This window comes from Geobacter sp., assembly GCA_009684525.1.
Taxonomy (GTDB): domain Bacteria; phylum Desulfobacterota; class Desulfuromonadia; order Geobacterales; family DSM-12255; genus Geoanaerobacter.
This window is the reverse complement of record WKKR01000001.1, coordinates 1324255-1381925: the sequence shown is the minus strand read 5'-3', so window position 1 is coordinate 1381925 and position 57671 is coordinate 1324255. Positions and strand designations below refer to the sequence as shown.

57 protein-coding genes and 1 tRNA gene (2 of these 58 only partly in view) are annotated in these 57671 nt (G+C 54.6%); 34 read left to right on the top strand and 24 right to left on the bottom strand.

Going from position 1 to position 57671, the window contains the following annotated elements; translation table 11 throughout:
• From GJT30_06165 to GJT30_06150, 4 genes are all read right to left on the bottom strand, one after another.
• Positions 1-323, bottom strand: the start of a protein-coding gene (locus tag GJT30_06165; protein MSM39188.1) for a peptidylprolyl isomerase. 1264 nt of this gene lie to the left of the window's left edge; only the first 323 of its 1587 coding nucleotides appear in the window; the start codon lies at positions 321-323; its stop codon lies beyond the left edge, outside the window.
• Between the two features lie 181 nt (positions 324-504).
• Positions 505-1845, bottom strand: a complete 1341-nt coding sequence (locus tag GJT30_06160; GenBank protein ID MSM39187.1) for a cytochrome C — start codon at positions 1843-1845, stop codon at positions 505-507.
• Positions 1846-2016: 171 nt separating this feature from the next.
• The gene (locus GJT30_06155) at positions 2017-2343 is read right to left on the bottom strand and encodes a hypothetical protein (GenBank protein ID MSM39186.1); all 327 of its coding nucleotides are present in this window, start codon (positions 2341-2343) and stop codon (positions 2017-2019) included.
• A gap of 154 nt (positions 2344-2497) precedes the next feature.
• Entirely contained in the window at positions 2498-4204 is a 1707-nt protein-coding gene (locus GJT30_06150) for a DUF3373 family protein (protein ID MSM39185.1), read from the bottom strand.
• A gap of 456 nt (positions 4205-4660) precedes the next feature.
• Here GJT30_06150 and miaB point away from each other — a divergent pair, with 456 nt between their 5' ends.
• From miaB to GJT30_06110, 8 genes are all read left to right on the top strand, one after another.
• Entirely contained in the window at positions 4661-5998 is a 1338-nt protein-coding gene (gene miaB, locus GJT30_06145; protein MSM39184.1) for a tRNA (N6-isopentenyl adenosine(37)-C2)-methylthiotransferase MiaB, read from the top strand.
• On the top strand, positions 5932-6519 hold the full coding sequence (locus tag GJT30_06140) for a bifunctional nuclease family protein (protein MSM39183.1): 588 nt from the start codon (positions 5932-5934) through the stop codon (positions 6517-6519). Before miaB ends, GJT30_06140 begins: the two co-directional genes overlap by 67 nt.
• A gap of 90 nt (positions 6520-6609) precedes the next feature.
• The gene (locus tag GJT30_06135; GenBank protein ID MSM39182.1) at positions 6610-7680 is read left to right on the top strand and encodes a M20/M25/M40 family metallo-hydrolase; all 1071 of its coding nucleotides are present in this window, start codon (positions 6610-6612) and stop codon (positions 7678-7680) included.
• 141 nt (positions 7681-7821) lie between these two features.
• Positions 7822-9294 carry an IMP dehydrogenase gene (gene guaB / locus GJT30_06130; protein MSM39181.1) on the top strand — a complete coding sequence of 491 codons (1473 nt, stop codon included), beginning with the start codon at positions 7822-7824 and terminating at the stop codon, positions 9292-9294.
• Between the two features lie 2 nt (positions 9295-9296).
• The gene (gene guaA, locus GJT30_06125) at positions 9297-10859 is read left to right on the top strand and encodes a glutamine-hydrolyzing GMP synthase (GenBank protein MSM39180.1); all 1563 of its coding nucleotides are present in this window, start codon (positions 9297-9299) and stop codon (positions 10857-10859) included.
• 67 nt (positions 10860-10926) lie between these two features.
• Positions 10927-11577 (top strand): HAD-IIIA family hydrolase, encoded by a 651-nt coding sequence (locus tag GJT30_06120; protein MSM39179.1) that lies wholly within the window; start codon positions 10927-10929, stop codon positions 11575-11577.
• A 77-nt stretch (positions 11578-11654) separates the two neighbouring features.
• Entirely contained in the window at positions 11655-11975 is a 321-nt protein-coding gene (flgM, locus tag GJT30_06115; GenBank protein MSM39178.1) for a flagellar biosynthesis anti-sigma factor FlgM, read from the top strand.
• A 119-nt stretch (positions 11976-12094) separates the two neighbouring features.
• Positions 12095-12169: transfer RNA gene (locus GJT30_06110), tRNA-Gly, on the top strand.
• A gap of 265 nt (positions 12170-12434) precedes the next feature.
• Here the strand turns inward: GJT30_06110 and GJT30_06105 are convergent.
• The 11 genes from GJT30_06105 to GJT30_06055 all read right to left on the bottom strand — a co-directional run bounded on the left by GJT30_06105 (position 12435) and on the right by GJT30_06055 (position 19326).
• Complete coding sequence (locus tag GJT30_06105; protein MSM39177.1) at positions 12435-13679, bottom strand: type II toxin-antitoxin system HipA family toxin; 1245 nt, start codon at positions 13677-13679, stop codon at positions 12435-12437.
• Positions 13672-14010 carry a helix-turn-helix domain-containing protein gene (locus GJT30_06100; protein MSM39176.1) on the bottom strand — a complete coding sequence of 113 codons (339 nt, stop codon included), beginning with the start codon at positions 14008-14010 and terminating at the stop codon, positions 13672-13674. The genes GJT30_06105 and GJT30_06100 overlap by 8 nt, the downstream gene beginning before the upstream one ends.
• 72 nt (positions 14011-14082) lie before the next feature.
• Positions 14083-14397 (bottom strand): hypothetical protein, encoded by a 315-nt coding sequence (locus GJT30_06095; protein ID MSM39175.1) that lies wholly within the window; start codon positions 14395-14397, stop codon positions 14083-14085.
• 1 nt (position 14398) lies between these two features.
• Complete coding sequence (locus GJT30_06090) at positions 14399-15286, bottom strand: hypothetical protein (protein ID MSM39174.1); 888 nt, start codon at positions 15284-15286, stop codon at positions 14399-14401.
• Between the two features lie 177 nt (positions 15287-15463).
• A complete protein-coding gene (locus tag GJT30_06085; GenBank protein ID MSM39173.1) occupies positions 15464-16096 on the bottom strand; it encodes a hypothetical protein in 633 nt (210 codons plus the stop codon).
• A gap of 59 nt (positions 16097-16155) precedes the next feature.
• Positions 16156-16644 carry a hypothetical protein gene (locus tag GJT30_06080; GenBank protein MSM39172.1) on the bottom strand — a complete coding sequence of 163 codons (489 nt, stop codon included), beginning with the start codon at positions 16642-16644 and terminating at the stop codon, positions 16156-16158.
• Between the two features lie 38 nt (positions 16645-16682).
• Entirely contained in the window at positions 16683-17240 is a 558-nt protein-coding gene (locus tag GJT30_06075; protein ID MSM39171.1) for a sigma-70 family RNA polymerase sigma factor, read from the bottom strand.
• A 191-nt stretch (positions 17241-17431) separates the two neighbouring features.
• Entirely contained in the window at positions 17432-17767 is a 336-nt protein-coding gene (locus tag GJT30_06070) for a hypothetical protein (GenBank protein ID MSM39170.1), read from the bottom strand.
• 222 nt (positions 17768-17989) lie between these two features.
• Positions 17990-18829, bottom strand: a complete 840-nt coding sequence (locus GJT30_06065; protein MSM39169.1) for a TrfA family protein — start codon at positions 18827-18829, stop codon at positions 17990-17992.
• Positions 18830-18873: 44 nt separating this feature from the next.
• Positions 18874-19047 carry an AlpA family phage regulatory protein gene (locus GJT30_06060; GenBank protein MSM39168.1) on the bottom strand — a complete coding sequence of 58 codons (174 nt, stop codon included), beginning with the start codon at positions 19045-19047 and terminating at the stop codon, positions 18874-18876.
• 42 nt (positions 19048-19089) lie between these two features.
• Positions 19090-19326 carry a hypothetical protein gene (locus GJT30_06055; protein ID MSM39167.1) on the bottom strand — a complete coding sequence of 79 codons (237 nt, stop codon included), beginning with the start codon at positions 19324-19326 and terminating at the stop codon, positions 19090-19092.
• Positions 19327-19507: 181 nt separating this feature from the next.
• Here GJT30_06055 and GJT30_06050 point away from each other — a divergent pair, with 181 nt between their 5' ends.
• From GJT30_06050 to GJT30_05950, 21 genes are all read left to right on the top strand, one after another.
• On the top strand, positions 19508-20107 hold the full coding sequence (locus GJT30_06050; protein MSM39166.1) for an OmpA family protein: 600 nt from the start codon (positions 19508-19510) through the stop codon (positions 20105-20107).
• Positions 20104-20856, top strand: a complete 753-nt coding sequence (locus tag GJT30_06045; protein MSM39165.1) for a thioredoxin fold domain-containing protein — start codon at positions 20104-20106, stop codon at positions 20854-20856. Before GJT30_06050 ends, GJT30_06045 begins: the two co-directional genes overlap by 4 nt.
• A gap of 55 nt (positions 20857-20911) precedes the next feature.
• A complete protein-coding gene (locus GJT30_06040) occupies positions 20912-21211 on the top strand; it encodes a hypothetical protein (protein ID MSM39164.1) in 300 nt (99 codons plus the stop codon).
• 53 nt (positions 21212-21264) lie between these two features.
• The gene (locus tag GJT30_06035) at positions 21265-21531 is read left to right on the top strand and encodes a conjugal transfer protein TraL (protein ID MSM39163.1); all 267 of its coding nucleotides are present in this window, start codon (positions 21265-21267) and stop codon (positions 21529-21531) included.
• A 19-nt stretch (positions 21532-21550) separates the two neighbouring features.
• Complete coding sequence (locus GJT30_06030; protein ID MSM39162.1) at positions 21551-22129, top strand: pilus assembly protein; 579 nt, start codon at positions 21551-21553, stop codon at positions 22127-22129.
• A complete protein-coding gene (locus GJT30_06025; protein ID MSM39161.1) occupies positions 22129-23064 on the top strand; it encodes a hypothetical protein in 936 nt (311 codons plus the stop codon). The genes GJT30_06030 and GJT30_06025 overlap by 1 nt, the downstream gene beginning before the upstream one ends.
• Positions 23054-24322: a conjugal transfer protein TraB gene (locus GJT30_06020; GenBank protein ID MSM39160.1), complete on the top strand. Its 1269-nt coding sequence runs from the start codon at positions 23054-23056 to the stop codon at positions 24320-24322. Before GJT30_06025 ends, GJT30_06020 begins: the two co-directional genes overlap by 11 nt.
• On the top strand, positions 24319-24816 hold the full coding sequence (gene traV / locus GJT30_06015) for a type IV conjugative transfer system lipoprotein TraV (protein MSM39159.1): 498 nt from the start codon (positions 24319-24321) through the stop codon (positions 24814-24816). The genes GJT30_06020 and traV overlap by 4 nt, the downstream gene beginning before the upstream one ends.
• A 4-nt stretch (positions 24817-24820) precedes the next feature.
• Positions 24821-27268, top strand: a complete 2448-nt coding sequence (locus tag GJT30_06010; protein MSM39158.1) for a TraC family protein — start codon at positions 24821-24823, stop codon at positions 27266-27268.
• The gene (locus tag GJT30_06005; GenBank protein MSM39157.1) at positions 27225-29228 is read left to right on the top strand and encodes a hypothetical protein; all 2004 of its coding nucleotides are present in this window, start codon (positions 27225-27227) and stop codon (positions 29226-29228) included. The genes GJT30_06010 and GJT30_06005 overlap by 44 nt, the downstream gene beginning before the upstream one ends.
• Positions 29229-30902: 1674 nt before the next feature.
• On the top strand, positions 30903-32609 hold the full coding sequence (locus GJT30_06000) for a hypothetical protein (protein MSM39156.1): 1707 nt from the start codon (positions 30903-30905) through the stop codon (positions 32607-32609).
• Entirely contained in the window at positions 32606-33250 is a 645-nt protein-coding gene (locus GJT30_05995) for a hypothetical protein (protein MSM39155.1), read from the top strand. The genes GJT30_06000 and GJT30_05995 overlap by 4 nt, the downstream gene beginning before the upstream one ends.
• Positions 33247-33714: a hypothetical protein gene (locus GJT30_05990; protein ID MSM39154.1), complete on the top strand. Its 468-nt coding sequence runs from the start codon at positions 33247-33249 to the stop codon at positions 33712-33714. Before GJT30_05995 ends, GJT30_05990 begins: the two co-directional genes overlap by 4 nt.
• Positions 33698-34720 carry a conjugal transfer protein TraU gene (locus GJT30_05985; GenBank protein ID MSM39153.1) on the top strand — a complete coding sequence of 341 codons (1023 nt, stop codon included), beginning with the start codon at positions 33698-33700 and terminating at the stop codon, positions 34718-34720. The genes GJT30_05990 and GJT30_05985 overlap by 17 nt, the downstream gene beginning before the upstream one ends.
• Positions 34696-35682: a conjugal transfer protein TrbC gene (locus GJT30_05980; GenBank protein ID MSM39152.1), complete on the top strand. Its 987-nt coding sequence runs from the start codon at positions 34696-34698 to the stop codon at positions 35680-35682. Before GJT30_05985 ends, GJT30_05980 begins: the two co-directional genes overlap by 25 nt.
• Entirely contained in the window at positions 35679-36101 is a 423-nt protein-coding gene (locus tag GJT30_05975; GenBank protein ID MSM39151.1) for a hypothetical protein, read from the top strand. The genes GJT30_05980 and GJT30_05975 overlap by 4 nt, the downstream gene beginning before the upstream one ends.
• A complete protein-coding gene (locus tag GJT30_05970; GenBank protein MSM39150.1) occupies positions 36079-36573 on the top strand; it encodes a peptidase in 495 nt (164 codons plus the stop codon). The genes GJT30_05975 and GJT30_05970 overlap by 23 nt, the downstream gene beginning before the upstream one ends.
• Before the next feature lie 10 nt (positions 36574-36583).
• Entirely contained in the window at positions 36584-36835 is a 252-nt protein-coding gene (locus tag GJT30_05965) for a hypothetical protein (GenBank protein ID MSM39149.1), read from the top strand.
• 8 nt (positions 36836-36843) lie between these two features.
• The gene (locus GJT30_05960) at positions 36844-37584 is read left to right on the top strand and encodes a hypothetical protein (GenBank protein MSM39148.1); all 741 of its coding nucleotides are present in this window, start codon (positions 36844-36846) and stop codon (positions 37582-37584) included.
• Positions 37562-41170 carry a conjugal transfer protein TraG gene (locus GJT30_05955; protein MSM39147.1) on the top strand — a complete coding sequence of 1203 codons (3609 nt, stop codon included), beginning with the start codon at positions 37562-37564 and terminating at the stop codon, positions 41168-41170. The genes GJT30_05960 and GJT30_05955 overlap by 23 nt, the downstream gene beginning before the upstream one ends.
• Before the next feature lies 1 nt (position 41171).
• Complete coding sequence (locus GJT30_05950; GenBank protein ID MSM39146.1) at positions 41172-41486, top strand: hypothetical protein; 315 nt, start codon at positions 41172-41174, stop codon at positions 41484-41486.
• Here the strand turns inward: GJT30_05950 and GJT30_05945 are convergent.
• The 9 genes from GJT30_05945 to GJT30_05905 are packed head-to-tail and all read right to left on the bottom strand — an operon-like array spanning position 41477 to position 52042.
• Positions 41477-41857: a hypothetical protein gene (locus GJT30_05945; protein MSM39145.1), complete on the bottom strand. Its 381-nt coding sequence runs from the start codon at positions 41855-41857 to the stop codon at positions 41477-41479. The two genes, GJT30_05950 and GJT30_05945, sit on opposite strands and share 10 nt — an antisense overlap.
• Positions 41858-41891: 34 nt before the next feature.
• The gene (locus GJT30_05940) at positions 41892-42599 is read right to left on the bottom strand and encodes a DUF45 domain-containing protein (GenBank protein MSM39144.1); all 708 of its coding nucleotides are present in this window, start codon (positions 42597-42599) and stop codon (positions 41892-41894) included.
• Positions 42600-42601: 2 nt separating this feature from the next.
• Positions 42602-45796: an HsdR family type I site-specific deoxyribonuclease gene (locus GJT30_05935; GenBank protein ID MSM39143.1), complete on the bottom strand. Its 3195-nt coding sequence runs from the start codon at positions 45794-45796 to the stop codon at positions 42602-42604.
• Positions 45797-45824: 28 nt separating this feature from the next.
• Positions 45825-46448, bottom strand: coding sequence for a hypothetical protein (locus GJT30_05930; protein MSM39142.1), 624 nt, complete (start codon positions 46446-46448; stop codon positions 45825-45827).
• Positions 46449-46484: 36 nt separating this feature from the next.
• On the bottom strand, positions 46485-47678 hold the full coding sequence (locus GJT30_05925; protein MSM39141.1) for a nucleotidyltransferase: 1194 nt from the start codon (positions 47676-47678) through the stop codon (positions 46485-46487).
• Between the two features lies 1 nt (position 47679).
• Positions 47680-48621: a patatin gene (locus GJT30_05920; GenBank protein ID MSM39140.1), complete on the bottom strand. Its 942-nt coding sequence runs from the start codon at positions 48619-48621 to the stop codon at positions 47680-47682.
• Positions 48614-49885, bottom strand: a complete 1272-nt coding sequence (locus tag GJT30_05915; GenBank protein MSM39139.1) for a restriction endonuclease subunit S — start codon at positions 49883-49885, stop codon at positions 48614-48616. Before GJT30_05915 ends, GJT30_05920 begins: the two co-directional genes overlap by 8 nt.
• A 28-nt stretch (positions 49886-49913) precedes the next feature.
• Positions 49914-51464: a type I restriction-modification system subunit M gene (locus tag GJT30_05910; GenBank protein ID MSM39138.1), complete on the bottom strand. Its 1551-nt coding sequence runs from the start codon at positions 51462-51464 to the stop codon at positions 49914-49916.
• The gene (locus tag GJT30_05905; protein MSM39137.1) at positions 51461-52042 is read right to left on the bottom strand and encodes a restriction endonuclease subunit S; all 582 of its coding nucleotides are present in this window, start codon (positions 52040-52042) and stop codon (positions 51461-51463) included. The genes GJT30_05910 and GJT30_05905 overlap by 4 nt, the downstream gene beginning before the upstream one ends.
• 128 nt (positions 52043-52170) lie before the next feature.
• Between GJT30_05905 and GJT30_05900 the strand changes: the two genes are divergently transcribed.
• The 5 genes from GJT30_05900 to GJT30_05880 all read left to right on the top strand — a co-directional run.
• Positions 52171-52344, top strand: coding sequence for a hypothetical protein (locus tag GJT30_05900; protein ID MSM39136.1), 174 nt, complete (start codon positions 52171-52173; stop codon positions 52342-52344).
• Between the two features lie 126 nt (positions 52345-52470).
• Positions 52471-52707 (top strand): helix-turn-helix domain-containing protein, encoded by a 237-nt coding sequence (locus GJT30_05895; protein MSM39135.1) that lies wholly within the window; start codon positions 52471-52473, stop codon positions 52705-52707.
• Positions 52704-53954, top strand: a complete 1251-nt coding sequence (locus GJT30_05890; protein MSM39134.1) for a type II toxin-antitoxin system HipA family toxin — start codon at positions 52704-52706, stop codon at positions 53952-53954. Before GJT30_05895 ends, GJT30_05890 begins: the two co-directional genes overlap by 4 nt.
• Before the next feature lie 33 nt (positions 53955-53987).
• Positions 53988-55592, top strand: coding sequence for a hypothetical protein (locus tag GJT30_05885; protein MSM39133.1), 1605 nt, complete (start codon positions 53988-53990; stop codon positions 55590-55592).
• Positions 55589-57671 carry the 5' portion of a hypothetical protein gene (locus GJT30_05880; protein MSM39132.1) on the top strand. The gene runs 467 nt beyond the window's last position, so 2083 of the gene's 2550 nt are visible here — the first part of the coding sequence; the start codon lies at positions 55589-55591; the stop codon falls past the right edge of the window. The genes GJT30_05885 and GJT30_05880 overlap by 4 nt, the downstream gene beginning before the upstream one ends.

Below are 57671 nucleotides of genomic sequence, written 5' to 3'. Positions count from 1 at the left end.
TTTTTTGCCTCCTGGCGAACTAGGGTGGCATCAATGAGGTTTTCAAGGGCCAGCTTCTTCAACCCCATTTTCTTTTCCAGTTCAGGGGAGAGCGACTGGCCGTAGATCTGTTCGTAAACGTTTCGCAGGTTGTAATAGCTGCGCTGGTACTGTTCAAGGGTGATCTTCGTGCCGTTCACCCGTGCGGCAAAACCCGACGGGCCTTTATCGCTATCTCCTTTGCCCCAGACGAGAAATATGGTGCCGACGAAGGTAGTCACGATAATCCCGAAGACTATCTTGATAATGATTGATTCCTTGTATTTTCGCATGATGCCGAGCATGTGGTGGTGACTCCTTCGTTGAATTATATGGGGTATGACACGCAACAACAGCAGCGAATACTAATATAATTGGATATCAAAAGCAACCTCAAGTTAAGAATCCAAGGGGCTCAGAAGGGTCAGGGATAATAAAAAAGGGCCGTCCGGAGACGGCCCTCATGAAATGCTGCAACAGCGAATACTACCACTCTTCTTTTTGTTTTTCCACCAGCTTCTTCAGGTAGAGTTCCGGTGATGTCAGCTTGATGACTTCACGGTCAGTATACCCCAGTTCCCTGAAGTTGAGAATGCCGTTAGGTACGTGGCAGTTCGTGCATGAAAGGGCCTTGGTCTTGGTGACCAGGTGGTTGCTGCCGAAATAAATAGTCTGCCAACCGGGGACCGGTTCGTAATCCTTGAGCCCCAGGGTTTTGGCAGCAGAGGCTACGCCGGCAAGAGTGTCGCCGGTTGCCATGGGGGGGGCAAAGTCCATGGAGAGAAGATTGCCGGTCTTTTTGTCGAAGAATGCTTTGCCCTGGAATATCTTGAAAGGATAGATCTTGCTCGCGGCATCTCCCCGCAACCCTTTGGGGCCGATGAAGTCGGGGAGGTTGCGCACGGTTTTGTTGTACCATGCGTAGACCGGGGCGTTTTCATTGGCTTCACGCTTCAGGGTGGTCGGTTCGTAGAATTTGTCGGGACCCTGTTCCCAGACGGTGAAGTCTTTTGCCAAGGCGCCTCCGGTACGGGGGATGTGGCAGGTCTGGCAGGCGATACGTGCAGTGTGCCGGTTAAGATCGGCATCCTTGTGCGGTTTGCTGCCATGGCAAGAGGCATCGTCACAGGAGATACGGATACCGTCATTGGCCCAGTTGTTCGGGTCGTAGCCGGTGGGGATACGGTGGTCGGTCGCCTTATGGCAGTCGACGCAGACCATTCCCTTGGCCGCATGTACATCGTTTTCCTTGTTAAAGGCAAAGCCTCTTTTCACATAGACGCCGCCACCTGCTGCTTCGTGGCAGACCATGCAGTTCCTTACGGTCGGCTTGCCAATCCCAAGAGCAGCTTTCTTGCTCCTGTCCTGACCAAGGACGACTTCGCCTTTTTCGTTCTTGAACGGTTTACGGGTCCTGAAATCGTAACTGGTCGAGTGACAGACCAGGCAGTCGATGGCCTGTTCAGCTTCAGGACCGGTGCTGCCAACATTCAGAAGGTGGTTGCCGGGATGGCAGGTGTTGCAGCCTGAAAATTTGGTTTTACCTACAACGTTTTTCGGGATCTCCTTCAGATTGTTGACGATGTCATTGCCGTTGCACATGGTGTAGATACGGTTCTTCATGCCATATTCCTTGGCCGGGTCGAGATTCTCGACATTGTCGACCTTGGACTCATGGGTCCAGTGCACGGTTTTCAGGAAATTGGCAGCAGTACCCGGATGACAGACTTCACAGGTTTTTGGCCCGTCGTAGCCATTTTTCTCGATGTATTCACTTCCCTCTTTGTGCTCGACGGCAAAGGCCCGGCAAGCCAGGAAGGTACCCATAACCAGTCCTGCGGCAATAATGCGGCGTGTGTTCATCAGCTACCTCGTAATGTATAAGATGTGTTGAATATACTAATAAATAAAATATATAAATAAACGAATGTATTTAGTGGGAAAAAATGCAGCCCGGAGCTTCAACAGGCTGCATACTCATTTCCTGGCCAATGTGTGTCAGCAGCCGGCAGTTTTTCTAAAATATTTGCTGACGTTCTTGCCGTCCTTGTTTTCGTATTTGACGCGGATCTCGTCTCCTTCGACAATGCGGTGGTCCTTGAACTTATCGAGGGTTTCATCGTCGTTCACGATAACGACTGCCTGCGCTTCGGTTTTCGAGTCTTTGAGGGTTACGGTTGCGGTAGTGGCATCTTTGGCTGCCATTTCGATCTTAGTGATGACACCGACCATTTTCACTTCTTCGGCAGAGGCTACCTGGCTGAAGGAAAGAACCCCCAGGGCAACCACTGCAACCAGAACCATCACCGAAACTACTCTTTTCATCGTCGCACTCCTTTGCTTGGGTTGTTAGTACTGCCTAATGCTACCAGGTTTTCGCCGCGATGCAAGCAACGCCTCTGTTGCCGCACGAAAGGAGAGGGGCGTTTCGCCCCTCTCACTTGCTTAACAATAATATAACCTGCAATATATATCAATACTAAAATTTAACCTCGAAGGTGCCGTAGATATTCTGGGCGTTTTTGAGCGGGGTCATGAGCAGCACGTCGCTTGCCTTGATATCGTCGATCTTGACCGGTGCGCCGACCCAGTTGTTGCTGCCGGTGTAGTCAAAGTTGTAGTACTGGTAACCGACCTTGAAGAAGACCTTTGAGAGGTAAGAGGAGATCGGTTTCAGGTTCAGTTCCTGGATCAGGTAGGTTTCGTACACGTCGCCGCGGGTGCCGACCTTCGAGGTCCACATGTCGTCTGCTGCAGGTGCAAAGGTGATCCAGTCTTTCGAGCCGTGGTTGTATTCGAAGCCGAGCTTGGTCTTGGTCGGCTCGTAATCGTAACGGGCGCCGACATAGGCTGCCCAGCCGGTCTTGGATTTCGGAGCTTCGGGGTTCATGAACGAGCCGGTCATCAGGCCTTCAAAGCCGGCATTGGCTGAGACGTTCTGGTTCGGATGGGTCACGCTCAGACCGAACTCGCCGAACAGGTTCAGGTTGCCCGGGCCGACCTTCTTCAGGTTGCTCAGGATACCGGTGCCGTACCAGTCGATGTCGCCCAGGTCGATGGAGGGTGAGGTGTTGCCGAAATAGGTGTTGTCCATGGTCGGGAAGTCGAAGATGTTGAAACCGCGGTTCCACTGGAAGTGGACGCGGAGCGGATCGGTATCGACCGGGATGACGGCGATGCCGAGCATGTCGGTGTCTTTGAGGCTGTTGCCGTTATCGACGCCGCTTTCGAAGCCGCGGCCATAGCAGACCTTGGCGTAGGCGCCGGGCAGCATCTCGATGTCGGGGGCATAGCCGATTGTCATGCCGTCAAAGGCGTAATCGACCAGCAGAGCCGGAGTGCCGCCGTTACCCGGGCGCTCGTTGTTGAGGCGCAGGTGCTCGGGGATGCCGTTGGTGGAGGGGCGGCGGCCGACGGAGAACCAGATCGGCTGGTCGGCAATGTTCGACCAGGTTACATAGCCACGGTCGAGGTTGAGGTAGTCGCTGGAGGGGATATGGCCGAGGGTGCCGTCGAAGGCGCCAACCCGGTCGGCAAAGTAGGGGGTGCCGCCGCTGCCGGTCACGGCAGTATCGTCGTTGGAACCAAAGGTCTTGTAGGCGAGCATCCTGACGTTGACGGTGACGTTCTGGGTCGCCTTGGCGTGCAGGTCGAGACCGAAGCGGTTGGTGTAGAGGGTGTCGTTACTCGGTTTTCCTGCCGGGATAGCGAAGTTCATCGGGGTTGCACCCGCAGCTGCCTGCGCAGCGGCCAGGTTGTTCAGCATGCCGGCAAAGGTTGGCGCAGCGGCAGCAGCAGCACTATAGGTCTTGATATTGCTCATTTGATACGCAGCACTAGAAAGGATTTGCCCTGCGGGATATGTACCTGCCGGTAAGCCAAAGGGGGCTCCATCAACGGAAACCAAAGCATTTGCTCCCATCCACTTGAACATACCCTGTGCGCTGGTAAATGCCTTGGTTTCGCCCCTGAGAGAATCGATCCGGAAACGGTAGTCGCCACCGATGGTGAGCCACTTCTCCATGGACTTGTCCTCGTTCTTCTTCACCTGCAGTTTGAGGGAGTCCATCTCCTTCTGCAGTGCATCGAGCTTCTGCTGCACTTCGTCCGCGGCAAGCGCGGATGCAGGCAGTGCAAGCCCTGTCAGCAGAGCTGCCGATACGAATTTCTTTCCGATTGAGTTCATTGTTCCTCCTTTGGGTCTGGATGTTGGTGCTGGTTGTCCTGCTTGTCAGTCAGTGATTCTCGGTAGTTCCAGAAGGCTGGTTAAGGCAAATTTATTAAAATATACAATTACTTTTGGCTGTGTCAAGCTAAAAATGCGCATATAGAAATATCTGCATAAATGCAAGTTGCAAGCCAACAGGTTAAAATCATTAATTGTAAGGATATCATCTTTGGGGCATTCTGGGTGGCTCCGTGCAATAGCGGAGGAGGTCGGCAAATGACGGACCCCTTCTGGGCCTGGGATGACCGGGCGATTGTCCCGGCTACGCGGCAATTCATGTTGACGTATGGCCGGCATATTTCGTAATATCTGCGTTTATTCTCGGGCGAGCGGACAGAGTGAATGCCCGGCAGAATATTTATATATAAATACATCGTTATGTCTATCGGCATGAAGAAGGCGAACTTGAGGAAAATGGTACCCGTCAAATATCTGTATCTGCAGACCCTGGGCTGCCAGATGAATGTGAGCGATTCGGAAAAGATTGCCGCGCTTCTGCAGCGGATCGGGTACGAGCTGACCGACGACCAGCGTCGCGCAGACCTGATCATACTGAACACCTGCAGTGTCAGAGCCCGGGCAGAGGAAAAGGTCTATGCCCATCTCGCCAATTACGTGGGAATGAAGAGGAAAAAACCGGGACTGCTGCTCGGTGTGGGGGGGTGCGTAGCGCAGCAGGAGGGGGAGAGGCTCCTGGAAAGGGTGCCGCATCTCGACCTGGTGTTCGGCACGCACAATCTGCATCGGCTGCCGCAGATCGTGCTGGCTGCCGAAGAGGGGCGTCGGCTCGCCGAGGTTGATTTCATCGACAACGATACCCGGGTCAACCTCTTTCCGGTTGACGACCGGCCCGGCGGTGTGACCCGTTTCGTGACGGCCATGCAGGGGTGCGACAATTACTGCTCGTACTGCATTGTCCCCTATGTCCGCGGTCGCGAGGTGAGTCGCAGGGCAGGAGAGATCGTCGCCGAGATCCGGCAGATGGCCGAACATGGCGTCAGGGAGATCACCCTGCTCGGACAGAATGTCAATTCCTACGGGGTCAAGAGCACGGGTGAGCCCGATTTTGCCGGGCTGCTCCGCATGGTATCCGAAATCCCCGGCATCGAACGGATCCGTTTTACCACGTCACATCCCAAGGATTTCAATCGGGCACTCATCCAATGCTTTGCCGAACTGCCCAAGCTCTGTTCCCATATGCACCTGCCAGCCCAGTCGGGAAGCAATGCGGTTCTGGCCGGCATGAACCGGGGATACACCCGCGAGCACTACCTGGCAATGGTGGCCGAACTCAAGCAGGCCCGCCCGGATATCGCCATTACCGGGGACATGATCGTCGGCTTTCCCGGTGAAACGACGGATGATTTTGCCCAGACGCTTTCGCTCATGAATGAGGTCGGCTATGCAGATCTTTTCTCGTTCATGTATTCGCCGCGTCCGGGTACCCTGGCCGCCGGGCTGACCGAGGAACTGTCCTACGAAGAAAAGCGCGAACGGCTCGAACTGCTGCAGGATATCCAGCGCAAGGCCACGCGCAGACAGAACGAGGCGTTGGTCGGCACGATACACGAGGTGCTGGTTGAAGGGGTGAGCAAGCGTGGCGACCAGTTGTACGGCAGGACATCGGGGAATCGCGTGGTAAATTTTGCCGGCGACCCGTCCCTCATCGGTACCATGGTTGACGTATGCATGACAAAGGGCTATCAGAATTCGCTCCTGGGGACCCTGGCGGTCGACAGCGAAGCGGCGTGAAGCATGACAAAGAGGTTTGCATGTATCAAGAAATGACCGTGTACGGATTTACCATCGATACCGTTTCCCGTAGACCGGTGGTGCTGCTCAAGAGTGCGGACGGCGGGACCACGGTTCCCCTCTGGATCAGTGTCGTCGAAGGGGTGTCCATTGCCGCAGACCTGATCAGCCATGACCTGGCCAGCAAGGGGGAGAGGAATGACTTCTTGACCGCCCTGCTCAAGCGTGTCGGTCTGCAGCCCGACCGGATAACCGTCGAGCGTGACGAGAGGGGTTCCGTCACGGCAGCGGTCTGGCTGAAAAACGGCAGCCAGAAGCTGCGGGTCGATGTGAATCTCGTCGAGGCCCTGAATCTGACGCTGACCTACAAGATCCCGCTCATGGTCTCTTCTGGACTGATGGACTGGGCTACCAAGTATTCTCTGCAGGAAGAGGCGGTGGTTCGCGAAAGCGACGAGCAAAGATACGCCGACTATCTGGAAGGGCTCGACCCGTCCCAGATGGGTAAATATCCCATGTAGTGCGGGGTGGGCGAAGCATGGGTGACTGATCGTCCGCTTATCTGCTGTACAGCCCGGGAGCTGTAACCCGGCACGAGAGGAGTCTCGCCGATGCGCACAGAGTCGTTTGCATTTCTATCCAGTCTGGTGGCGGCACCCAGCCCGTCGGGGTACGAGCAGCCAGCCCAGCGGGTATTCCGCTCGTATATCGAACCGTTTGCCGCGGTTACCAGTGATGTGCTGGGCAATGTCTATGGCTGCATCGAGGGAAAAGGGGCGGAGCGCCCAAGGGTGATGCTGGTCGGGCATTCCGACGAGATCGGCCTGCAGGTCCGCTACATCGATGACAACGGCTTTCTCTGCTTCGGCGCCATTGGCGGCGTGGATGCCCATCTGACGCCGGGGCAGCGGGTGACCGTGCACAGCGGAACCGGCGCCGTTGCCGGTGTCATCGGGCGCAAGCCGATCCACCTCATGGAGGCCAAGGACCGGGATTCGGTGACCAAGCTGGAGAACCAGTACATCGATATCGGCGCTGTCGACAGGAAGGAAGCGGAAAATCTCGTCCGTATCGGGGACCCGGTGACCTTTGCCGGGATACTGGAACGCCTGCACGGCAACCGGGTGACCTCGCGCGGTTTCGATGACAAGGCCGGGAGCTTCGTGGTGGCCGAGGTGCTCCGCCAGGTTGCCGCAGCCCGGAAGCGGCTGCCGGTGGATCTCTATGGTGTCTCGTCGGTGCAGGAGGAGATCGGTCTGCGTGGCGGTACCACCAGCAGCTACACGGTCAATCCGGATGTCGGCATCTGTGTTGAGGTCGATTTTGCCACTGACCAGCCCGACGTGGAAAAGAAGCACAATGGCGACGTGAAACTCGGCAAGGGTCCGGTGCTGCCGCGAGGGGCCAATATCAACCCCGCACTGTTCGATCTGCTCGCCTCGACAGCGGCCGAGCTGAAGATACCGGTGCAGTTTTCCGGTATCCCCCGGGCAACCGGTACGGACGCCAATGTCATGCAGATCTCCCGCAACGGCGTGGCCACCGCACTGGTGAAGATTCCGCTTCGTTACATGCACACCCCGGTAGAGGTTCTCGATCTGGGCGACCTCGATCATGCCGTCAAACTCATAACCGCAACCCTGTACCGCATTACCGACAAAAAGCTCTTCATTCCTGTCTGAGGACTGCGGCGTAGCATTCGGCCAGGGTGGGGCTCGCCCTGTCTAGTGGTGTATTCATGTTTATGAACCCCTTTTGGCTTGACTTGCCATTCTACCTGTACTAACTTCATCGGTTAAATATTTTCAGCCAAGGAGCGAGTGATGCTTGACGAGCGTATCCTGGAAGGTCTGACTTTTGACGATGTGCTGCTCATCCCTGCCCAGTCTGCTGTTCTTCCTCGCGATGTAGACCTCACGACCCGCCTTTCCCGCAACGTCATCTTGAATATCCCTCTGGTCAGTGCCGCCATGGACACCGTGACCGAGGCGCGCGCAGCCATCTGCATGGCCCGCGAAGGGGGGATCGGCTTCATTCACAAGAACCTCTCCATCGAAGAGCAGGCCCTGGAGGTGGACAAGGTCAAAAAGAGCGAATCCGGGATGATCGTCGATCCCATTACCATGCGTCCGAACCAGAAGATTCGGGAGGCGCTGGAGATCATGGCGAAATACCGGATTTCCGGGGTTCCGATCACCAAACCCAATGGCAAGCTGGTTGGGATACTTACCAACCGCGACCTCCGTTTCGAGACCAACCTCGACCTGCTCATCTCAGAACGGATGACCAAGCGCAATCTGGTGACCGTGGCTGTGGGGACCACCCTGGAAGAGGCCAAGGAGCACCTGAAGCATACCAGGGTGGAAAAACTCCTGGTGGTGGACGATGATAAGAACCTCAAAGGGTTGATCACCATCAAGGACATCGAAAAGGTCAGAAAATACCCCAATGCCTGTAAGGACAGCCTGGGTCGTCTGCGTGTCGGTGCGGCTGTCGGTCCGACCGCTGACATGATCGACAGGGTCGATGCCCTGCTGAAAGCCGGTGTCGACGTGATCGTCATCGATACGGCGCATGGTCATTCACAGGGAGTTATCGATGCCGTGCGGCAACTGAAGCAGACCTATCCCGGCATGGATCTGGTTGCGGGCAACATTGCCACAGCTGATGCTGCCGAGGCACTTATCAAGGCCGGCGCAGACGCCCTCAAGATTGGTATCGGGCCGGGCTCCATCTGTACGACACGCGTTGTGGCCGGTGTAGGGGTCCCGCAGATCACTGCAATCAGCGAATGCTCACGGGTTGCGAAGAAATACGGTGTTCCCATCATTGCCGACGGTGGCGTCAAGTATTCCGGCGATCTTACCAAGGCGGTCGCCGCAGGGGCCGATGTGGTGATGATCGGTTCGCTCTTTGCCGGCACCGAGGAGTCCCCCGGCGATACCATCCTCTACCAGGGGCGCGCCTACAAGAGCTACCGAGGAATGGGGTCCATCGCGGCCATGAAGGAAGGGAGCAAGGATCGCTACTTCCAGTCTGACGTGGAGAGCGAGATCAAGCTGGTTCCCGAAGGGATCGAGGGGATGGTGCCGCTGCGCGGGCCCCTTTCGGCCAATATCCACCAGTTGACCGGCGGCCTGCGAGCCGGCATGGGATACACCGGCTGTGCGTCGGTCGGGGAACTCCAGCAGAGGGCCAGGTTTGTCAGGATCACCGGCGCCGGGCTCAAGGAATCCCATGTCCACGATGTTACCATCACCAAGGAAGCGCCAAACTACCGAGTTTCCGGAAACTAACCATGTCCACCGATATCCACGGCGAAAAGATCCTCATTCTCGACTTCGGGTCCCAGTATACCCAGCTCATTGCCCGGCGGGTGCGCGAGGCCCATGTCTATTGCGAGCTTCATCCCTTTGACATGGACCTGGCAGCCATCCGTGCCTTTGCACCTGCAGGCATCATCCTTTCCGGGGGACCCAAATCGGTTTATGAAGAGGGTGCGCCCGCGGTTGAAGAGGCGCTGTTCGAGCTGGGGGTGCCGGTACTGGGGATCTGCTACGGCATGCAGCTGATGAGCCGGCACTATGGAGGCACCGTTGTCCCTGCCGGGAAACGGGAGTTCGGACATGCCGATCTTCACGCCTGCGGGGTGCCGGGGCCGCTCTTCGATAGCTTCTTTGTCGAGGGGAAGAGCTCGGTCTGGATGAGCCACGGCGATCACGTGGCCCAGGTCCCGGCAGGCTTCGAGGTGGTGGCTCAGACGTCCAATGCGCCGGTCTGCGCCATCCAGGATGTTGCCAGGCGCCTGTACGGGGTACAGTTCCATCCGGAGGTCAATCATACCCCCCGTGGCGAGATCCTCATCGACACCTTTGTTCGGAAAGTCTGCGGTTGCTCCGGGCAATGGACTCCGGGTCATATCATCGAGGATGCCATCAGCCGTATCAGGACCCAGGTCGGGACGGACCGGGTCATCCTCGGGCTTTCAGGCGGCGTCGATTCCTCGGTAGCTGCTGCCCTTATCCACCGTGCCATCGGTGGTCAGCTTACCTGCGTCTTTGTCGATAACGGCCTGTTACGCCTGGGGGAAGGGGACCAGGTCATGGCCACCTTTGCCGACAACCTGGGTGTAAAGGTGGTGCGCGTCGATGCCGAGTCGCGTTTTCTCGATGCACTGGCGGGCATCACCGATCCCGAGCGGAAGCGCAAGGTCATCGGGAATCTCTTCGTGGAGATCTTCGAGGAGGAGGCTGGCGGAATTACCGATGCCCGCTGGTTGGCGCAGGGAACGATCTATCCCGACGTCATTGAGTCGGCAGGCGCCAAGACCGGTAAGGCGCACAATATCAAGAGCCACCACAACGTGGGGGGGCTTCCCGAGCATATGAAGCTGAAGCTGCTCGAACCTCTGCGGGAGCTGTTCAAGGACGAGGTGCGGGCCATCGGCGAGGAACTCGGTCTGCCGCACCAGATGGTCTGGCGACACCCCTTCCCGGGACCGGGGCTCGGCGTCAGGATTCTCGGTGAGGTGGTGAAGGAATATGCGGATATCCTCCGTCGCGCCGATGCCATCTACATTGAAGAGCTCTATGCGTCTGGCCACTACGACAAGATCAGCCAGGCTTTTGCAGTATTTCTTCCTGTCAGGAGCGTCGGTGTCATGGGGGACGGACGCACCTACGAGTTTGTCATTGCCCTGCGCGCGGTTGAGACCAAGGACTTCATGACTGCCGGCTGGTACCCGCTCCCCTATGAAGACATGGCCCGCATCAGCAACCGGATCATCAACGAGGTCAAAGGGGTCAACCGGGTGGTCTACGACATTTCGAGCAAGCCTCCCGCCACCATAGAGTGGGAGTAGGATTTCTGCAGAGAGAGGATCAAAAGGGGCGTTCGCAAGAATATCCCCTTTGTTTCTGATAGGAACCATGGCAAACGGTACACTGATCATATTCGACCTTGACGGCACACTCATCGATTCCCTCGACGACCTGACCGAAGCGGTCAATCACATGCTGTCGGCATTCGACCGGCCGCATCTGGTCAGAAAGCAGGTCCAGAAGCTGGTCGGGCAAGGGGCGCGTCGACTGGTGGAACAGGCTTTGCCCGGTGCCGAAGAGCACGATATCCGGAAAGGGCTGGATCTGTTCCTTGCCTACAATGCGGCGCATATAGCCGATCAGACCACCCTGTATCCCGGTGTTGCCGAAACCCTCACGCTCCTGAAGGAGCGGGGTGTGACCATGACGCTCGTATCCAACAAGGATGCATCTTTCTGCAGGACCCTTCTGGAAGTGCTGGGGTTAGCCGGTCATTTCGAGGCGGTGTATGGTGCAGATTCATTCCCGGCCCGGAAGCCGTCGCCGGAACCGCTGCTCCACGTGATGAGGCAATTCAATCGGGATACGGCGGATACGGTCATGGTGGGTGACAGCATCAACGACATCGCCGCCGGAAGAGCTGCAGGGGTCAGGACCATTGCCTGCACCTACGGGTATGGCGAGCTCGATGCTTTGCAGGGCGCGGATTGGCACATCGACAGTTTCCGTGAGCTACTGACACTGCCAATCCGATGGTAAAGCAAATTTTTACTAAAGTTTATGCATACCCGGTCGATATGATATCATAATAAATAAGTATGCGGAGGTGATATGGAATGAGGATTGAAGAAAGTAATCAACAGGTTGCAGTTAATTATATCCGTGAAGAAACGGTCAATCAGGTTGCCCAGCAGAATGCCCGACAGGCTGAAGAGAACAAGAAGCAAGCCGAAACCGACAAGCTCTCCATATCTCAAACGGCTGGCAGCATCAGCAAGACGGCATCTTCGGCTAACGGCAGCGAGCAGTTCCGGGCCGACAGGGTAGCAGAGCTCAAGGCACAGGTTGAGTCGGGTGCTTACAACGTAGCAAGCCAGTCTGTCGCGGAGAGGATGATTGCCCGTATCGGCAGCTTTGTCAAAGGAGCTTCAGCCTGAACGGTCACCCCAGGAAATGGATGAAAGAGCCCGCATATGCGGGCTCTTTCATTTCCGACATGTTCGATTGAAAAGCTATTGACAAGGTGAGTCAGTATAAGCTAAAAGAAAGGGCTCAAGCGGGAATAACTCAGTGGTAGAGTGTCAGCTTCCCAAGCTGAAGGTCGCGGGTTCGAATCCCGTTTCCCGCTCCAAGAAAATCAAGGACTTAGCCGACACGGCTAAGTCCTTTTTTCTTGCCTTTTGAGCTTTTGTTTCCGTTTTTGTTTCCGTTTGGCAATGAAATCTTGTGAGGCACCATACAACTGAGTGAAACGGTAGGCAACAAAGATGTGAAATCAGCATGTGGATGGATAGTAAATTTGTTTCTAATCGGACTCATCACAAGACACACTGGCTAATACGCACTCAGTGTTTCCGCTTGTGTCTCCAATTAGCTCGTAATGCGTTGATATTACTCTAAAAAGCAATCAGGAAAAGGTGCTCAGCTTCGGCAATCTCATGTGATGACAGTCCCAGTCTCCTGGCACGAGCCTTCCACCCCTCGACTACCTTGCCGACCCGTCTGACAATCTCCTTTGCCTGATCCAATCCGAGACGATAGTACTCCGCCGTTTCCAGCAACACATCAATATCCGGTTGCCGGATATAGAGATCCAAGGCCAGCGCGTGTTCATCTTTTTTGAATGATGGGTTCATATCAAAGGCAGGGGCGAGTCGCCAGCCTGCAGGAGTCCTCATGAAACCGTGATTGCGGAGATGGTCGTCACGGTTGGCTGTGGCAACATTGAAAGCAACTCTTGTGAAAAGCTCTGCGAGATCACAATTTATATGATCTGGCTCGCCCCATGTGGAGATGAATTCGGCCAGCTCCAGATAACTGGCATCCTCGGTATCCTGATGCCCGGTCATGGTCATGGCTGACGCAAAGAAACGTCTTGCAACGCCATCTCGGTCGAACCGTTTCACCATGAAAGTGTGATAGCCGCTGCCGATCTGTATGAGACGGGAAGCGGGAACGTTGATCCCGCACTCCCTGGCAAGCTCCTGCAGAAGCATTTCCCAAAGTGCCACATCATAATCATCATCGCCTGACGGGAACTTGGCAATCCAGAGACTGCCATCCTCATCAACCAGATTGGCTTTTGGACGGGCGCCGCCAAGCGACGATCCTGGTGCAACCAGAACCTTCAGCCACTCCCTGATTTTGTCCAGGTCATCCTGCTTCTTTCTGGTCAACTCAAAGGCCACGGCCTGCAGTTCGGCAATGCGGGCAATCGGCGGTGCTGAACGCGTCTCGTCGGCCAGAAAGACATCTGTGTCCGGGCGGCTGAACCGGAGAGCCCCCATACGGGTGCAGTCCTGAACCCCCAGCAGGAACTCCCATGCACCAAGTGACCTCGGCGTGCGCCCCTGCTCACGGGCCTCGACTGCTTCTCTTCGCTTCATCAGGATCTGTCCCCACCTGTCGGGGCAGGAATCCATGAAGACCCCGAAGTTGGCATTACCCGGGTAGAATTCGCCAGCAGTCAAATCCAGTTCAGGGTCAAGGGGGAAGGCATGGGCTTTCTTCAGCCAGGTCGTCTCATACGCAAAACGCACACTTCCCCGGTCGCCACGGGAAAGTGTACCAATACGCTGCAAGGGGCCAAATGACGGATCGTCAAGCCAGACCCAGATATGTTCGCCCTGTACTTTAGCCATGTGACCCGCCAGTTTGCTGCGTTTTCTTTGGCGCCCGTTTGCGGTGTGGCAGTGCTTCATCCTGGAGGCGCCTACCCAGCGCATCTTCCTTGGCGATCAAGCCCAGATCTTCTACGAGCCCCAGGACACGCAATACCTGTACATAAATCCCCATGGCAACGGACGGGTCGCCATTCTCCACCTTATAGAGCGTTGGCCGGGAAATATCCGCCCGGGCACAGACCGTCTCCATGGAAAAGCGACGGCGTAGCCGGGCATCCTTGAGACGTTGACCCATGGCTTCAAGTTCTTTTGCCGAAGACGGATATATGGTTACGGTTCTCTTGTTCATAGCGAGAACTATTATTTACATTATAAGCATGAAATGTCAAATATAATTATCGTTATGAATATGCAAATCGCGCTACTCCAAGATACTGTTCAAAACATCGGCGCAATCGACGTCCTGAACAAATCCGGAAGCACCTTCCCCAGACATCGTCTCATTCGGCGGCTTATCGGCAGGTTTATTTACCGCCATGGAAGTAAGAGCCGGCAATTGCTGATCTGATGTGCCCCCATCCATGTTGGCCAGCACCTGCTTTCCCCGTTCCGTCGCGAGGAATTGCTTGATCGCTTCGTGGGTGAACGTCGCCTGCTTTCTGCTTTTGCGCAGCCGTTCAAAGGCTGCGATGATTTCCGGGTCATAGATGGAAAGCTTGAGCGAGTACAGGGGCACATCACACCCCCTTGGCAAAGGCGAGTGTCTGGAATCCCCTGGCGTTGGCATATTCCGGTTCCGGTAGGACAATAACCTCGATGTTTCTGGCAGGCAGGCCGTTCTTCAGGAAGGCGGCACCACCGCCGAACAGCAGTACACGATCAAAATCGGCATGCATGCCGACATGGGCCTGCAACTCACCCTGAATGTCACGGATGATGTGCTCGATATACGCAACGCCGGCTTCCTGGATTTCACGGGTGACATCGTGCCGCTCGAAGCCGTACTGCAAATAGCCCTTCTCGATCAGGAAGGCAATCTCCACGGGAGTGAAGGTGCCTGATGGGGCGAGGTTCTTGATTCGTGGCAGCAGAAAGCTGGTTGCCATCTGGTGAACGCCCCGTTTGTTGAGGGTCTTGCCATGGATGATCTGCTTTTTCTGTGGTGAGAACAGGGTGAAGATGATGGTGTTGAAGCCGATATCGATACCGAGAACATTGCCGGTCGGGCGCTCCGGAAGTCCATCGAGATAATCCCTCAAACCTCCCAGTCCCTGCGGGAACACAGCCACATCCTTGATTGCTCCGTCGGTCAGTGACTTGGCCAAGGCTGGCACGGCGCCGCCCGGCTTATGCTGCTCCTGCCAATAGGAGTACGGCAGCCCAACGGCAAGAAGAATGTCCCCCTCACAGCCAGCCTGCTTCAGGCACTGTTCCACAAATACGGGATAGTAGCGCACAAGCTCTTCCATCGTTTTCAGATAGGAAGAGCCCGACGCCATCAGGGAATCTTCTCCGATGAGCAGATTATCGCCGTTGTAGCTGAACGCAGAAATGATCCTTCCCTTGCGCTCCCCGTAAATCCACTTGGCCGAAGAAAACCCGAGATCACACACCAACACATTCATATCAACCCCCAGATATTTTGTAAGGCAAGTACGCCTCCATACAAAATATCTATAGGGGGGGCAGGTACCGGTGGCAAATATGGGGATATATTTGGTGACAAATTTGCCACCTCCGGAACTTGGCGCAAATTTGGTAACAAACTTGGTACCAAATTTGGCGCAAATACGGAGATGTGACTATTCGACTCCACTGGCCGGACAAAACTCATCGGCAGATCTGCTGAGAAGCCAGTCAATCCGTTTCACATGTTCGTGCATCAGATGCACCGACTTTATGGCGAAGAAAACATCATCCCAGTTCTTGCCACTGGCCTCGATGCCTGGACATTCCGGGACAGTCGCTAAAAACGCTTTCCGCTCCGAACTCCATTCGATCATTAGAGAAGCAGGCTTGGACCGGTATTTACCCTTTTTCTCCGATTTGATCTTTGCCCCTTTGTACAGCCTGAGATAGATATCCGGGAAATCTCTCTTCAGCGCCACATGAGCAGCACTCTCTTCCTCAGTGTCAGGGGCAGATTTCAGCTCAGCTACGGCCATATGCGGATCAAGCCGCCAACTGAGACACCATCGCCCAAAGGAGAATCCCTTTTGCCGGCATGCGGTCGCCAACCTCGGGTCGATATCGTATTGGCGGCGGTACTCGCTTCTAGCCATAGATTTGATACGGCCAGTATCGCGCAGCAGATTATAGACCGAAGTCGCGGTAGTTTTCCTCAGCGCCCTGGTGATCTCAACGACACTGAATCCTCTCGAAAACGCTTCGATGATCCGGGTGTTGAGCAGTTCTTCGATATCTTCAACTTTCATTGCTGGCTCCTTGTCGTAATACAAACTTTTCTATTAAGACTTTTCCTTAGAAAAGTTTGTTAGTTGGAATATTTGACAGATTTCCTGCGCTGATTTTCCATCGACTGATGTTCCAAAGCCGTCAAGGAAAGGTACAGTCTCCGACTCTCTCCCCTGCAGCTGCGCAACATGTTGTAGGCAATCTGACGGATACGTTTGATCTTGAACTCCGGGTACTCGATGTGGAAAAAGGCGCGGAGGTTATTGGCAACATCGCGCACCGATACCCTGTACCTGGGTCCGTGCTCTTTCGGGAGGTATGAACACAGAATATAGCGCTCTATCTTGCCGAAGTTCGGGAATGCGAGCATCAGCGCTCTCTTGTCTGATTTGAAAGACATGTTCATTCGGGCGACATACCATTCATCCGACCAAATGCGGGAAAGCAGTTGCAGCGCATGTTGATCTTTCTCATCCAAAAGCTCAGTCAACAGCCCCTCGCTAACCATTCGTTTAAGGGCTTTCAGTGGTACTGGTTTATACTGCTGTGCTGCCTGTTCCAGGTTCATGGTGCATCTCCTTTCGTGATGAAGCATATGCTGCAACATCAGACCAAATTCTTGGGATCGATGCTGCCTTTCTCGACAAGGGATTTGATCCGGTCGAGTGCTCTGCTGAGGATATCTCTGACGTTCGAAACAACGCATCCAAGCCGATCAGCAATCTCGTAATTCGACATCTGTCCTTCCATACCGATTCCGAGAGCCCAATAAAGGACCTGTTGCTCCTTTTCCGTGAGGTGATGGCGCACCGACTGGAATATCGCCTCGATGTCTGGCTCTTTCTGTCTTTCTTGTGAGCGTTTTTCAGTAACAGCCGAAAGGTCGTCAGAACAGAAATGTGAGGGAATCGAATTCGATCCATGGGTCAGAATATCCGGCGCTGGCGTTATGACACTGATCTGATTCCGAAATACCTTCCAGAAGGCAGCCTCGAATTTGATCTTCTTCTCACCGCAGCGACATGCGGCTACGAAAGCAGATTCGTAGGCTTCCTGCATGTAATCACGTTCTTCATACGGTGAAAAATTCCGGTACTTGGCGATATATCCCTTGATCATCGCCTTATTTTCTTCGACCCACGCAACTGCCTTGTCAAAATCCATGGTCTCGCTCCGAATAAAAAAAAGCCGGCCTCGAAGTCGTGCTCCGATGACCGGCTTTGCCTGTGCTCATCTGTGTGAGCCAGGCCGTGCCAGAATGAATATTCGATTCAGCGACTGAAACGGCTTCAGGCCGAAAACAGACGCGATACTGCCCTAGGGGAAAACTTATTCAGGGGAAACGGGGTCAGTAGTTACTTCAGCCTGATCCCCAAACATGCTGCAATGCGGATGATGTCCTGCTTAGTAGCCGATTTTCGTAAGTGGTCTTCAACTCTTCTGCGGAGTTTCACTGTGTCCAACTCGGCCATTATCCTAGTTCCGCACACCTGAATCGACCCGTCCTCGGTAAGGGATATCGCACCGTCAGCGCATGCCTGCTCAATGACGATGAGATTCGGAGTCCCCTCCGCAAGGACAAATGAACCTTCCGAAAAGACAACGGTCTGGCCTGAACGGCGCAAATACGAAACCACTGTTTTCATTGCTTCATCCGGGAATGGGCAGATCATCGTATTCCTTCCTGTCAATCCGACGCCTCTTATGGTTAAAAATGGTTAGAAGAAGGTTAGCGGGGTGTTGATAACCTTCTAACCAATCAATTGTTCATTGAAATCAGGACAGTGGCGGTCGGCCAAAAGTCATGGGTTCGGTCGGTCAATAGTCAATAGTTCGGTCGGCCAAAAGTCAGTACCGGTCGGCCATAGGTCAATAGTCAGTCGGTCAAAAGTCAATGTCAGGTCGGTCATAGGTCAATGTCTCCGAACAACCACAACAAGTTCATCCTTAAGCTCCCATGCTTCCAGAAATCCTGATTCCTTGAGAAGATTGAGAGCCCTTTTCAGCTCAATCTTGAAGTGTTTTGTCTGCATGCCGGAACCGCACAGCTTCAGCAGAGTCTCGACTTTAACCGGGTACGGCTTCCGATGACTGGCCCAGTAGCCGAATAGTTTCGAAGCAATGCCGTCTGGTAACGACCGCCTGGTCTCCCACATCACCCTGGTCAGAAACTCCTCGTCGAATAGCAACTGCATCTCCTTCCCGACCCATACCTGCCATCGGGGCAGGCTCTCGTTCCGCTCGTTTCTGGAAAGGAATTTCAGGATCAATGAAATGCTGATAAAGCTGTGCAAGCGCTTGGACTGTATGCGCAGCGCCGTGGCCTGCATGCGACTCAGACAATTCCGGAGCCGATCATAGTTTTGGCCCTTGATGGGCCATCCGAGCGCCTTGATGAACGAATAAGGGGTAAACTCAACGCACTCTCCCAGCGGGCTCTTCTTGATCAAATGCATCAGGTGCATCCAGACCAGCTCGTCATCCTGCCGAAGCTCTTCCCCTCGATAAATAACCTGACCATCTCCAATCACTGCGATCTCAACCTCCTTCAGGAACATGCGAGGCAGGTTCCTATTACGGCAGTTGAATAATGCCGACCGCAGAATCTCATTGGGCAAAGCCCGGTGACTCTCCGGCCAGTCTGGCAGGTACTTGGGTCTGGCAGCGATACTTGCCAGCAGTTCCTGAAACGTGTCGGACGCTTGTGTTTTCCCGGCGTCCGCGAACAGGGTCGGTTGAAGGTGGTCAGGCAACCGGAACCTCCCGATTCATCCTCATTGATAGTTTGGTGTTGCCTTCAGACACTTTTTCGCGCCTCGATCCACACAGCGACATCTTCAGCCCTCCAGCGCTTGCATCCCATCAGGATGACCGGCTTGGGAAAATCCTGGTATCTCAGCATCCTCCAGAGTGTTGCACGCGATACGTTCATGATTTCCATCAGGTCACGCTGCCTCAAAAGTGCTTCCATTGCCTTTCCTCCGTTCTTGGTGTTTCTCCCTGTCTCTAATATCTATAAGGGGGGCAGGTGCAATTCGTGATCTGACTCGATAAAACCGTTTAACTTGCTAATAATTCTGCTGAAAAAAATTACGTGCTGGAAAAATCCAGATACGTTGAGGTTATCCATGCCGGGAGGGACCGGCAGGCCGGTGCTGGTCATTTCCGCCTTGGCCCCCTTGCCGCCCAGCAGGTTCTTCATTTCAGCCCTCACTTCGGCCTGACCATCACCAATGATGTAGATGATCATTCCGCATCCTGATGCTTCCAGTACCTAATCACTTCCCCATGCAATCCATCCTGCACAGAGTCGTATTTGAGCAGATGAGCCAGAGATGGCGCGTTGGTCAGATCATTGGCGGCAACTGCACCTGCCCCCCCTATAGATTATGTGAATGAAGCACACTCCTTCTGGAGGCCTGTCCCCCTTGATGAAATCGTTCAGCATCACCGTACTGGCGTTGATTCTTCCGCTAGCAACCCATGCCGCAGAGATCCGCCAGCGGCCATTCAGTTATTCGCTCGATGCAGTTGCGGCTAAACCGGATGACCAGTTCGTCGTCTGTTCCGACTGCCAAGATCACAGGCTTTCCCTCCTGCCGGTGAAACCCATGCTTGCCATGCGACTCTCCGACCCGGTCAAGCCGGAGCCGCAACTTGCACTTGAGGCAAAGCCTGTCCAGTCATCCACCCACGGCGCCATCGAGACAGAAATGCAGCTCACAAGCGTGCAGTTCGATTTCGACAGCGATCAGCTGTCACGTCACGAGCGATTGAGATTTGATGGGCTGTTGGCGGGATTGTCGAAGCAGAGCACATTCGGACTGAAGGGCTACACCTGCACGATTGGGACTGATGGCTACAACAAGAGGTTGTCGATCAGGAGAGCGAATCACGTAGCAGGGATAATGAAATCTAATGGTTTTAATGTGGTGACTGTGGAGGGAAAAGGCAAGTGCTGCCCTGTTTCGACCGACAAACGCCTGAACCGGCGTGTGGAAATCGTGGAACATCGAAAGGAGGAGAAGTGAAGATCATTAACGGCAGGACCATGATGGTTGGCGGATTGATACTGCTTCTTGTCGCGGTCGCAGGGTTCTCCATGGCGAACGATGACGTGAAGACGGAGAAAGAGAATTTGATGAAGAGCTTCCCGAACCTGAAAATCGACAGTTTCAGAGAATCACCGCTCAAAGGACTCTACGAGATCACCGCAGGCGAGCAGGTATTTTACTTCAGCCCTGAAGGATACCTCTTCTTCGGGGAGATCTGGTCCAAGGACGGCAAGAACCTGACCGCCGAAATACGGGAAAAGGTTGTCGCAGAACGAATCAATGGTCTCCCCCTCGATAAAGCCCTGAAAATCGGTAATGGCCCGAAAAAGGTCATCGAGTTCACCGACCCCGACTGTCCTTATTGTCGAAAGGTCGACGACTTCCTTGCAAAACGCGCGGATGTGACTCGCTACATCTATTTCGTCCCGCTCCGCAGAATCCATCCCGACGCAGAAAAGAAGGCCCGTTACATCCTGTCCCAGCCCGACAGGGGCAAGGCTTTTCACGAGGTTTTTACCGGACAGCTGGACGGCAAACCGATTGCCATCGCCGACGGCGTGCAGCAACAGCAGCTGGAGGAGATGGAAAAGATTGCGGCTGGGATTGGGGTTCGGGGAACACCGGCACTCTGGATCGAAGGTGCTCACGTGAATGGTGCGGACATCCAACGGATATCCGGGCTTCTGGACAAGGGAAAGGAGGTGAGCAAGCCGCAATCACACTGATTCTGTACCACTGTCATCGCAGCACCATCACGTAACCAGCACAAAGGAGAAATGAATGCACAAACGGAAATTACTTCTGATGACCGCCGTCGCCATGATCGTGACCCTGGTGGCATCACAGGCCATGGCCCTCGTTGCCCCGGTAGCCGGTTCTTTCGGTTTCGAGGCCTACGACTTCTTCATCAACAACATCCTCAAAGGACCCTTCGGCGCCATTGCCGGTGTCCTGTCGATCATTGCCGGCGTCGTCGTCATGATCCAGCAAAAGATGGTCCCGGCAGTTCTCTGCATCCTGGGGGGGGTACTTGTCATCAACTCGGACAAGATCGTCACCTCGCTCGGGATGATCATCTGAACACAACGGGGGGCGAAAGCCCCCCCTCACCACCTTTGTGAACGGAGCCGGATGTGACCCGCAAGTTTCCCCAATACCTGACCCAGCCGTTCCAGGTTCTCTGGTTCGAACCCGATGACCTGGCGATCATGACCGCCAGCTTCATCCTGGCTCAGCAGTTCGGCGGGTGGCTCTGGCTGACAATGATCATCGTGCCGTGGGCCTACAGCCGCTTCAAACGACAGTATCCGCGAGGCTTCCTGCGGCATGCGCTCTATTTTCTCGGTCTGGCGCCGATGAAGGGGTACCCGCAGTTTTTCGATAAGGATTTCCTGGAATGACCACCACAGGAGCAATGAAGTGAACCTCGATATTTTCCTGCAGAAAAGTTCCAACATTTTCGCCGAGAACCGGCTGCTCAAGTTCGTGGTTGTGGCTCTCGGTATCGCCGTCGTCATCAATACCGCCGGCCTGTTCATGGCGTTGAACAGCCAGCGGGTCATCCTCGTGCCTCCGGTCGTCAACTCAAAGATCTCCGTTTCCGGGGACAAGGCGTCTGACGAGTACCTCAAGGAATTTGCCCGTTACATCCTGAACCTGGCCCTGACCTATAACCCGGTCAATGCCCGGTCGCAGTTCAGCGAACTGCTGGCCGTCTATGATCCCTCCCAGTTCCAGACAGCGAGGAAAGAGCTGTACGAGCTGGCCGACAAAATTGAAAATACCAAGGCCTCCAGCGCCTTTTACATCCAGTCGATCATCAACGACACCGAAAAGCGCCGGCTCGAAGTCACCGGCACCAAGAAGACCTACATGGTGGACCAGAAGGCAGAGGACACCCTGAAGGTCTATCTCATCGAGTACCGCATCGATAATGGAAAATTCATCCTGGTCCGCCTCTACGAGAAGCCGGCCCAAGGCGAAAGCAAGGGGGCATGATGCGCAGCACGGTTGTGTTACTGGCAGCATTGCTGGTTCCGGCACTACTCCACGCGGCTGATCAATCCGCAATCCCAAAAAAGAGAACCGCCGATGACCAGGTTATGGAGAAACCGGTTGAAAGTGAATTCCCTACAGTGGTGCTGCCGGAGGCGACGACCACCATTCGCCTGTCCAGTTCGGATCTGAACCGTATTTCCTGTCCGGCCGAGATCCGCGAGGCGCTCACCTCCACGGAAAAAGGGGTCACCATCAAGATCACCGGCAAGGATGCCTTCGTGAAGTTCAAGGTCACGAAGAAAGGTGACAAGCTCTCTTATTCGACCACACCAACCGAGTTGTATGTCGTCTGCGGCGAGGAAACCTTCAGCATGATCGTGTTTCCCCAGAGGGTTCCTTCTCAGACCATCCGACTTTCGTCAGGCAGGGAGCGCAAGATCAAGGACAACCTGTCGCTGTACGCAGGTCTGCCCTTCGAGAAAAAGCTGCTTCGCGCCATTCGGGACGTCTATACCGAGAACATCCCCGATTCCTACTCCGTGATGCGCAGGGACAAGCGGTTTTCCATATTCAGGGAAATTGTCCTGACACTGAAGCGCACCGTGGATATCGAAGGCGAAGGGCTCCGGATCAAGGAGTACGAGGCGAACCTGCGGGGGGAGCCGGCTGAGTTCAGGATGAACGAGAAGATGTTCTTGAGAACGGAACTGGCGGAAAACCCGGTGGCTGTCGCACTCGAACGACACATTCTGCGTCAGGGGGATACCTCACGGATCTTTGTGGTGGAGCAGCGGGCGGAAAAGCAGGAAGGCCGGAAACTGGCCGGCGAGCTGCCGGTCATGGATCATTCCGCTTCCAGCCAGAAGGCAAAGTTGGACACGGCCCAGAAACCGCAACCGGCACCGGCTGACCAGGAGGCAGATGATGAAAAATAAGCTGCTTTCTTACTGGAACGGCCTGACCGGCAACCAGAGGCGACTGTTAGTCTGGGGGGGCGGTGTAGCCATTTTCGGTCTGACTTTCGTGCTCGGGAGCATGGCCATGAACCACGGCAAGTCGCCTCAACCGGTGAGGAGCGCAAAGCAGGCACCGTTGAGCATCGAACCAAAGCTTCTGGAGAAGTCGCAGTACCTTGAGAGCCAGAAGGAAATAGCCAAGCGGGATGACAAGGTTGCCGAACTCCAGCAAAAGCTCGATGAAATAACCCGGGAGAAAAAGGGAGATGCACCGGCAGCTCCAGTGCTGCAGCCGGGAACGTCACTTCCCATATCAGGTGATGCCCGCAATGCTGCATCTGCCCAGGGGCAGGTTCAAAAAGCCGGATCGGGACGATCCGTACTGGCAAAACAGCCGCTGCCGCCACCGCCAATTCCGCAGACCAGTTCCATTCCGCTGCCGCCTCCTCCCACGTCAGCGCAGACGATGGCTGCCGGACAACCGCCATCACTCCCCGAGACCGAAATAGGCGACATCGCCGTCGTGTCGTCACCCGGGGCAGGAAAGCAGGCGAAAGCCGAATCGGAGGATAAAAAAAAAGACGCAGCAGGTTCAGTTTATCTGCCGCCTTCCTTTATGGAGGCGACCCTGTTGAGTGGCCTGGACGCCCCGACCACTTCGGAAGCCAAAGGTAACCCGGTCCCGGTACTGCTCAGGGTCAAGACTCCGGCGGTTCTGCCCAACAGCGTGAAAGCCAACCTCAAGGGATGTTTTGTCATCGCTGACGGCAAGGGGAACCTGGCTACTGAGCGGGCCGAACTGCTGCTGGTCTCCCTGTCATGCCTCGACCGTAAGGGGCAGGCCGTGGTTGACCAGAAGGTCAAGGGATTTGTCGTCGACGCAGATGGCAAGATCGGCCTGCGGGGACGGGTCGTGGCCAAGATGGGTTCTATGATTGCGAGGAGCATGCTGGCCGGTTTCTTCGGCGGTGCCGGTGACGCTATCAAGGCGTCGGCGACAACTTTGGCCGTCAGTCCTCTCGGCACCACCCAGACCGTAGATCCAAAGGATATTGCCATGTCAGGCGCCGGATCAGGGCTGTCGAGCGGCTTCAAAGAGATCCAGAAGTTCTACATGGAACTGGCCAAGCAGACCATGCCGGTCATCGAGGTAGGCGCCACGAAGCCGGTGACGCTGGTCATTAGCGAGGGGATCAACCTGGAAATCAAAAAGATCGCCAAGGGAGGCGGAAAGTGAAGAGAACACTGGCTCTGGCGGGAATGCTGCTCATGAGCGGCTGTGCCCTGCTCAATCCTTACGAAAGCAATTTCAGTTGCCCGGAGAGTTACAACGGCAAATGTGTCTCAGTCCAGACGGCCTACAGCGAATCATCAGGCGGCGTTGCCAAAACTAAGGATATGGCTGCCGATCAATCCCGTGAGAACTGCGGACCAGAGTCCGATAATTCCGGCGCCTGCACCGAAAGCACGAAGGAAGCGGCAGGAACCAACCCAGCGTCGAAAGAGAACGGAGCCTTGACGAAATACCGTGCCGCACTCTTCGACAAATTCACCGGTCTACTCAAGGAGCCGGTCACGCCGGTCGTTGCTCCCCCCAAGACCATGCGGGTGCTTCTGCTTCCCTATACCGGGCAGGACAATGAGTTCTACATGCTGCGCTACGTTTACTTCTTCGTGGACGAACCGCGCTGGCTCCTGGGCGACACCGTGTCGTCCGGTGAGGAGGAGTAGCGCAATGGGGATCATGTCCAGTCTATTCGGAAAGGACGGCGGCATTACCAAGGGAGAGCTGGAACAGATATCCCGTCGGGAGAAGTTCTCCGATTACTTCCCCTGGATTGCCTACGACGACAGGAAAAATATCTACCTCAACACCGATAACACCTTCGGGATGATGTGGGAGTGCGCTCCCCTGGCATTCGCCTCCGAAACGAGCATCAAAACCCTGGAGGGAATCTTTCGCGTCAACCTGCCGGAAGGTTCGGTCATGCAGTTCATTCTGTTTGCCGACCCGTTTGTCGAACCGATTGTCAATGCCTATGGGGCTCAGAAGACGCGCAGCAGCAAGCTGGTCCACGATGTCTCCGACAATGTCATGCGGTTTTTCCAGGAGGGGGTGGAGGGGCTCGGCTGCCTGAGCGGTATTCCGGTGCGCACCTTCCGGATGTTCTTCACCGTGAAGTTTCCGGTCAAGGAGATCGGCCATGTGAACCTGGACGAAGTGTTCGGCACCATTCAGGAAGTGCTGCGCGGTGCCGGCCTCGCCCCGGTCGTGGTGGGACCGGGACGACTGCTGGACTGGCTGCGGCGGATGCTGAACGAAGATCCATCCGGCAATTCGACCCACTATGATGACCGGAACATCATCCGCAAACAGGTGCTGCTCGGTACGAAGATCGAAAAGCGCTTTACCTCGCTCCGCTTCGATAACAGACACTTCCGCTGTGTCACCCCCAAATCGTTCCCCCTGAATGGCGACCCGATCCAGACCAACCAGCTCTTCGGCGGGATCATGGGGATGGCGACCGACTCAGACCAGATCCGTACACCGTTCTTCTTCACTCTCAACATTCTTCTGCGTAACCAGAAGAACAAGCTTCACACCAAGTGCAACCTGGTCCTGCAGCAGCAGGGAGTGGGTAGCTTCGCCCCGTCGCTGGCTCGCAAGAAAGATGAATACCTCTGGGCCGTGGATGAACTGGAACGGGGTACCAAGTTCTACCGGATCATCCCGATCATGTGGGTCTACGGCAGTGACGAGTGGCTGGTGAACGAGTCAGTCACCCGAGCCAAACGCGTTTGGGAGGGGCAAGGGTACGTCATGCAGGAGGACAAGGGAATTCTTCCTATCCTGTTCATCTCGTCTCTGCCATTCGGGCTCTACGACAACGGCAGCAACATCGACACCCTCGACCGTGACCACATCATGCCGGTGGACAGCATTGCCGTGACCCTGCCGATCCAGGGAGACTTCTCGGGGCTTGGTAAGCCGGTCATGCTCTTTGCCGGGCGGAAGGGGAACCTGTTCGGTCTCGACATCTTCAACAAGGGGGTCAACAACCACAACGCCATGGTATGCGCCTCCAGCGGTGCCGGCAAAAGCTTCTTCATCAACTATCTGGTCTACAACTACTTCGCCATGAACTCCAAGATCAGGATCATCGATATCGGCGGCTCTTACAAGAAGATGACCAAGCTGTTCGGTGCCCGCTATCTGGATTTCAGCGAGGATTCCCAGGTCTGCCTGAACCCCTTCACCAACATCATCGATCCCGAGTACGACATCCCGGTCATCGCTCCCATCGTCGCCCAGATGGTGTTCTCCACCGGCAAGACCATCCCCAGTGAAACAGAGATGACCCTTATCAAGGGGGCTGTGCGTTGGGCCTGGCAGCAGGAGGGGAATGATGCCGGCATCGATACGGTCTACGAATTCCTTGCCAATTTCGAGCGCTATTCCTCCGAGGGTGGCGAGATCAAGGAAGCCGCCTCTCGGCTGGCCTTCAACCTGGCTGACTTTCGGAGTGACGGTGCCTTTGGCCGCTTCTTCAACGGCAAAAGCAGCCTCGACATCTCCAACGACGAGTTCGTAGTGCTCGAACTGGAGCATCTCAAGTCCCGCAAGGAGCTGTTCCGGGTCGTCACCCTCCAGGTAATCAACGCCGTCACCCAGGATCTCTACCTCTCCGACAAGTCGGACCAGCGGCTGATTGTCTTCGACGAGGCCTGGCAGTTTCTCGGGGAGAGCTCGACCCTGAAGGAGGTCATCGAGGAGGGGTATCGCCGGGCCCGGAAATACGGAGGGAGCTTCACCATAATCACGCAGTCGGTGCTCGACATGAAGCTGTTCGGGGGCGTTGGCGACGTGATCAGGAACAACTCCGCCTTCAAATTCTTCCTGGAGTCGTCGGATTTCGAGAAGGCGCTGGATGAGAAGCTTCTGGACTATGACGACTTCACCATGCGGATTCTGAAGTCAACCAAGAGCAACAAACCCAAGTATTCGGAGATCTTCATGGACACGCCTTTCGGGGCCGGCATCGGCAGGTTGGCCGTCGATCCGTTTTCATATTACGTGTTCACGTCGGATGCGAGCGAGATTGCCGAAATAGAGGCAATGGTGGATGGCGGAGTGAGTTATGAGGATGCGATCCGTGAGATGGTCAAGAAATACCGCAGCTAGCCTGACCGTGGCCCTGGCACTTGCGAGTTCCCACGCACTGGCTGTGGACGGGAAGACCGCAGGCCAGAGCACTGGTCAGACGGCTCTTTCCCGGTTCGGCACCAAGAACGGTATTAACAGCAACATCTCGTTGCCGATGACCAACTCCGCAAACCTCATGCAGACGGTGAACGGTGCCACCAGTTTTACGGCGACCCTGAACGCCCCGTCCTCGGCCAAATTTCTGGAAGTGCTGATCCAGCCGGCAGGGACCGGCGACCTGCAGCAGGTCATCGTCAGTCAGGATCTCAACACCGACGGCAGCATCGACAACGTCCATACTGTCCCGGCAATCATTTCCGGGGTCTGCGCCAACGGCTTTATCTCCTGCACTGCCGGGAGCTGGTCGAACTGCAAGTACTTCACGTGGGCAGCCGACGCCGATGGCCGGGTTACCGAAGCGCCGGCCTCCATTACCGACCTTGGTGGGTGCTACTGCATCAACAGCAGCTGCGGCAGCAACCTGGTCTGGGTGAACAGCGCCATCGTTCTCAAGGACATTGGCGGAGGGATCGTCAACGCCGTCCATACCAGCAATACCCAATTCACCATCACTAACGTCGCCACTGACATCACCACCATCACCTACTACGGGCAGGTGACCACCCAGACAAACAATGCTGCGTCAAGCGTCTCGGCCTTCGCTTCATCACCGACCGTTGCCACCCTGTCGGGTTACTACACCAACTGGCCGCAGCTGACTGCTGCCCGTGACTCCGCCGCCATCTCCCAATCTTCCGATCCCAGCAGTTTTTACTACCTGATCTCCAATTCAGGCGCGGCACGCCAGGCACAGGGCAAGGCGAGCGTCTGCACCATCGACCGTGCCGGGCGGGTCGATACCACTGTCAAGTCGTTCAATGACTCAGGGAGCAGTTCACTCTGCACCGACCATTTGGTCTATATGAGGGTCCACAAGGTCGATGACCTGACCTATCAGCTGGAATACCTAGACACCGGCCCGGGAGGACCGGGAGCGGCGCACAACAACTGCGGCGGCAGTCCTGGCGGCGATGGCTGGCATACCGTCAAAACTGTGATCGTGTCTACTCCTGATCCGGCCAAACTCGGCCAGCTCATGGCCGCCACATTCAACATGAACAACATGAGTGGCGGCGGCTGCAATTCCGCTTCGGCCTCGGTGGATGGGGTCATCAACGGTTTTGATACCTCTGTGCAGACCGGCATCGTCTGTCCTGCAGGCGGTGCCCAGGGGGTCTCGTTCAACTGGAGCTATTTCTTCGACTTCAAGGAAGATACCTACACGGAAGGGGTTGAAGACAAATGTGCAACCCTGGCCAACGACCCGGACTGCCGACTCAAGGAAGAGGATATTGACGGTGTCGTGACCTACCAGAACTTCAATCCAACCGGTTTTAATCCGCTCCCATCCTGCAAGAACTTCACTGGTCAGGTGGGTACCAACAAGATCTGCCGGGACTGGTGGCACAAGAAGCGTACCTATGTCTGCGGCAGCACTCAATACGACTTCTCCGATGTGGCGACCCGTTTCGGGCAGGTGGTCTCCTCGGCCAGCGACAATACAGCGAACCTGACCTTCCAGGACCCGCGTCTCGGTCCAACTGGTTGGACCATAGCCAATGGCAGTATCAACCTGCCGCAGCGGGACCCAGCCTCGGAATGCGAAGTGGCTTGCAAGACCCGCATCGCCAAAACCGATACCCAGGTAACGACGACCGGCACGGTCAATGACATGCGGGTTCCCGCCCAGTCCTACGACATCTTCTACAAAACCTGCATCAACAACAGCTGTACCGTCAATCCGGGCGAGGAAATCCTCATCGATTGCCAGTGCATCAACGAGTTTGCCGAGGCTGCCACGGTGATCCAGACGCTCCGGTTGGCCGGCAAGGACAATATCTGTTCCAGCGGCCAGAAACAGCCGATGCAGTCGAGGTAAGACCAGATGCTATTCCGAATTGTCTACTCAGCAATCTACGCCGTTCTGCTCCTTACACTATCAGGAGTTGTTTCTACCGCGCAGGCTGTTGTCAGTTGCCAGGACACGATCACGACGGGAACCACCTACCGTTACGTCGATGCCCTGGCGTTTTTCACCGAGTTCAACGGCAAGACCTACGCCATCGCCAAATCAGCGGTCAGCGGCAGTCAGTCGCTTCCCGACATCTATTTCGATTTTTCGGCGAATATCAGCCGGGAATATCTGATGACCGGCACTGATACGGCTTCGCTCAAGCGGATGCTTTCTCTCGGGCAGTTCGGGGCGGCAAAACCGGTACGTGTGGACAGCCAGCAGACATTGGATTTCCTGATCAAGCGGTATGGTGCCTATTTGGGGGTCTCGTCATCGGATAAGAGCACCTATATCGATGCCTGGAAGGAGTTCGGTCCAAGTGGTTTCGCTGCCATTGATGGTTCCGGGCTCTCATTCAGCAAATGGCCGGCAAGCGGACCCTATACCGGTCAGGACCCGCAGGCGGTCGTCATGGGGAGTGACGGTGTCTGGACGAGTGGCATCGATGGGACGAGAAGCTCTCAGATCGTGGAATTTTCAGGGAAGCTCGACTGCGCTCTGTCGTACATCGATCCCGGCACTATTACCCCGCCTCCGCCACCACCGCCACCGCCGCCTCCTGATCCAAATGCCATCAATAACATCATGTGCGGTCAGGATCTGAACAACAACGGCTATGCCGGTGACCCGGAAGAAACAGCCAACTGCATTCAGACAGCTCAAGGACAATTCTGCCCGGTCGGTTCCACGGAATGCGTTGAAACCTATACCGCACCGGTCTGTCCGAATGGCTCGACCCTGGAAACGAACCGCGACATGTGCCAGGCAACGGCCCAGAATATCTGTGGCAGCGGCTACACCTGGGATTCCAGCATCGATAAGTGTGTGAAGGATATAGTCTGCCCGGAAAACGGTACTTTCAACACGGTTGCCGACCGGTGCGAGAAACTGGTCCAGAATGTCTGTCCTGCCGGCTATGCCTATGACGCCAACCCGGCCAGCCCGACCTATGACCGCTGCGTGAAGTCGGCCAGCTGCAGCAGCGGTGGGTCGTTCATTGCCGCCCGTGACCGCTGCGAGAAGGCCTGGATGCCGGTCTGTGACAGCGCCAACGGCTATTATTACAATGCCCAGACCGGTATTTGCCAGCGGGCGCCGATCTGCACCTATGGCAGCTACAATGGCGCCTACAATCTGTGCGTCCAGCCCTTTGTCCCTTCGTGCCCCAATGGGTACACCTACAATGCAGGTCGTTCCCGGTGCGAGAAGGCCCCGGAATGCCCGCCCGGAACCACCTACAACGGAGTGACCAACAAGTGCGACGCCATCTCCGCTGCCAGTTCCCAACAGGTGCTCGCCTGCAGTCCAAAGTCATTCCTCTGCGCCTCTTACGCCGACTCCTGCTGCAACGTCAACATTTCCTGCCCGAGCGGTCCGCAAGGACAGGTGAGTGTTGTCGCCAACTACTGCTGCCTCGGTTCCGATTCGATCACCATCCAGTCGCCGCTCAATCTGCTGAGCAGGACCGAGCTGACCAGCACCGGGTATGCACTTTCGGCGTTGCAGTGCGACAGTGTCGGCAACTGCAGTTACTACTTCATGGACCGCTACTGTGCTGACGGTTCACCGGCCAGCGACTGGATGCTTTCCGGTTCGTTCACCATGTCATCGACCCAGATGGTCTGTCCCCCCGGGCAGGCGCTGATCAATGGTAACCAGTGTCTTTCAGCTACCAATCCGACCTGTTCCGGCGGCAACTTCGATCCGAATCTTGATGTCTGCTGGGCCGCCTATACACCGACCTGTACCCAGGGGACCTATGACAGCGCCAGTGGTCTCTGTGTTCTGGTGCCTTCTTGTCCGAACGGCACATTGAATACGGCAACCGATCAGTGCGAGGCGGTCATCACCAAGGATTGCGGCACTTATGCGCTCGATGCCGGCGCCAACCTCTGCTACTCCGCACCGGTCTGCGCCAATGGCGCCTATGACGCGAGCCTCAATGTATGTCAGGCCACTCTGACCAGGGATTGCGGCAGCTATTCGTGGAGCCAGGCCGATTTCAAATGCCTGCAGCCGGTTTCCTGCCCGCAGGACTCGACCTTTTCCCAAGCTGCCACCATCAAGTTTACTGCCACGCTCGACAAATGCGTTTCCGACGTCCAGCACGACTGTCCGGCAGGAACCACCTACACGCCGCTTCCTATCGGCAAGTGCGAGGCCGTGCCGATCTGCAGTGGCGCCGGCATCTACAACCCCCAGAAGGACAGCTGTTTCGAGGGGTTCAATACCTGTCCGCTTGGGACTCAGTACGCGTGCATGGAATATCAAGGGAAAATGCAGTGTTCCCCGAATCCCTGCTTCAACCCGGGTGCGCCCGGATCAGAAGTGACCACTACTCTCGACGAGTCGATGCTGCAGGACGATGGACCGAAAGATGCGAACGGTAACTGCCTTGGCCAGATCTACATTTTCAACGGCAAGGCGTCCCGCTGCCGTCCCCCGGGGATGACGGTCGGGTACCTCAACAACTGCTGTGAAAGCGACAAGGTCGCCTCGGAGGATACCGGCAACAACATACAGTATGCCGCTCAGGGCATTCAGATGGCCTATGAAATCGGCCAGGTCGCCTATTACGGCAATGCGTTGGTCACTGGAGCGGCCCAGATTTCGGCTATCTCGACCACGGCAACCGGAGCTGTCACCTCCATGACCGTGGTCACGGCTACCGGCACCACAACCACGCTTTCAGGAGCGGCAGCTACCGGTGCATACGCTACCATGGCCAGTGGGGCGACAGGAGCATCGGCCCTTGGCGCTGGTCTTCAGGCCTACGCTGCTGCGCTGTTCAATCCGGCCACCATTGCCATTGCCATCGTCGTGATGGTGGTGATGAAGGTGCTGATGGGGAGCGGCTGTGACCAGGGTGATATCCAGACCGGGATGCAGAATGCCGCCAAGGACTGTCACTACGTGGGGGATTACTGCCAGAAGAAATGGCCGCTGGTGGGATGTGTGCAGAAGGCCAAGAGCTTCTGTTGCTTCAACTCGAAAATGGCGAGGATCATCCATGAACAAGGGAGACCGCAACTGCAATCGTTTCAGCCGAACGGCGCCTGGGGGGTACCGGAAGCTCCCAACTGCCGTGGCTTCACCCCCGATGAATTCCAGTCCCTGGATTTCTCGCGGATCGATCTGTCGGAATACTTCGAAGACGTACAGAAGGATCTTGCTACCAAGATCGATGGTTCACAACAGACCATCATGCAGAACATCCAGAACAAGTATCAGGCGACCACGAAATGACCATACGCAACGGACTGGCAGCGATTGGGTTGATGGTGTGCGTTTCATCGGCACAGGCCAAAGAACTTGGCACCTTCGGCATGACGTACAGGATTGCGGAGCGGGATGCCCTGGCCGAGATCGAGGAACGGGCCAGGCAGGTGGACTGGCACAAGGTGCTGGACAAACAGAAGGTCGAGAACTTCCAGGGGCCGCCGGACCGGGTGCGCCTGCCGCGTGCGAAGCGGAACCGGAGCTTCCCGGTTGATATGACCTATACCACAGAAATCGATGTTCCCGACGGCAAGGGGGGCATCCTCTATCCGAAGGGATATACCTTCAATCCGCTCGACTACGTGACCTACCCGAAAACGCTGGTGGTCATCGACGGCACCGACGCGGACCAGGTGAAATGGTTTGCAGCTTCCGAGTATGACAAGCGGCTCGATGTGACACTCCTTCTCACCGGGGGGAGCTTCGGGGCCGTGTCGAAGAAGATCAGCCGCCCGTTGTTCTATGCCGACCGCAAGATCGTTGAACGGCTCAAGCTGCAGGCGGTGCCGTCAGTTGTCAGGCAGAAGGGACGGATCATGGAGGTAACGGAGGTCAAGCTGACAAAGATTATCGGTACACCAGCACATGGCAGGAAGGGGGCACCATGAAGTCGCAGCTATTACGTCGCCTGGCAACAGCCTGCATCATTGCGCTGTGTTCCGGGTGTTCCCATGAATCTTGGACAACGGTGGAGGAGACATCCCGCCTGCCATCCGTGGCCGCACCGATCCTGGCGCCGGTCAGCTGGGTTGCGATGGCCGGCAGGGCTGCCACCAGACCTGCATCCATGGGGACAGATTCCGAGCGGGGGAAGCAGTTCGTGCTGACCCGCAGGGTGCTGGATGACTTCAGCAGTGACGGGAAGTTCATGGAAGAGGTGCTGGCAATGCAGAACCGGTTCCGTGCCCGTGATTGGGGTGAGATATCCCCTGAGCAACTCCAGATCAACAGCAGTTCCACCAATGGCAAAGGAACTGTCGGTCGCTATCCAACCGGGAATAAGCGGTCAATCATCATCACGGACGAAGGGTCCGAATTCAAGGTGCGATATGAGGATGAACCTGAACCATAACATCCCGATCTTCACGCTGATCGTGCTCATCATGACAGTACCACTCGCCTGGGGTGCCGGCGGTAGTTGCAAGGGGAAGGTGCTCAACCCGGTGACCGACATCTGCTGGCAGTGCATGTTCCCGGTAAAGATGGGGAGCGTCTCTTATGGCAATGGCGCCGAGCCGGCACCAGGTAATATCACCTCGCCGGTCTGTGCCTGTCCCGACAGCAAGGGGGTCTTGATCATCGGCGTGTCAACCGCATTCTGGGAGCATGCCCGTCTGATCGAGACCGTGAAGGACCCGTTCTGCTTCCCGGTCATGGGCACCGGCATGACCAACCCGAAGCCGGGCTTCTCGTCCGGGGAGAACCGGAGCAAGGAGTACGGCGACTCCGACTACGCCTTCCAACAGGCCCATTACTTCTATTTCCCGGCCTGGTCGATCCTGAAGCTGTTCATGGATTTCCCCTGTGCCGAAAACAAGGCCTTCGACCTGGCCTACATGACCGAAGTTGACCCCATGTGGAATGACGACAGCCTGTCATTCATCATCAACCCGGAGGCGCTCCTGTTCGGCAACCCGGTGTCGCAGCTGGCATGCGTTGCCGATAGCGTGGGAGCGACCATGTCGTATCCCATCGATCCCCTGTTCTGGTGCATGGGGAGCTGGGGCTCCTTCTACCCCCTGTCGGGGAGCATGATCGAGAACAACCCGTTTAACGTCAACGCCGGCCTGGCGGCCCGGATGCTGTTCAAACTCGGCAGAGAAACGCTCCTTTACGATACCGGCATCAACCAGTGCGCCAGCGCCGGGGTCGTGACGCCGATCCTGGTCAAGAGCAATTACCGGCTCCAGATCGCCCGACCGGTACGCGGCAACGACTGCATCCCCATTGGCCGGCCGTCACTGATCTGGGGGACGGCGAAGAATCCCCCCTTCGGGACAACCAATACGTCACCGGACAATTTTCTCTGGTCACTGACACGAAGGAGGGTCTGTTGCGTCGGCTATGCGCTCAATTGATCTGCTGCCTTGCGGTTGCTTCGTCTTGTACGGTCGCAGCTGCCGGCACTCCAGGGTACATCGCCACTCCCGACACCTGCTGTGTGGTGGACAGGGTGGTTGAGGATACGGTCCATCTTAGGAAGGTCGGTGTCTGCACCGGCAAGTCGGGTCGGGCATACATCGAAACGAAGTTGAAGAAAGTGAAGGTAGTCGTTGAGGGAACCTTGTGGAAGGAGACTGATGTGGAGGGGCTGACTGTGCCGGACCTGGCCAATAGCCTGTCCAATGCCGACCGGCTTGCGAAAGAGATGACCGTTCCCGGGAACCGGCACGAGAAAGAGATGGCAGATCTGGCCGGAACGCTCGATTCCTACTACCACTCGGATGAATTCCAGTTGCGGGTGAAGAGCGAGACGGAGCGGATCAAATCGGAAGTGTTCGGGGACAAGATCTCCGGTTATTACACTGACAAGGGTAAGGAAGCACCGAAGGGCAAGTTGGCCGCGTCCGAGCGGGTCTACGTCTTCATCTCGTCGGCGATGCCCCTTGCGACCATCAGGAACTATGCAGCCTCCGTGGCCCGGTTGGGTGACCCGAATGTTTCCCTGGTCATGCGTGGATTCGTGGACGGGATGACCAAGATCCAGCCGACTATCGGTTTCATTGCTTCGGTGTTGCAGCGCGACCAGGCATGCCGCCCCCAGAACGGTGGCTGCGAGATGCTGCCGGCAGGGCTGGTCGTTGATCCCCTGCTATTCCGCCGGTACCGGATCGACCGGGTTCCTGCCGTGGTCTATACCCGCGGGCTCAAGACCGAGGATGCCGGTTTGAGCGAGGGAGATCCCAAGAATACCACCATCTCGGATCACTATGCGGCATACGGAGACGCCAGACTGGAATATCTGCTCGACCAGATCCGGAGGGAGAGCGGGTCGGATTCACTGGCCGCACTACTGACCGTCTCGGGTGACCGGAAATGAACGAGGAAAGAGAGTCACAATCAATGAGTGAAATGATCAGTATAAAAACCAGTGAAGCCTCTGAAGAGATGGATGCCGTGTCGGTACCGAAAGAGCCTCCCAAAACGTACCCCAAAGAGCAAACCAAACGGCAACCAGGTACACTGGCCCTGATTGGCATCTGTCTGGCGGTATCTTTGGCAGCATCTTTGGCAACCGTTGCCGGGTATGACCACTGGTATGCCCAGAAGGTCGTGGCCGTCGATATCAAGGGGTACATCGCCCAGCAGCGGGACAACTACCTTGCCGGCAAGCTGAACGATGACGAGCTGCGGAAGAGTTTCGACCGTCTTGAGGCGGTCATTACAGCCATACCAAAGAACCGGGTGATCATCATGGGTGACGCGGTGGTGCGCAATGCCGAAACCGTTAAGCCTTGATTTCCATAACTGGCGGCTCTGGCTGGCGATCACCTGCCTGCTTATCGCGGGTACGCTGCTCCCTTACAAGGTCAGCGTCACCCTGACGCCATCTCTCAAACACCGGGTCTACTGGCTCACCCGGAACCCGGACCGTGTGGGACGGGGAGAGTATGTTCTGTTCCACGACAAGGAACTGGCTGCCAGGGTCGGGATGAAGAAGTCGGAGGATATGATGAAGCTCGTGGGATGCAATGAGGGGGATCTGCTCACCGTGGACGCGGAGAAGAAGTTCTACTGCAACGGCGAGTACCTGGTCAGGGCCAAGGACTTTTCACTCAAGGGGGCACCGCTGCAGCACTTCGCCTTCAACGGCATTGTCCCCAAGGGGGCCATGTTCGTGATGGGTGAGCACAAGGACAGCTACGATTCGCGGTATTTCGGCTTCGTGGACAAGAGCCGCATCCTGGCGAGAGCCTACCCGATCTTCTGAGAGGATTAGCGTGCCCATCGAGAAACTCAATCCGCTGCACTACATGGGGCAGGCCGAATACACCGGCTTCTGGCAGAAGCTCTTCGCCACGATCCTCTATGGCTTCTGGGGGCGCTGCTTCTTCGTCGCCCTGGTGGTATCCGCCTTCTGGGTCGGGGTGCGACAGCGCAATCCGACTCTGGCTGCCATCTGCCTGCTGCTGGCGGCCATTGTCGCCTATGGCGGCGGGATCATGAATCTGATCCGTTCATTCACGGGATAGGAGAGGACGTGTCGAAGGATAGTCACAGTACACCGGACATCATGCCGGTGCCACCGAGCAACGAGATCCACCCGCGAGGCCTCCTGGAGGCAATCTCGTACATCGACCAGAATTTCGCCAATGAGCTGGGGGGCTGCATGATCAAGTCACGCTTCCTGACCACCAAGCAGCGGCTGGAATTCATGGAGGTGGGGTTCAGGAGTTCCTTTGCCTCGGGGATTGTTTCGGCGCTCCTCACTCCAATTGCCATAGGGGTGATCGAACAGTACATCCCCATGTTCGGCGACCCGTCGCCAACCCTGTTCGACAAGTTCAGCGCCTTCCTGCTGGCGCTCGGGTTCTCGCTGGGGTACGCCATCTTCATGGCCAAGGCCTCCACCTGTTTCATCGGCGAGTACACTCGGGCCATGGTGCTGAACCTTCTGGGAGGGATGGTTTTCGGGGCAATAGTCAAGGCGGTGGTGGCCTTCATCGCCTTCCATTTCCTCTACTTCAAGATCTTCTCGGACAGTAACGTGCTCTGGGCCGTGGCAAAACTCTATTACGCCAAAACCACGCCTGCAACCGTCGCCAAGGTCTATTACTGGGTTCAGGGGTTCAAGGGGATCTTCCTCATCTCTGCCTACTTCGTCCTGGTCTCGACAGCGGTGTTCATCATTATACCCATTGCCGCCATGTTCGTCGCGTGGCTGCGCAACCGCAAACTCATTGCCGCAGGAGTCGTGCATGTCGATTCGGACCGTATCTAGGCTGGGGCTGGCGCTTCTGCTGGTGCTGATCCCGACCATGGCGCTGGCCCTGGACATGGAGTTCTATGTCTGGGGAGGCCATGACGCCGTGGTGAACGCCTTCGGCAAACTGGCGCTGATCTTCGGCGACAATGCCTACAAGTCGCTCTATTTCGTGGTAATCACTGCCGGTCTGTTCTTCGGCGGCGTGACGGTGTTCGCCAAGTCTCTGGGAACTGCCAATGGTTCTGTCATGACCTGGATCGTACCGACCCTGATCGGCGTCATGGTCTACCTGGCCCTGGTGGTGCCGAAGGGAACCATCCATGTCTACGACCCGGTCTACAACAAGAACCAGGCGGTGGGCGGCATTCCGGATGGCGTGGTGGCAGTGGCCGGTATCCTCAACAAGGTCGAGCGGGGGTTGGTAGATATTGTCACCACTGCTGGTGACCCGCTGAACTATCAGAGCCAGGCGGGCGGGAAAGGATTCCTGGGACTGGCTCAGCTCACCAGCATTCCCCTGTCGGCAGTGGACAGCAATCTGGATGCTTCCATGCGGCGCTACGTCAAGGACTGCGTATCCTACGCCCTGATGAATCCCAACGCCAATCTGACGGTAGATGAACTCCGGAAAACGACTACCAACTTTGTCGGTTCCCTGGACAAGGCGGTCAACCCGGCCATCTGGACGGTCTACTATAACGCAGCGAACCCTCAGGGACAGGCTCTCACCTGCACCGACGCCTGGACCAACATCAAGGGGGCACTCACCCCTGCAAGCCTGACGAAGAACATCGATTCGGTTTGCGCCAATCTCGGTTATGACGTAACCGATGCCGCTGCCGTCACCCAGTGCAAGTCGGTCCTGAACAACGTGAACAGCGGGACTGGTCTCGGGGCGGCGAGCATTGATGATTTCCTGAAACAGGCCTACATCTCCCAGCGGCTGGAAGAAATCTTCCGTAGCGGCAATGCTGCCGGCGCCACCAACTACCAGTTCCTCCTGAACGCCTCCGGGGCCATGAAATCGGCCAACGAGTGGCTGCCGATCCTGAAGGCGGCGCTCACGGCCATTGCAGTGGGTCTGCTGCCGTTCCTGGCGCTCTTCATCCCCACGCCGCTGATCGGCAAGGCGGTGGGGATCATCGCCGGTTTCTTCATCTGGCTTACCGCCTGGGGGGTGACCGATGCCATCGTCCATCAGTTCGCCGTGGACTACGCCAACCAGGCCTACGAAATGGTTCGCCAGAACAAGCTTGGCATGGATGCACTCTATTTCTTTCCGGACCAGACCGTGAAGATCCTCGGCATGTTCGGCACGCTCCGGATGAGCGGCATGATGCTGGCCACGGTCATCACCGGGATGCTGATCAAGTTCGGCGGGCATGCCATGGCGATGATGACCGGTGGTCTGGGGAGCCAGGTGCAATCGGCAGGGAGCCGGGCGGCCCATGAGGTGGAGGACCCGGCCGGCCGGGCGTCGGCCATGCAGCGCAACGTGACGGCCATGCCGACTCAGGCATGGAGCAATGAGCACAGCTTCCAGGCCAGACAGGCACAATCGCTGGTCGGCATGTCGGCCAAGACCACGGCAGCGAGCGACATGATCCGGGATTTCGGGATGGATTTTTCCAGCCGGATGGCTGCCGACGGGGAGCTGGGCCGGACCATCGGTTTCGGCGGCGCTGGCAGGGCCATGCGGGAGAATGGCCTGTCATCGTCCTATGACCTGAAATCCTTCGATGGTCGACTGGGTCTGGACAAGTCGGCAGCGGTCAGGGATGTGGTCGGCAACAGCTACGGCGGCGACACCCATGCCTTTGCCCAGATGGGGGTTGCCAACGACCGGGCCCTGGCCAATGTCTTCGGCAATGGCGACAACTATGCCGGGTTCCTGACTGCCAACATGGACAAGAGTGTCGGTCAGCTTCAGGGGGAAATGGGCGCCTATGCCGGTGCCAGGTCACTCGGCTTCAGCGGCAGCTGGCGTGAGTTCAATTCGCTCCGCTCGGAGATATCTGCTCTGGGTGATTACGCCAATGCCGATGCCGTGAGGACGATTGCCGACTCCTACGGGATCTCTTCAGCTCACCTCATGCAGATGAATTCCCTGTTCAATCAGGGTAAGCAGGCTTCAGAGGTTTCCGGACTCTCGAACCAGCTAGGCGGCCCGGTGGCGGCTGGAACGGAAGCTGGCCGTGTCGTGGCGACGGAGACCGGCGGCAAGATACAGGGGATCTACGCAGGGGGCGGATATGACAACTACCAGCAACTCATCGGTAATGACGTTTCGGGACGTATCGCCCGCAATCAGCTGGTTCATTCAGCTGCCGATCAGATGGTCGGGAAGGTGGCGCCGCATCTCACCAATGATCAGGAGATGTACCAAAACGGCCACCTGACTGAACGGGGCTTTGCCGAGATGCAGAAGGCCATGGAGGGGCAGAACATCACCTTCACGACCACCGACGGCAAGAGTGTCGTCAATGTCGGCATGGATGGCGGTGTCGTGAACTCCACCGAAGCCGGCACCGTCGCCAAGGGAGACAGGGGCAAGTCGCTTGATCTGCAGAAGCAGCTTAAAGGAGCCGGTTTCCAGAGCGCTGCCGCCCATGTCGCCAGGATGTCAGGCCAGGCATTCGACTATAAAGCGGATTATGACCGTAACGGCAATCTCGCATCGTTCAGCATCGATCAGGGCGGGCGGGTACAGAAGTTCGATCTCGGTCAGAGCAGAACTGGTACTGACATCGAACGGCTGGATCGGAACGTATCGACCGTCGACAAAGGCCTTCGCAAGACCGTCGGGGATTTTATAAAGACCGGCTACGAAAACCAGTCACTGAATGTTTCCAGAAAATCTGGTAGCTATATGATCCAGGCTGGCGGCAAGCAGATGATGGTTAACGGTGACTGGTATTATGCCAAGAACGATAAGACCGGCAAGACGGAGGTGGTGGGTGGCTCGTTCTCCAACGGCCTCGACGGCAATGTGCTGATGTACGCCAAGGACAAGGACGGCAATCTGCACTATTCGCAGGTGCAGGGGAAGATGGATAAGAGCGGCAATCTGGTTGCCGGCAAGCGTTCCGAGATTGCCGAAGACCAGTTCATCCAGATGTCGCAGCAAGGTGCGGCGGTGGTCAGCACCAGGTCAGGCGGTGGAATTACCGGGAGTATCCATGCCGATGGCGGGGTCAAGGCGGATTATTCGAGTTCACAGGTGGTTGGAACGAGGGTTGAGTCCAAGCAAAATCTTGCTGGCAGTGCGGCATCGCAAGAATTTACCGATGGGCGCTCAATCAATGCGGGTACGGCTGCAACTACGATTGCGGTTGGACAAGGGGCGTTACACGAAACAGCAGGAATTGTAGGTGATGTTGCAAAAACGGTTGGTCCTTATAAAGCTGCTGTGACTAAACGAGAAGAAGCAGCAAATGTTGCTGCAAGTACGGCAGAGCGCGATATAGCGCGAGCAGCGGAGCAACAGTCTCGGAGTGTGCAGCAGCAAATGCAAAGGACCAGCAAAATTCTCCAGTACCAAAGCAAAAACTCACCGCTTCCCAGAAGCGGCGGTCCTCAGCCCAAGGGGACAAGGAGGTAGTGTGATTGAAAAGATATTATTCGTTTCTGACGGGATAATCGCAATTATGGGAAACGGATGTGTGCCGGCAGGACCAATGGAGAATGTGGAATTCGATCTGGCGGAATACGGGGTTGCTCTTAACGTTTCAGGGGTTCAAATACCAATACCCTTCGAGGCTCTTGAACATCTTGAGCAAGCAGAAGGCACAAATGTGCATTTCTATGAATCAGATCCCTATGCTGTTGTTGCGCAGTATCATGGCTGCATCGAAATTAATCGAGACGAACTCCTGAAATTGAGCGGCGCATGGGAGTATGTTCGCCTTCACCAGTGATGAAAAGTTGAAGAGTCCTTTTTTCTTCGGCGATCACGGAACAGGCGAAACGGAGTGCTGTAGATTATCCAGTTCATATACCATTCATATTCCGCAGCTGACATCGTAGGCCGCAGTTCTGGGGCTGCATACCCATACTTGAGAAGTTGCCATAAAGAAAAGCCGTTCAATGCACCGAGGTACAGCCGCAGAGGAACTCGATCAAGAATAATGTAAAAGAGGGCTAGCCCGGCTATCCCTAATGTCCAGTACCAGAAGGACTGTGGAAAGAATACTCCAACAACTGCACCAGATAACAGCGCCGGAGTGAAAGTGCCCAGCACTGCCACAACCATTGCTTTAATAACGCGTGCGGTACTTATCGAATTCATGTAACTTTCTCCAGGTTCAATTACTTCGAACCAGTCAAACCAGCGCCAATTCCAGCTTGTGCTTTCGCTTTTCCCAGTCTGGCATGATCTTTTCCAGCAACCGGTAAAATTCGGGACTGTGATCATGGTATTTTAGATGGCAAAGCTCATGGGTAATAACGTAGTCGATGCATTCCCTTGGGGCACGAATCAGGTCGGTATTGAGGGTCAGCATACCGCCCCGGGAAAGGCTGCCCCAACGTTTTTTCATTCGTCTGACCTGCAGTCGTGGCATAGTCAGCTTCATTTTTTCGAAATTCACCCAGCAAAATTTGAACCTGTTTTGAAAGGTACTTGCTGCCTTCTCCGCATACCAACCCTTCATCAGTGATTTTGTTTCTTCAGGACCGTATTCTACCGTTGTTTCTACTACAAAATACCCCCGTGACAGCAAAACCTTATCCTGGCCTGCCACGCAAACCTTCAACCTGTACTGTTTGCCAAGGTATAGATGGGTCTCTCCTCCGATAAATTGCCGCTCAGGAGTTCTCGGATCGAACTGCCGAAAATACTGCTGCTGTTTAATGACCCATCTGGCGCGTTTGAGCACCCTTCGACGAACTTCTTCCTGGGTGGATTCGAGAGGCGCCTTGATGACCACTTTGGCGTCGGGTAACACTTCAATAGCCAGGGTTTTTCTGGCGACGTGGAGTACCGTATACTGAATGGTTTCCTTTCCATATGTGACCGTGCCATGAGGCATTGCTACTTTCTCCGGCTCATTGAAACCTTCAATGTCTCTTCAATCAGATCGTCCATCCTGTCCAGGCTGATCTCGATTCCTCTGGCCCCTTTGACCTCATCAAACAGGTAATCGTCGATGTCGTTTATAACCTGTTTCCTGGCATCGTCATCATCCCAGAACTGCACCTTCCAATGACGGTCGAGAATGGTCTGAATTGCCAGCGCGATTTCAGCTGAAACCGCTTCGCATTCATCCTGCCCGAGATTTAGTTCCATCAGAAATGGTCTCAGAACCCCAAAGTAGGCCATGGCCTCTTCATTGTCGGCAAGTTGAGAAGGTATGTCGTCGTGATGGCGGGTAACTACCTTTGTGCGGTATTCAACCGCCATATTCAAATACTCAAGATCGGAAATACGCTTTGCTCGAAAATCTTCAATGGCCTGCTGGATCAAGCGGGAGAATTTTTCATAGAAAGCAGGATCTTCAGCCATCTTCTCAGTGATGACTTTTTTGGTGGCGTGGGCGATGGCATCGGCTTTTGCCGCCGTTGTCTTGCCATAAACGCCTTGCTCCTCCTTGACTACATTGAACATCTTGTCGTCGAAGATATTTACTGGCTCATTCAGTTGGATGACCTCATTTGCCTGAATATGGGTATCTAGCAGTTTCTTGATCTTCGGCTCATAATCCCTGTAATCGATTGCTTCGGCGTAACGCAGCTTGACTGCGGCCTTGAGGTTATGAAATCGCTTGAGGTCGGTCTTGTAACGGGATAACCGGTCTTCATCGACCCGCATGATAAATGCTTCGGATGAGAGAGCGATCCCCAGAGCCTTGCTGTATTCCGCCAGTCGCTGGTAAAAGCTTTCCCGGATGGCATTGTCGGCCAGGAGGACTTCATAGGCCTCTTCATCGTAGCTGTTCTTGACCACCTTGAAGATATCCCATAGGTCGGAATAGCTCTGAGGAAGCTTTTCTATCGCATCATTGATGGATGTCAGAGTGCCGTTCAGATCGTCTTCGTCATACCCTTCAAAAGCGCTGTACATCGTCAAGGCCTTGTCCAACTCACCCAATAGCCCCACGTAGTCGATCACGAAACCTTCGTCCTTGTCTTCAGCCAAACGGTTGACCCTGGCTATTGCCTGGAGCAGGGTGTGTTCCTTCAGTTCCTTGCAGATATATATAATCCTGTTTTTCGGAGCATCGAAACCGGTCAGAAGCTTGCTGACCACGATAAGGATTTCCGGTTCCGATCCGTATTTGAACTGGTTGATGATCTGCTTGGTATATTCCTCCTCGCTGCCGTAGCGCTTCATCATCTTGTTCCAGAATCGGATTACCTCGTCTGTCGGTTCATCATCGGTTTCATCGTATCCTTCGCGGGTATCCGGCGGTGATATGACTACCTCGGACGACACGAAGCCGATATCCTGCAAATGTTCATGGTACTGCAGTGCTACCGCTTTTGTGGGGGCGACCAGTTGGGCCTTGAAGCCGGTTCCTTGCCAATTGGCCCGGAAGTGCTCGCTGATGTCGAAGGCCCGCATATAGATTACCTGCTCGGCCTTGTTCAGCATCGACGCCTTGGCAAACTTCCGCTTAAGGTCGGCCTTTTGTTCCCTGGTCAGTCCTTGTGTATGGCGCTCGAACCAAAGGTCGATAGCTGCCTTGTTCTGTTCCATCTCCACATGACGCCCCTCATAGAGGAGGGGAACCACCGCCTCATCCTCGACAGCTTGCCGAATTGAGTAGTGGGGCTCGATCAGACCGCCAAATTTTTGGAAGTTGTTTTTTTCCTTCTTCAGCAAAGGTGTGCCGGTAAAACCCAGATAACAGGCATTGGGAAACATCTGCCGCATCCTCGCCGAGAAGCCGCCGAAGTTGGTTCGATGACTCTCGTCAATCAGCATGAAGATGTCAGGCGATTCATCCTGATACTTCTTATGTCCAAGAGCTTTGTCGAATTTATGGATCAGTGTAGTGACGATGGTTGCATTCTGCTCCGCCACCAGCTCCATCAGGTGCCGTCCGGAGGTGGCCCGGTTCGGGTCGAGGCCGCAGGCAGCAAAGGTATTGCCGAGCTGTTTGTCCAGATCGTCACGGTCGGTGACCAACACGATACGTGGATTAGAGACAAAAGGATCAAGTGCCAGATTGCGGGCCAACATGACCATGGTAAGTGATTTGCCTGAACCCTGGGTGTGCCAGATAATACCGCCTTGGCGCCTTCCGGCACTGTCCAGTTTTTTGATGCGTTCCATGGTGGACCTGACGACAAAATACTGCTGATAGCGAGCAATCTTCTTGATACCGCCATCAAAGAGCGTGAACTTGTAGGACAACTCAAGCAATCGTTCCGGGCGGCAGAGGCTGTAAAGCGCTTTGTCCTGCTCCGTGACTAGGCGTTTCCCTTCAGTTTCGTGAGCGTCGAAAAATGACCGGGCAACACTGAAATCTCCACTGAACAGCTGCTCTTTCTGCGTCTGCGTCAGAGGAGTGTTCACAGCGCGCTCAACGTCTGACTCCTTGTCTCGCAGTTCCTTCCAGAGGCCCCAAAACTTTGCCGGAGTTCCGGTTGTGGCGTATTGAGCGGCGTTCTTGTTGACTCCCATTACCAGTTGCGTATAGACAAACAGCTTGGGGATATAGTCGTCATGCTGATTGCGTATTGACTGTGAAACAGCCTGATCGACACCAATGGATGGTGATTTGCACTCTATAACGGTTAGAGGAATCCCGTTGACGAACAGGACAATATCAGGCCGGGCCGACTCCGTGCTACGTGAACGGTCTACGCTGAACTCGGCTGTAACATGGAAAACGTTCCGATCCCATTCCCGCCAGTTGATGTAATTCAGGTTGAAGCTTTTGGAATCCCCCTCGATGGATTGTTCCAGAGCGGTTCCCAAAGTAATAAGGTCATAAACGGCTTCGTTGGTTTTGAGCAGCCCGTCATACTTGATGTTCTTCAGCTTCTGGATGGCGGTCTGGATGTTTTCCTCGCTGAAAAGGAACTCACGACCCTTGAAATTGATCCTGTTGAGGCGCTTGAGCTGTTCACGCAGGATGCCTTCAAGCAATACGTTCCCTTGCTTGCCCTGACGCTGGGCAAGGACCTGGTCCGGGGGGAGATAGGTGAATCCCAGCCTAATAAGAAGCTGCAGGGCAGGAATCTGGGAAAGATATTTTTCGTTGAAGCGGAATCCGTTCATAAGGTCACCATGCCTTGATGCATCTATACTACATGCCTGCGCCAAGCCTCTTTCGATGGGTATTAAACCACGATCTGCTTTCCAGCTTTCGATAACCGTTAAGCGTTCGATGGAGACGACATCTTCCGAGTCGTTGTCCGCAATTACATGGGCAAGGCTGCTTGTTTGCAACTCGCCTTCTGGTTCCCAGCAGTTCTAGCGCGTAGTGCACCTCGGATTTCGATTTTAGGCCGAACATCTCCATATAGTCTTCTATGATGCCGGCTTCGCCGTGGGAAAGTTCACCGAATGGAAACTCCACGCCATTTTGCAGCTTGTATGAAACAGCATAAAGATAAGGGACAAGGCAGCTCTCTGCAAAACCAGAAAGGGTCGGTTTGCCGGAAACCTTAAGCCGCAATCTGAGCGGGGACCCCAGGCAAAGCGATTTGTCATCGTTCACATGATGCTTTCCATCGCGTGGAATTTTCCCGCCGGTTTCCCTGGCCGTGGGCAGCAACTTGGGGAATTCTGCGGGAACGGTGATTTCCAACTGATAGCTGTCGGTGATTTTCCCTCCAGATTTATGCGTTGCAGAAAATGCAAAAATACCCTTAAGGACCAAGGCTGCACCACGCGAAGGTCCAATTGACATTCCGCGATAGTCCTTCAAAAACTCCGATACTCCATATGAGTCTGTTATGTGCAATTACTTACCCTTGCGCCACGGTTTGGCAGGTTGAGAAATCGTATGCTCCTTGGGGGTGATGATTGCAATTGAAGAGGCCACCCCCAATCCAAGGCTTTTTCTCAATTCTGCGGTGTCCATTTTCAATGAGAACTTCTGCCCGGCCTGCTCGGTTATAAAAGAAGCGTCATCCGATTCCCACAGAAGTTCAAAATCGCTTCTTGCCTGTCTCAGCCAACCCCAAAAGTTTTGCTCCAGATTTAATTCCTTGCACTCTGGGCGGGACCACCTGTCTGCAAAGTCCTCAGCAGGGTCGACGGGATTCGGCACCCGAGGGCTGGTAGGGTTAACAAAATCGCCCATTCTTGCCAGGATCGAACTCATGGCAGATTCAAGGTCAGTTTCTCCCTGATATGCCCGGGCAGCCAGGGTTGTAATGATGATCGATATCGGTTTTACATCTGAATCGTCCTTGAACATGATGTCACGATGACGTTTCAGGAGCTGTATTGAACGCTGAAGGGCAGTTTTGCGCTTATAAAGGGGCATTTCATCAACTTGCGCCTTCTCCAGAATGCTTCGCACCGATGTATCCATCCGCGACACAAACCATTCGGCATAGCCTTCTGGGTTGCTGATGTGCCAGTTTTCACTGATTTGCCGGTATTCGGGGTGACGATCATCTGTAATCGAGACCGTTGTTTTTGAGGCGGTGCCGGCAAAATAGTCATCTGCGCCAGACTTTCGCAACGACTCAAATATGAGGTGCTGGCGGGAATCGTCGGCCGGGATACAAGGAACTATGTCCATGTGAAAGCTGAGGTCATCCTGGTATTCCAATCGCCAACAGCGATGTTTTTCCTCTTTTGGGGCCTTGATACCCCGGGCAACTCGATATGACTCGATCTCAATGCCGATCAATGCCTTGAGGGACTCCTGCGTATGGGTACCTTTTGAAATCCCCTCGCGAAGCTTACAGGCAAGATCCAGGTCGTATGCTTCATTCTCAACGAGCGGTCGAATCGCTGTTCCGAGCCGAAAAGACCCCTGCGGGAAAATATGCGGGTCATTGTCCTTACATGCCGATTCATCGCGTCCGAGCCAATCACCGATGTCTTCATATCGGTCTTTTGCCATCTGATAGGCTGATTCAGGCAGTTCCAGCAGTGAAGTCATGTTTTCGAGAATCAATTTTTTCTGTTCTTTTGTTGTCATGTCATTCTCCTTGAGCGGCAGATAGAAATTTTTTCAGTTTCGGGCTGTTATGGGTAAACATGCGGTCGGCATTGGAGATCAAGTCGTCGATGGCCGAGCAGTCATCAAGAGGGAGGGGACAATCCGAATCGAAGTCGAGCCGGAGTATTTGATCCTCCTGTAGCATCAACTGCAGATAGTTGTGGGTAGTCTGGGCCTGGAGAGACATCATGAAGCTGATGAATTCTTTACCCTTCCAGCCGTTCAAGAGCCCCCAGTTATGGTCGGCATTTACTCCATAGCAGGTTTTCGCATGGCCGGTACCCAACGACAGAATGCGTATTTCGGACAATTCGACATTGAGACGACGCTTGGCGTCGATCACTGCGGCAAGCGAGGGGTTGTTGGCCCAGAGTCCGCCGTCAGCAAGTAGGTATTCGTCGACCTTGGTAGGGTTGAAGTATGTCGGTGCAGAACAGGAAGCCAATACCGCCTGGTGCAGCAAAACCTTACCGTCTCTGTCGTAGTCTTTCTGGTAGGCCGACTTGAAGACATGGACTCCTCCGTTTCCGATGTCGGTGGCCGGCATTAGCAACGGAATCGGAATCTCGCCAAGCCTTACCTCCCCAAATGTTTCTACAAGGGCTGTTTTCAGCGCTTCGTTCTCATACAGGTTTTCAAGAGCTGGCTGATACTTGGCGAATTTCTGAGGTAGCCATGATTTCTTTCTGGAAAATATCTTTGGCCCGTGCTCCTTATACATAGCGACAACCTTGGCTGGGTCAATTTTGCATGCCACTGCGGCGGCAACAATTGAACCAGTGCTCGTGCCGGCGATCATGTCGAAGTGTTCTTCGATATTGATGCCGAGTCGATGTTTCACGCAATAGAGCATGTGGGCAGGGAATACGCCACGTATCCCACCGCCATCTATGGAGAGGATTCTGAATGTCTTGTTAGCCATTGCCAAGTTCCTTCATGGGTTTTACCGTCCACACTCCGGTCATCAGTTTTTGCATCAAGCCGCGCTTTTGCCGCCGTAGTGCATCAGCCTGCTGTTTCAGCAAGAGAATTTCCTGCCTGGTAACATCGAGAGTTGCAGATATTTTTTTCTGTTCCTCGATTGGAGGGAGTGGAATCGGCAGTTTGGCAAACTCATTCCAGCGCAGACTGCCTCTACGGTCTACTGATGCACTGGTATTGACTTGGAATATGTGCCGGTAGGTCTCCGTTTTCAGTACCTTGAAGAGATATCCGTCATCGATGGCCGTGCTGGTTTTAAAAACCGTGTACATGGGGCTAACCAAGCCTTTTTCGTAAAAATCTTGATAACCGATGGAACCTTCCTCGATATGATTGGTCGCGTAAGCGAACTCGCCCCTGGAGACCACCTTGTAGGCAGATGTGTCCAGGCTGAATACTTGTTTGCCAAAATATGACAGCGAATCAACGAGTCCATCATATTTTGTACAAGAAAGGACGGGAAGTTCATCACCAGCACCATTAGTGACTTTGACCTCCTTCGCGACATTACCGATCTTGACGATCTTCCAGTGGTTGGGTACTACATACCATCTGGTTTTTAGAGATGACTCGTCTTTGTGTTCGCCGAATAAGAGTTTTCCAGAGAGCCACGTATACCTCGCTTCTTTGGCTAAAATAAGACGCTCACAATTTTCGATTGCCTTGTCCCAAGTAGAAAGTACTCTGATAATTGCGGATTGTTCTGCTAGTGGTGGCACGGGAACAAGGCAATGCTTCTTGAATTCAGTGGGGTTAACATTTGCTTGACTAACGGCTTTGGTTGCAATCTTCTTGATTAATGTTTGAGCGATATTTCCATTCAGCCAGTAATTCAAAAAACGTGGATTTACCTTTGTTCTGTCAACCTTGAGGCGCACCAAGTATGATGCAAAGGCGACCTCCTCATCAGAGTCAAAAATGCCCACTTTCCCCACAAGATCGTAGCTGTTAGTACGGTTAAGCAATAAATCTCCTCTTGAAAGAAGATAACTGCTGCATTCGTCTTTAGATAGGTTTGAGCAGGACAAGTCGTCAGTAAGAACTCTTCCATCCTGTATATCTTTCATCCCAACAACTCTGGTGTTGCCATTTTCAACGGCTGGCTCATTGGTGCCGTATTGGGAATCGAGCAATATTTTGCCTACGGGCAACAATCGCCAGGTTGCAGGAATATCATTCGAAGTCAACGAGTGGAGCGTGCTCATAGCATATCCTCCTGGATTGCCGAAATATTCATCGCTCAATCTCCTTCAGCATTACGGCCATCCGAGCCCGCACTTCGACAAGTTCCTTTTCCAACTGCTCGATTTCCACCTGAACGGCATCAATGTCAATTTCCGCTTCTTCCTCGAATGTATCCACGTAACGGGGAATGTTGAGGTTGAAGTCGTTCTCCCGAATCTCCTCTAACGTAGCGACGTGCGCATATTTATCGATGTCCAGTCGGGTATCGACCGTCTCAACGATTTTTTGAATGTGCTCGTCGGAGAGGGCATTCTGATTTTTCCCCGGCAGATAATCACGGCTGGCATCAATAAAAATCACGTCCTTGCGATCCTGGTTGGCTCCACCTTTTTCACGGCTACGGTCAAAGACAAGGATGGCGACCGGAATCGAGGTAGTCGGGAAAAGGTTGCCCGGCAGGCCGATAACAGCATCGAGCAGGTTTTCTTCGATGACCTTTTCCCGAATTCGACCTTCGGCGGCGCCGCGGAATAGCACACCATGAGGAACGACAACGGAAATGCGTCCCTCTTTTTCCAGTGCCGCTTCAATCATGTGGCTGATAAAGGCCCAGTCACCCTTGCTCTTGGGCGGTACGCCACGCCAGAAACGGTTGTAGCGGTCGCTTTCCGCTTCTTCGGCACCCCACTTGTCCAGAGAAAAGGGCGGATTGGCGACCACCCTGTCGAATTTCATCAGTCGGTCATTTTCCACCAGCGCCGGACTGACCAAGGTGTCGCACCATTCAATGCGGGCACTGTCGGCGCCGTGCAGAAACATGTTCATCCGTGCCAGCGCCCAGGTGCTGCCATTCGATTCCATACCGAAGAGGGCAAAGTTTTTGTCGCCGACTTCGCGGGCAGCCTCGATAAGCAACCCTGCTGATCCGCAGGTGGGGTCACAAATGCGGTTACCAGGTTTGGGTTTTGCCAGCTTAGCCACAAGCTCCGATACCTTGTGCGGGGTGTAGAATTCACCGGCCTTTTTGCCGGCATCAGTTGCAAACCGTTCGATGAGGTAAATGTATGTGTTGCCGATAACATCCTCGGAGACACGTGATGGACTCATGTCCAGTTGGGATTTGTTGAAATCCTCCAGCAACGTCTTCAGTCGGCGGTTTCTGTCCTTGGTCTTGCCGAGATTCGCCTCGCTGTTGAAGTCGATATTGCGGAAAACCCCTTCCAACTTTGCCTTGTTGGCTTCTTCGATAGCGTCCAGCACAATATTGATAAGCTCGCCGATATTGGCAGCTCCACGGCGTTCGTACAGACTATAGAAGTCTGCCAGGAAACGATCTTCCACTTCGCCGGTTTCATGATTCTTCAACTCAGCAAAGGGGAGGACAAAACGTTCCCGTTCCAGCTTGCGACGGATTCGAATATCGTCATCACCGTATTGCTTGCGGTAAACCTCGTAGTGATCCTTCCAGACATCGGAAATATATTTCACGAACAGCATGACAAGAATATAGTCCTTATACTGTGCTGGATCGACGACACCTCGGAAGGTGTCACAGGCTGCCCATGCGGCGTTGTTGATGTCTTTCTGGTCGATTTTCATCGTAATTCTCCTTGAGCCAGACGTAATAATATTTTCGATAGGTAAAGTTTGCGCTTATCCGCGAGGTTGCTTAATATTGCTTGTTCTCTGTCTGCCAAAGCTGCTATCTCCATGATCGTGTGTTGTTGCTCAAGAGAGGGGACAAGTACCTCAAGACTTTCAAGCGCTTCCTTGGAAATCATCTTTTGAGCGGTACCGATTACTCGACTGGCCAGGAATGATTGTGCCGATGCCTGGCTGATGAACCAGTTAAGATACTCGGGAAGGATTATCTTCTCGTTCGCTCTGATGCGCAGGAGAGGGGCGGATACAACCGCCATGCCTGGATCGTCTCTCAGTATCGCGGAAGTGGCTGTCAATCCCCGTGAGCGGAAGACAAGGTCTCCAGACCTCACCAAATGATGCTCTTTTGGAGGGTCGGAGTCCACGCGTGCCAGATTGCTGCAATCAACTCGGTTGTCATCAGTCAGATCTTTCATCTGGATCACCGCAACTGCCCCTGAGTCCTTAACGTCGAGACGGGTGCGGAACGAATATCCCATCAGTACGGATGCTATGTTTTTTAATTCGGTTTTCATGGCTACTATCCAAAAGCGTAGTAATGACGTTACAACATAATATAATCATGGTCGCGTGATTTGTCAAGGTGTAAAGTGTAAAAATGTTATTACTGTAAATTTGTCGTCGAATCGAGAAAGAGGCTTCTATGATGAGTAACGAAGACTTGCTGGCCGCCCTTCAGGAGCTGCTTGAAGCGTCCAGCACTATAACCAGCGGCCAGTTACCGACTGCAAGCCAGCTTGAGCGGTACCAGCGTGCCCGTGAATGGGCTCAACGGTTGATTGATCGTGAGGAGAAAGCGAAATACTCCCGCCTGTAGATATGATCGTATATAATTCTCCTTGAATAATCTCTGATCACCTAAATATATACGATCATGTATTTATTGCTATCAATTTGCCCCCAATTCTGATATGCATATACGAACGTAGATATTGGAGGCGATATGAAAATTTCCACTGCGGAAGACCTTGGTAGCATCATCAAGCAGAAGCGAAAAGCTGACGGTCTGACTCTTGAGGAGGCTGCTGCCGTCTGTGGGGTAAGCTATGCCTTCCTGTCGGCACTGGAGAACGGCAAGGAATCCGTGCGCCTGAATAAGGTTCTGCAGGTGCTCGCCTGCCTCGGTATTGAACTAGAGGCGACTACCCGCACCTGGAGTGAACTTGGGAGTGCGTCATGAACAAAGCTCTTCAGGTCAGGATTGATGGAATGATTGTCGGCAGCCTGTGGCTGGACGACAGGAAGCGTTTCTGTTTTCAGTACGACGAGGGGTGGCTCACTTCTTCACGCATCCCGTTATCCCTTTCTCTGCCACTACGTAGGGAACCATATCTTGACGATGAGTCACACTCCTTTTTTGCAAATCTCCTTCCCGAAGAAAAGATGCGGGCCGTTATTGCCCGTAACCTCGGTGTTTCCCTGAACAATGATTATGGTCTTCTGGAAAAGATCGGCGGGGATTGCGCCGGAGCGGTTTCGCTCTATCCTGCAACGGACGAATCACAACGGGAACCGGGAAACTACCGGCAGCTATCTCTTGATGAACTGAACGTCATTATCGGAGAACTCCCGAAACGGCCTCTGCTGGCCGGGGAGAAAGGTATCCGACTGTCCCTGGCCGGTGCTCAGAAGAAGCTTCCCATCTATTACGACGAGGAGCATTTTAGTCTTGGGCTTGGCGACGCTCCCAGCAATTACATCATCAAGCCGCCCATCGAAGACCTGGACTGCACCGTTGAAAACGAAGCATTCTGCATGGCTCTTGCCCAAGCGGTCGGCCTCGATGTCCCACGATCATTCATCCACCAGTACGGCGACGCCCCAGGGGTATTCGTAGTCAAGCGATATGACCGCTTTGCAACGGCAGAGGGGATCAGGAGGCTGCATCAGGAGGATTTCTGTCAGGCACTCGGGATTCCGCCCGAGTTCAAGTACGAAACCGAAGGAGGTCCATCGCTGGCGGCGTGTTTCAAACTGGTGCGCCATGCCAGCACCAGGTCGGGTAAAGATGTGCTGTCGCTGCTGAACTGGGTGGTCTTCAACTACCTGATCGGTAATTCCGATGCCCATGGCAAGAACATCTCCCTCTTGCTGCTGCCGGAAGGGCCGGTACTGGCTCCGTTCTACGATCTGATTTCGACCAGGATCTATGCCCATTACGGCCTGGCGTCAGGGGTGGCAATGAAAATCGGTGGGGCCGGTGATCCGGATTCACTCCAGAAAAAACATTGGGAACAGTTTGCCGAAGAAGTCGGCATCAAGCCCCGGCTGGTACTTAGCCGCATTGCCGATCTGGCAAAGAGAATTGAGGACTCCCGTTTGCAACTCTTCAAGGGGAGTTTTGCTCCCTACAAATGCGATGCCTTGTACCGTTTGATGGAATTTATCGGGGGACAGGCGGAGAAGACCATTCGGAAACTCGCGTAAAGAATCCACTAAAGTTCCTTGTCTGGAGCAATTATGCTTGAAACACTGTTTCCCGAGTGGGTCGATACCCAGGCGAAGCCAATTGAAGGCCTTGATCTGCTTGGTTTGCGACTGCCAGTTCAAACTATCAGCGGTTCACTGTTTAACGGCATCACTACAATCACCCCAAGGATTCGAATTATCTCTATCCGTGCCTGGATGATCAAAGCGTACAGCGAAAGCGGCTTGCCTGATTCGTCTGCAGCTTTAGATGATTTTGTCGCTCGCGTTGAAACCGCGATATCTTTGGCAATCCTGTCTGTGGACAATAAGGCTCTCTATATTCCCGGGGCAACTCTGGCTTTGAAAATTCTCAATGAGTCAGTTGACCCGGTTCCTCTACAGAAACTTCTCGGCCAATCGGGATTTTCGGCATATACAGGCCCATCTGATGATCTCCTTATCAGTTTCCCAAGGGAATCGGGTGTCCCTGGTCTGTCCAAAGAAAGAGGAGAGCCCTTGGCGAGTTTTTTCGAATCGCTGATTCAAGGCACGGAATTCTACCGGCTCATCAAAGCAAACCCGAACGTTACTGAGATATCAAGGAGTGTCCTTGATGAACTTGGCAACGCAATCCAGATTGACAATATTCAGGAAGGGGAATTGTCTCTTCTCCTCAACGCCCTCGTTCCGATTAAGCCACACGAAAAGGCCATCGCAAAAGAAAGCAGCAGGATTTCGTTTTACACGCTGCTCTTGGAACTTGCTCAGCGCATTAAGAGGCTGCCAACGGAGGAAGATGTCTTTATTGCTTCATTGAAAGCCATCTCGGATCTGCCCGACCCACTTTCGGTAATTTTGGACGGGTTTCTCCTTTATAGAATAAGAGACTCTCTGGCCGTACTGCATGAGGCTGCACTTGAACTGGTTTGCTCTGAACTGAACAGTAGAGATGCTGCCAGCCATGAACACGATGTGGTCGGAACTCTTGTAGCGGAGATGCTGGACATTGGCCTGCAAAAAATTGGCTTGATGGCTGCTGGAGAGAGCGCTGGAGAACTTGTCTGGAGTGAATTCGTCAGTCGGGTTGATAGTCATATTTCCGGTGAGGCTTCAATCAGAGGCCTGTTGCGCTGGGACTCCATTATTGATGAAAACCAGATAGTGACTGCTACCGTTGCGCGTAAAGAGAATTGCGTAGGACTCCTGCCAGTTGCTTGGTACCTCTGCCGCAAGCGTGCAGAGGATCAGGACTACGAAAAGTATCCCCACCTTGAATTGCTGTCCAGGAACGGTGGGGCAAGGATCGGCCTGAAGCATGTTGTTCTGCCGGAACTCCAGAAATGGGATGATTCCGACCCTTTGTTGCAGGATGTGGTTGGTTGGCTCATAAAGAGGTCTGTTGATCAGCACCTGAGAATAGCCTGGTCACGAATGTTCACCGAAATGGACCGTGATGTCTCCGTACTACTGACTGACGGCAACATGTGGATGTTCCGAAAGGTCTTTTTCGGTGGCAGGACTGATTCAAGAATCCGCGTTGCAATCGGCTGGTTGAGACAACTGGGGCTCGTTGGTAAATCAGGAATCACCGACAAAGGGATGGATGCCCTTCAGCGTGGGTATCATGCTCTTGCCACAGTTGGAGGTGAAGCATGAACCCGCGTGTCTATTGTCGTGAACAAGGGTATCCTCGTGCTGTAGCGTTGACGTATTCATTCGACCCGCTGTTTTTTGAACGAATTGTGCTTCGTGATCTCTGGGCTGGTGGCACTACTGATATCACGGTGATTGGTGATAGAAACGAGTTGCAGGCTGTGGTTGAACGCTGTGCCGGCCAGTTGATCTACCTTGGCAAAAAGTATCTCACCGCTGCAGCGGATACGAAAGGGGCCTTTCACCCGAAACTGTTACTCAGGATTGGCCCGGCAGGAGCTATTCTCCTGACTGGTTCAGGTAACCTTACATTTGGTGGTTGGGGAGCGAATAATGAGCTCTCCGTTGCCTTGGAATTGAAGGCAGAGAACCCCGAATCAGCAGCACTGGTGAACTATCTCCTGGACTCGATCACCCGGTATGTTTCAAGCGAGGCCGTACTAGACTCATTGGCAAGGCTGCGCGACTATCCCTGGTTGTCAGCAGAGACATCGGCGCCTTCTCACAACATATTCCTGACAAGACCTGACCAGTCGTTATCCGACCTGCTTCAGCAGCGGTGGCAAGGTAGGCGCTTCACTAAGCTCATGGCATTTACTGGGTCTACAGACGACAGGGGAGCATTTGTGGAATGGTGCCATCGGCAGTTCGGCATTCAGGAATGTACGATAGCGGTCACGCCTGACAATTGCTCTTTTGATGCGAATCTTACCTCAAATCTACCTGTCGAAATAACCGTTGCTCCGTTCAAGGGGCATCAGATGCTCCACGCGAAATTCTTCTGGTTTGATGGGCCTGACGGGCCAGCGGCAATAATGGGCTCAGCGAATTGTTCTGCCGCTGCCTGGCTTATGCCACCGAGAATCGGCGGCAATGTGGAGATTATCAGGGTATACGATTCCGCTGAGACAGGTGATTTTGAGGACGTTTTAGCCAGATTCCCGGAGGAGCGAGTCACTGTTCCGGCCAAGGCTGCCCAGGAAGATGAAGAGCCAAAGGAACAGGAACATCCGTATTTTGCCACGCTGATAACGCTACGAAGGAATCAGTCACTTGTGGAAGTGCTGCTGAATAAAGCTATCCCCGCTAATGGCTCAGTCACGCTGTTGAGAGATGACGGTCAGAAACTTCCACTTGAGATCAGTGCAACCGGAGTTTGGTTCGGACGATTTGACGAACTGTTCACATGGCCAGACACAACTTCCCTGGCAACCCTTGAGGTTGCGATAGGAAGTGACCTTATTACCACGCCCCCGCATTGGGTTGATGATGTGGACGCTATTACGACGGCTGCCCAGGCAGCCAGAATCACGAACACATTCAACGGGCTTTGGAAATCCCGTACCCCGTCGGAATATGATCGCGTGGTATCGGATCTTGCCAATATTGCCTCAGCCTTATTCATGGAGAGTTCAACGTTTCATGATCCGCGTCCGAAAATGGCCGGCAGGGATCATGGCGATGATACTGCTGCTCCAGCTGAGCCGATCAAGCCGGAGGATCTTCTCAAAAGCCTTGATGAGATTGAGATCAAGGCTCCAAATGCTGTGCATTCCTCTTCAGGAGGGGGACACTTTTCTCTTTTTGGCATAATGCGGGCACTGTTTGGCGAAAACGAACCGGCACTACAGCCGGGCATTGTTTCACCTGACCCCGGTGGTGATCCCCTTGGTGGTGAGGCACCCGAAAATTCACCGAAAGCACCTCGACAACCGCCCCGTGAGCATGAGCCTGTGCCACCGCCACCGGAAAAGTATCGCCGTCGCTTAAAAGAGCAACTCGATAGTTTTTTGGTAAAACTCACTGATGAACGGTTCGTTGCCGAGTGTACCGCAACGAGGCTAGTTCAGTCAGCGGCTTTCCCGCTTGCGGTTGCCCTGTTTGGAGAAAAGGGAGGGTGGCTCTCTCACGAGGAGGCCCGCGCTATCGTCACCAGGGTCGTGGATGAGTTGATGTTTGTTCAAAAGTCTGCTGTTGGCTGTTTCGGTCTACTTGACGCGGTGGCAAAGCGGTATGAACACAATGGCCAGCTTGATGTGTTTCGTACTGTGGTTGGTGACGGAACCTTGTGGGTGGCATTGA

Coding starts and splice junctions, on each gene's coding strand:
- GJT30_06050 (MSM39166.1), top strand. CDS start 19,508: ATGAAATCGTTCAGCATCACCGTACTGGCGTTGATTCTTCCGCTAGCA.
- GJT30_06085 (MSM39173.1), bottom strand. CDS start 16,096: ATGAAAGTTGAAGATATCGAAGAACTGCTCAACACCCGGATCATCGAA.
- flgM (MSM39178.1), top strand. CDS start 11,655: ATGAGGATTGAAGAAAGTAATCAACAGGTTGCAGTTAATTATATCCGT.
- GJT30_06080 (MSM39172.1), bottom strand. CDS start 16,644: ATGAACCTGGAACAGGCAGCACAGCAGTATAAACCAGTACCACTGAAA.
- GJT30_05940 (MSM39144.1), bottom strand. CDS start 42,599: ATGCCTCATGGCACGGTCACATATGGAAAGGAAACCATTCAGTATACG.
- GJT30_06150 (MSM39185.1), bottom strand. CDS start 4,204: ATGAACTCAATCGGAAAGAAATTCGTATCGGCAGCTCTGCTGACAGGG.
- GJT30_05890 (MSM39134.1), top strand. CDS start 52,704: ATGAACAAAGCTCTTCAGGTCAGGATTGATGGAATGATTGTCGGCAGC.
- GJT30_06155 (MSM39186.1), bottom strand. CDS start 2,343: ATGAAAAGAGTAGTTTCGGTGATGGTTCTGGTTGCAGTGGTTGCCCTG.
- GJT30_05915 (MSM39139.1), bottom strand. CDS start 49,885: ATGAGCACGCTCCACTCGTTGACTTCGAATGATATTCCTGCAACCTGG.
- GJT30_06105 (MSM39177.1), bottom strand. CDS start 13,679: ATGGCTAAAGTACAGGGCGAACATATCTGGGTCTGGCTTGACGATCCG.
- GJT30_05925 (MSM39141.1), bottom strand. CDS start 47,678: ATGACAACAAAAGAACAGAAAAAATTGATTCTCGAAAACATGACTTCA.
- GJT30_05955 (MSM39147.1), top strand. CDS start 37,562: ATGTCGATTCGGACCGTATCTAGGCTGGGGCTGGCGCTTCTGCTGGTG.
- GJT30_05970 (MSM39150.1), top strand. CDS start 36,079: ATGCCGAAACCGTTAAGCCTTGATTTCCATAACTGGCGGCTCTGGCTG.
- GJT30_05895 (MSM39135.1), top strand. CDS start 52,471: ATGAAAATTTCCACTGCGGAAGACCTTGGTAGCATCATCAAGCAGAAG.
- GJT30_06120 (MSM39179.1), top strand. CDS start 10,927: ATGGCAAACGGTACACTGATCATATTCGACCTTGACGGCACACTCATC.
- guaA (MSM39180.1), top strand. CDS start 9,297: ATGTCCACCGATATCCACGGCGAAAAGATCCTCATTCTCGACTTCGGG.
- miaB (MSM39184.1), top strand. CDS start 4,661: ATGGTACCCGTCAAATATCTGTATCTGCAGACCCTGGGCTGCCAGATG.
- GJT30_06020 (MSM39160.1), top strand. CDS start 23,054: ATGAAAAATAAGCTGCTTTCTTACTGGAACGGCCTGACCGGCAACCAG.
- GJT30_06055 (MSM39167.1), bottom strand. CDS start 19,326: ATGATCATCTACATCATTGGTGATGGTCAGGCCGAAGTGAGGGCTGAA.
- GJT30_06075 (MSM39171.1), bottom strand. CDS start 17,240: ATGGATTTTGACAAGGCAGTTGCGTGGGTCGAAGAAAATAAGGCGATG.
- GJT30_06005 (MSM39157.1), top strand. CDS start 27,225: ATGAGGATGCGATCCGTGAGATGGTCAAGAAATACCGCAGCTAGCCTG.
- GJT30_05990 (MSM39154.1), top strand. CDS start 33,247: ATGAAGTCGCAGCTATTACGTCGCCTGGCAACAGCCTGCATCATTGCG.
- GJT30_06040 (MSM39164.1), top strand. CDS start 20,912: ATGCACAAACGGAAATTACTTCTGATGACCGCCGTCGCCATGATCGTG.
- GJT30_05985 (MSM39153.1), top strand. CDS start 33,698: ATGAACCTGAACCATAACATCCCGATCTTCACGCTGATCGTGCTCATC.
- GJT30_05900 (MSM39136.1), top strand. CDS start 52,171: ATGATGAGTAACGAAGACTTGCTGGCCGCCCTTCAGGAGCTGCTTGAA.
- guaB (MSM39181.1), top strand. CDS start 7,822: ATGCTTGACGAGCGTATCCTGGAAGGTCTGACTTTTGACGATGTGCTG.
- GJT30_06160 (MSM39187.1), bottom strand. CDS start 1,845: ATGGGTACCTTCCTGGCTTGCCGGGCCTTTGCCGTCGAGCACAAAGAG.
- GJT30_06000 (MSM39156.1), top strand. CDS start 30,903: ATGGACCGCTACTGTGCTGACGGTTCACCGGCCAGCGACTGGATGCTT.
- GJT30_06090 (MSM39174.1), bottom strand. CDS start 15,286: ATGAATGTGTTGGTGTGTGATCTCGGGTTTTCTTCGGCCAAGTGGATT.
- GJT30_05995 (MSM39155.1), top strand. CDS start 32,606: ATGACCATACGCAACGGACTGGCAGCGATTGGGTTGATGGTGTGCGTT.
- GJT30_05905 (MSM39137.1), bottom strand. CDS start 52,042: ATGAAAACCGAATTAAAAAACATAGCATCCGTACTGATGGGATATTCG.
- GJT30_05885 (MSM39133.1), top strand. CDS start 53,988: ATGCTTGAAACACTGTTTCCCGAGTGGGTCGATACCCAGGCGAAGCCA.
- GJT30_05945 (MSM39145.1), bottom strand. CDS start 41,857: ATGAATTCGATAAGTACCGCACGCGTTATTAAAGCAATGGTTGTGGCA.
- GJT30_06135 (MSM39182.1), top strand. CDS start 6,610: ATGCGCACAGAGTCGTTTGCATTTCTATCCAGTCTGGTGGCGGCACCC.
- GJT30_05975 (MSM39151.1), top strand. CDS start 35,679: ATGAACGAGGAAAGAGAGTCACAATCAATGAGTGAAATGATCAGTATA.
- GJT30_05920 (MSM39140.1), bottom strand. CDS start 48,621: ATGGCTAACAAGACATTCAGAATCCTCTCCATAGATGGCGGTGGGATA.
- GJT30_05935 (MSM39143.1), bottom strand. CDS start 45,796: ATGAACGGATTCCGCTTCAACGAAAAATATCTTTCCCAGATTCCTGCC.
- GJT30_06025 (MSM39161.1), top strand. CDS start 22,129: ATGCGCAGCACGGTTGTGTTACTGGCAGCATTGCTGGTTCCGGCACTA.
- GJT30_06010 (MSM39158.1), top strand. CDS start 24,821: ATGGGGATCATGTCCAGTCTATTCGGAAAGGACGGCGGCATTACCAAG.
- GJT30_05910 (MSM39138.1), bottom strand. CDS start 51,464: ATGAAAATCGACCAGAAAGACATCAACAACGCCGCATGGGCAGCCTGT.
- GJT30_06060 (MSM39168.1), bottom strand. CDS start 19,047: ATGGAAGCACTTTTGAGGCAGCGTGACCTGATGGAAATCATGAACGTA.
- GJT30_06140 (MSM39183.1), top strand. CDS start 5,932: ATGCATGACAAAGGGCTATCAGAATTCGCTCCTGGGGACCCTGGCGGT.
- GJT30_06100 (MSM39176.1), bottom strand. CDS start 14,010: ATGAACAAGAGAACCGTAACCATATATCCGTCTTCGGCAAAAGAACTT.